The organism is Ruegeria sp. SAZD011 (genome assembly GCF_059612545.1).
Genome location: NZ_JBXWQU010000041.1, coordinates 220,499 through 276,687 on the forward strand (window position 1 = coordinate 220,499; position 56,189 = coordinate 276,687).

General features: G+C 65.4%; 50 protein-coding genes (2 of these 50 running past the window's edge). 27 read left to right on the forward strand and 23 right to left on the reverse strand.

Annotated features, from left to right (window positions below; translation table 11 throughout):
- From AC2FLM_RS21675 to hutI, 7 genes are all read right to left on the reverse strand, one after another.
- Positions 1 to 868 carry the 5' portion of a diaminopropionate ammonia-lyase gene (locus tag AC2FLM_RS21675; RefSeq protein WP_496859915.1) on the reverse strand. Its footprint begins 326 nt before the window's first position, so 868 of the gene's 1,194 nt are visible here — the first part of the coding sequence; the start codon lies at positions 866 to 868; the stop codon falls past the left edge of the window.
- Positions 869 to 870: 2 nt separating this feature from the next.
- On the reverse strand, positions 871 to 2,013 hold the full coding sequence (locus AC2FLM_RS21680; RefSeq protein WP_496859916.1) for an amidohydrolase: 1,143 nt from the start codon (positions 2,011 to 2,013) through the stop codon (positions 871 to 873).
- A 127-nt stretch (positions 2,014 to 2,140) separates the two neighbouring features.
- The gene (locus tag AC2FLM_RS21685; RefSeq protein ID WP_496859917.1) at positions 2,141 to 3,502 is read right to left on the reverse strand and encodes a formimidoylglutamate deiminase; all 1,362 of its coding nucleotides are present in this window, start codon (positions 3,500 to 3,502) and stop codon (positions 2,141 to 2,143) included.
- 11 nt (positions 3,503 to 3,513) lie between these two features.
- On the reverse strand, positions 3,514 to 5,196 hold the full coding sequence (gene hutU / locus AC2FLM_RS21690; RefSeq protein WP_496859918.1) for a urocanate hydratase: 1,683 nt from the start codon (positions 5,194 to 5,196) through the stop codon (positions 3,514 to 3,516).
- A 2-nt stretch (positions 5,197 to 5,198) separates the two neighbouring features.
- Entirely contained in the window at positions 5,199 to 6,014 is an 816-nt protein-coding gene (hutG, locus tag AC2FLM_RS21695; protein ID WP_234218159.1) for an N-formylglutamate deformylase, read from the reverse strand.
- Positions 6,011 to 7,549, reverse strand: a complete 1,539-nt coding sequence (hutH, locus tag AC2FLM_RS21700; RefSeq protein WP_496859919.1) for a histidine ammonia-lyase — start codon at positions 7,547 to 7,549, stop codon at positions 6,011 to 6,013. Before hutH ends, hutG begins: the two co-directional genes overlap by 4 nt.
- Positions 7,546 to 8,751 carry an imidazolonepropionase gene (gene hutI / locus AC2FLM_RS21705; protein WP_496859920.1) on the reverse strand — a complete coding sequence of 402 codons (1,206 nt, stop codon included), beginning with the start codon at positions 8,749 to 8,751 and terminating at the stop codon, positions 7,546 to 7,548. The genes hutH and hutI overlap by 4 nt, the downstream gene beginning before the upstream one ends.
- 168 nt (positions 8,752 to 8,919) lie before the next feature.
- Here hutI and hutC point away from each other — a divergent pair, with 168 nt between their 5' ends.
- Both hutC and AC2FLM_RS21715 read left to right on the forward strand, forming a co-directional pair.
- The gene (gene hutC, locus AC2FLM_RS21710) at positions 8,920 to 9,621 is read left to right on the forward strand and encodes a histidine utilization transcriptional repressor HutC (protein WP_234217357.1); all 702 of its coding nucleotides are present in this window, start codon (positions 8,920 to 8,922) and stop codon (positions 9,619 to 9,621) included.
- A gap of 82 nt (positions 9,622 to 9,703) precedes the next feature.
- Positions 9,704 to 10,168, forward strand: coding sequence for an Lrp/AsnC family transcriptional regulator (locus AC2FLM_RS21715; RefSeq protein ID WP_496826098.1), 465 nt, complete (start codon positions 9,704 to 9,706; stop codon positions 10,166 to 10,168).
- 140 nt (positions 10,169 to 10,308) lie between these two features.
- On the opposite strand, the gene tkt is transcribed toward AC2FLM_RS21715, so the two are convergent.
- Complete coding sequence (gene tkt, locus AC2FLM_RS21720; protein WP_496859921.1) at positions 10,309 to 12,333, reverse strand: transketolase; 2,025 nt, start codon at positions 12,331 to 12,333, stop codon at positions 10,309 to 10,311.
- Positions 12,334 to 12,599: 266 nt separating this feature from the next.
- On the opposite strand from tkt, the gene AC2FLM_RS21725 reads away from it, so the two are divergent.
- The gene (locus AC2FLM_RS21725) at positions 12,600 to 13,478 is read left to right on the forward strand and encodes a hypothetical protein (protein ID WP_496859922.1); all 879 of its coding nucleotides are present in this window, start codon (positions 12,600 to 12,602) and stop codon (positions 13,476 to 13,478) included.
- Positions 13,478 to 13,873, forward strand: coding sequence for a cell division protein ZapA (locus tag AC2FLM_RS21730; protein WP_234144008.1), 396 nt, complete (start codon positions 13,478 to 13,480; stop codon positions 13,871 to 13,873). Before AC2FLM_RS21725 ends, AC2FLM_RS21730 begins: the two co-directional genes overlap by 1 nt.
- A gap of 130 nt (positions 13,874 to 14,003) precedes the next feature.
- Here the strand turns inward: AC2FLM_RS21730 and grxD are convergent, their stop codons facing one another.
- From grxD to AC2FLM_RS21760, 6 genes are all read right to left on the reverse strand, one after another.
- Positions 14,004 to 14,366, reverse strand: a complete 363-nt coding sequence (gene grxD / locus AC2FLM_RS21735) for a Grx4 family monothiol glutaredoxin (RefSeq protein WP_234144010.1) — start codon at positions 14,364 to 14,366, stop codon at positions 14,004 to 14,006.
- A gap of 61 nt (positions 14,367 to 14,427) precedes the next feature.
- Positions 14,428 to 14,664, reverse strand: coding sequence for a BolA/IbaG family iron-sulfur metabolism protein (locus AC2FLM_RS21740; protein ID WP_234144012.1), 237 nt, complete (start codon positions 14,662 to 14,664; stop codon positions 14,428 to 14,430).
- Between the two features lie 119 nt (positions 14,665 to 14,783).
- A complete protein-coding gene (purL, locus tag AC2FLM_RS21745) occupies positions 14,784 to 16,943 on the reverse strand; it encodes a phosphoribosylformylglycinamidine synthase subunit PurL (RefSeq protein ID WP_496859923.1) in 2,160 nt (719 codons plus the stop codon).
- Between the two features lie 83 nt (positions 16,944 to 17,026).
- Complete coding sequence (locus AC2FLM_RS21750; protein ID WP_496859924.1) at positions 17,027 to 18,187, reverse strand: BamA/TamA family outer membrane protein; 1,161 nt, start codon at positions 18,185 to 18,187, stop codon at positions 17,027 to 17,029.
- Positions 18,188 to 18,191: 4 nt separating this feature from the next.
- Positions 18,192 to 20,447: a mechanosensitive ion channel domain-containing protein gene (locus AC2FLM_RS21755; RefSeq protein WP_496859925.1), complete on the reverse strand. Its 2,256-nt coding sequence runs from the start codon at positions 20,445 to 20,447 to the stop codon at positions 18,192 to 18,194.
- Positions 20,448 to 20,725: 278 nt separating this feature from the next.
- Positions 20,726 to 21,631 (reverse strand): LysR family transcriptional regulator, encoded by a 906-nt coding sequence (locus tag AC2FLM_RS21760; RefSeq protein ID WP_234136570.1) that lies wholly within the window; start codon positions 21,629 to 21,631, stop codon positions 20,726 to 20,728.
- A gap of 171 nt (positions 21,632 to 21,802) precedes the next feature.
- Between AC2FLM_RS21760 and AC2FLM_RS21765 the strand changes: the two genes are divergently transcribed.
- The 11 genes from AC2FLM_RS21765 (at position 21,803) to AC2FLM_RS21815 (ending at position 34,840) form a co-directional block, all read left to right on the forward strand.
- Positions 21,803 to 25,222 (forward strand): indolepyruvate ferredoxin oxidoreductase family protein, encoded by a 3,420-nt coding sequence (locus AC2FLM_RS21765; protein ID WP_496859926.1) that lies wholly within the window; start codon positions 21,803 to 21,805, stop codon positions 25,220 to 25,222.
- Positions 25,223 to 25,302: 80 nt separating this feature from the next.
- A complete protein-coding gene (locus AC2FLM_RS21770; protein ID WP_496859927.1) occupies positions 25,303 to 26,181 on the forward strand; it encodes a lysophospholipid acyltransferase family protein in 879 nt (292 codons plus the stop codon).
- A gap of 8 nt (positions 26,182 to 26,189) precedes the next feature.
- Positions 26,190 to 26,999: a glutamate racemase gene (gene murI, locus AC2FLM_RS21775; RefSeq protein ID WP_234218150.1), complete on the forward strand. Its 810-nt coding sequence runs from the start codon at positions 26,190 to 26,192 to the stop codon at positions 26,997 to 26,999.
- 90 nt (positions 27,000 to 27,089) lie between these two features.
- Positions 27,090 to 28,118, forward strand: a complete 1,029-nt coding sequence (argC, locus tag AC2FLM_RS21780) for an N-acetyl-gamma-glutamyl-phosphate reductase (RefSeq protein ID WP_496859928.1) — start codon at positions 27,090 to 27,092, stop codon at positions 28,116 to 28,118.
- Between the two features lie 7 nt (positions 28,119 to 28,125).
- Complete coding sequence (ccmE, locus tag AC2FLM_RS21785) at positions 28,126 to 28,569, forward strand: cytochrome c maturation protein CcmE (RefSeq protein ID WP_011047610.1); 444 nt, start codon at positions 28,126 to 28,128, stop codon at positions 28,567 to 28,569.
- Between the two features lie 145 nt (positions 28,570 to 28,714).
- Positions 28,715 to 29,326: a holin-associated N-acetylmuramidase gene (locus AC2FLM_RS21790; RefSeq protein WP_496859929.1), complete on the forward strand. Its 612-nt coding sequence runs from the start codon at positions 28,715 to 28,717 to the stop codon at positions 29,324 to 29,326.
- Positions 29,317 to 29,895 carry a holin family protein gene (locus AC2FLM_RS21795; RefSeq protein WP_496859930.1) on the forward strand — a complete coding sequence of 193 codons (579 nt, stop codon included), beginning with the start codon at positions 29,317 to 29,319 and terminating at the stop codon, positions 29,893 to 29,895. Before AC2FLM_RS21790 ends, AC2FLM_RS21795 begins: the two co-directional genes overlap by 10 nt.
- Positions 29,896 to 29,970: 75 nt before the next feature.
- Positions 29,971 to 31,935 (forward strand): heme lyase CcmF/NrfE family subunit, encoded by a 1,965-nt coding sequence (locus AC2FLM_RS21800; RefSeq protein WP_496859931.1) that lies wholly within the window; start codon positions 29,971 to 29,973, stop codon positions 31,933 to 31,935.
- Complete coding sequence (locus tag AC2FLM_RS21805; protein ID WP_234218145.1) at positions 31,932 to 32,384, forward strand: cytochrome c-type biogenesis protein; 453 nt, start codon at positions 31,932 to 31,934, stop codon at positions 32,382 to 32,384. The genes AC2FLM_RS21800 and AC2FLM_RS21805 overlap by 4 nt, the downstream gene beginning before the upstream one ends.
- A 76-nt stretch (positions 32,385 to 32,460) precedes the next feature.
- Positions 32,461 to 33,237, forward strand: coding sequence for an enoyl-CoA hydratase-related protein (locus AC2FLM_RS21810; protein ID WP_496859932.1), 777 nt, complete (start codon positions 32,461 to 32,463; stop codon positions 33,235 to 33,237).
- A 49-nt stretch (positions 33,238 to 33,286) separates the two neighbouring features.
- Entirely contained in the window at positions 33,287 to 34,840 is a 1,554-nt protein-coding gene (locus tag AC2FLM_RS21815) for a trypsin-like peptidase domain-containing protein (RefSeq protein WP_496859933.1), read from the forward strand.
- Positions 34,841 to 34,849: 9 nt separating this feature from the next.
- On the opposite strand, the gene bmt is transcribed toward AC2FLM_RS21815, so the two are convergent.
- The 3 genes from bmt to AC2FLM_RS21830 all read right to left on the reverse strand — a co-directional run bounded on the left by bmt (position 34,850) and on the right by AC2FLM_RS21830 (position 38,223).
- On the reverse strand, positions 34,850 to 35,869 hold the full coding sequence (gene bmt / locus AC2FLM_RS21820) for a betaine--homocysteine S-methyltransferase (RefSeq protein ID WP_496859934.1): 1,020 nt from the start codon (positions 35,867 to 35,869) through the stop codon (positions 34,850 to 34,852).
- A gap of 60 nt (positions 35,870 to 35,929) precedes the next feature.
- Entirely contained in the window at positions 35,930 to 37,786 is a 1,857-nt protein-coding gene (locus AC2FLM_RS21825) for a phosphatidylglycerol lysyltransferase domain-containing protein (protein ID WP_496859935.1), read from the reverse strand.
- 119 nt (positions 37,787 to 37,905) lie between these two features.
- The gene (locus AC2FLM_RS21830) at positions 37,906 to 38,223 is read right to left on the reverse strand and encodes a DUF1476 domain-containing protein (protein ID WP_234144042.1); all 318 of its coding nucleotides are present in this window, start codon (positions 38,221 to 38,223) and stop codon (positions 37,906 to 37,908) included.
- A gap of 159 nt (positions 38,224 to 38,382) precedes the next feature.
- Between AC2FLM_RS21830 and purC the strand changes: the two genes are divergently transcribed.
- From purC to AC2FLM_RS21865, 7 genes are all read left to right on the forward strand, one after another.
- Positions 38,383 to 39,138: a phosphoribosylaminoimidazolesuccinocarboxamide synthase gene (gene purC / locus AC2FLM_RS21835; RefSeq protein WP_234136584.1), complete on the forward strand. Its 756-nt coding sequence runs from the start codon at positions 38,383 to 38,385 to the stop codon at positions 39,136 to 39,138.
- A gap of 150 nt (positions 39,139 to 39,288) precedes the next feature.
- The gene (purS, locus tag AC2FLM_RS21840) at positions 39,289 to 39,519 is read left to right on the forward strand and encodes a phosphoribosylformylglycinamidine synthase subunit PurS (protein ID WP_234136585.1); all 231 of its coding nucleotides are present in this window, start codon (positions 39,289 to 39,291) and stop codon (positions 39,517 to 39,519) included.
- A gap of 3 nt (positions 39,520 to 39,522) precedes the next feature.
- Positions 39,523 to 40,566 carry a zinc-dependent alcohol dehydrogenase family protein gene (locus AC2FLM_RS21845; RefSeq protein ID WP_496859936.1) on the forward strand — a complete coding sequence of 348 codons (1,044 nt, stop codon included), beginning with the start codon at positions 39,523 to 39,525 and terminating at the stop codon, positions 40,564 to 40,566.
- A 12-nt stretch (positions 40,567 to 40,578) separates the two neighbouring features.
- A complete protein-coding gene (gene purQ / locus AC2FLM_RS21850; protein WP_234169001.1) occupies positions 40,579 to 41,247 on the forward strand; it encodes a phosphoribosylformylglycinamidine synthase subunit PurQ in 669 nt (222 codons plus the stop codon).
- A 36-nt stretch (positions 41,248 to 41,283) separates the two neighbouring features.
- On the forward strand, positions 41,284 to 43,053 hold the full coding sequence (locus tag AC2FLM_RS21855) for a sensor histidine kinase (RefSeq protein WP_234144050.1): 1,770 nt from the start codon (positions 41,284 to 41,286) through the stop codon (positions 43,051 to 43,053).
- Positions 43,054 to 43,067: 14 nt separating this feature from the next.
- The gene (locus AC2FLM_RS21860) at positions 43,068 to 44,402 is read left to right on the forward strand and encodes a sigma-54-dependent transcriptional regulator (RefSeq protein WP_496859976.1); all 1,335 of its coding nucleotides are present in this window, start codon (positions 43,068 to 43,070) and stop codon (positions 44,400 to 44,402) included.
- Positions 44,403 to 44,975: 573 nt separating this feature from the next.
- The gene (locus tag AC2FLM_RS21865) at positions 44,976 to 48,044 is read left to right on the forward strand and encodes an Rne/Rng family ribonuclease (RefSeq protein WP_496859937.1); all 3,069 of its coding nucleotides are present in this window, start codon (positions 44,976 to 44,978) and stop codon (positions 48,042 to 48,044) included.
- A 34-nt stretch (positions 48,045 to 48,078) separates the two neighbouring features.
- On the opposite strand, the gene AC2FLM_RS21870 is transcribed toward AC2FLM_RS21865, so the two are convergent.
- A complete protein-coding gene (locus AC2FLM_RS21870) occupies positions 48,079 to 48,312 on the reverse strand; it encodes a sulfurtransferase TusA family protein (protein ID WP_234136591.1) in 234 nt (77 codons plus the stop codon).
- Between the two features lie 125 nt (positions 48,313 to 48,437).
- Here AC2FLM_RS21870 and AC2FLM_RS21875 point away from each other — a divergent pair, with 125 nt between their 5' ends.
- The 4 genes from AC2FLM_RS21875 to AC2FLM_RS21890 all read left to right on the forward strand — a co-directional run bounded on the left by AC2FLM_RS21875 (position 48,438) and on the right by AC2FLM_RS21890 (position 52,875).
- Positions 48,438 to 49,190 (forward strand): cytochrome c biogenesis CcdA family protein, encoded by a 753-nt coding sequence (locus tag AC2FLM_RS21875; protein ID WP_234136592.1) that lies wholly within the window; start codon positions 48,438 to 48,440, stop codon positions 49,188 to 49,190.
- A 153-nt stretch (positions 49,191 to 49,343) separates the two neighbouring features.
- Positions 49,344 to 50,576, forward strand: coding sequence for an AtpZ/AtpI family protein (locus tag AC2FLM_RS21880; RefSeq protein ID WP_496859938.1), 1,233 nt, complete (start codon positions 49,344 to 49,346; stop codon positions 50,574 to 50,576).
- Positions 50,573 to 51,925: a cytochrome P450 gene (locus AC2FLM_RS21885; protein ID WP_496859939.1), complete on the forward strand. Its 1,353-nt coding sequence runs from the start codon at positions 50,573 to 50,575 to the stop codon at positions 51,923 to 51,925. The genes AC2FLM_RS21880 and AC2FLM_RS21885 overlap by 4 nt, the downstream gene beginning before the upstream one ends.
- Before the next feature lie 68 nt (positions 51,926 to 51,993).
- On the forward strand, positions 51,994 to 52,875 hold the full coding sequence (locus tag AC2FLM_RS21890; protein ID WP_496859940.1) for a fructose bisphosphate aldolase: 882 nt from the start codon (positions 51,994 to 51,996) through the stop codon (positions 52,873 to 52,875).
- Positions 52,876 to 52,920: 45 nt separating this feature from the next.
- Here the strand turns inward: AC2FLM_RS21890 and AC2FLM_RS21895 are convergent, their stop codons facing one another.
- Genes AC2FLM_RS21895 through fumC form a run of 4 tightly spaced genes read right to left on the reverse strand, consistent with a single transcriptional unit; the run spans position 52,921 to position 55,345 of the window.
- Positions 52,921 to 53,526, reverse strand: a complete 606-nt coding sequence (locus AC2FLM_RS21895) for a DNA-3-methyladenine glycosylase I (RefSeq protein ID WP_496859941.1) — start codon at positions 53,524 to 53,526, stop codon at positions 52,921 to 52,923.
- Between the two features lie 30 nt (positions 53,527 to 53,556).
- Positions 53,557 to 53,778 (reverse strand): ribbon-helix-helix domain-containing protein, encoded by a 222-nt coding sequence (locus tag AC2FLM_RS21900; RefSeq protein ID WP_496859942.1) that lies wholly within the window; start codon positions 53,776 to 53,778, stop codon positions 53,557 to 53,559.
- Entirely contained in the window at positions 53,775 to 53,951 is a 177-nt protein-coding gene (locus tag AC2FLM_RS21905) for a DUF4169 family protein (protein ID WP_496859943.1), read from the reverse strand. The genes AC2FLM_RS21900 and AC2FLM_RS21905 overlap by 4 nt, the downstream gene beginning before the upstream one ends.
- Positions 53,951 to 55,345 (reverse strand): class II fumarate hydratase, encoded by a 1,395-nt coding sequence (fumC, locus tag AC2FLM_RS21910; RefSeq protein ID WP_496859944.1) that lies wholly within the window; start codon positions 55,343 to 55,345, stop codon positions 53,951 to 53,953. Before fumC ends, AC2FLM_RS21905 begins: the two co-directional genes overlap by 1 nt.
- 163 nt (positions 55,346 to 55,508) lie before the next feature.
- On the opposite strand from fumC, the gene AC2FLM_RS21915 reads away from it, so the two are divergent.
- Positions 55,509 to 56,066 carry a hypothetical protein gene (locus tag AC2FLM_RS21915; protein ID WP_234144069.1) on the forward strand — a complete coding sequence of 186 codons (558 nt, stop codon included), beginning with the start codon at positions 55,509 to 55,511 and terminating at the stop codon, positions 56,064 to 56,066.
- A gap of 64 nt (positions 56,067 to 56,130) precedes the next feature.
- On the opposite strand, the gene AC2FLM_RS21920 is transcribed toward AC2FLM_RS21915, so the two are convergent.
- Positions 56,131 to 56,189, reverse strand: partial view of an SspB family protein gene (locus tag AC2FLM_RS21920; RefSeq protein ID WP_234218128.1) — the end only. 397 nt of this gene lie beyond the right edge of the window; 59 of the gene's 456 nt are visible here — the last part of the coding sequence; its start codon lies off the right edge, out of view — the gene reads right to left on this strand; its stop codon occupies positions 56,131 to 56,133.

Consider the following 56,189-nt stretch of genomic DNA (forward strand, 5'->3'; position numbering starts at 1 on the left):
TGGTCTCTTCGGCGATTTCGACGGCAGTGGCCGCCCCGGCGCGCGCACTTTCATAAAGACAGGCGGCGCGGTCGGGTTCGACAACAACGACACGCGGCGCCGCCTCGCCCCAATGCTGCACCAGCGCGGCGGTCACCCCGGCAGCCAGCCCGCCGACACCGCCCTGAAGAAAGACATGGGTGGGCGCCCGGTCCATCTCGCGGCAGATCTCGCGCACCATCACGCCATAGCCCGCCATCACATCGCGCGGCGGATCGGTATAGCCGGGCCACGAGGTGTCCGAGACCACGAACCAGCCATGCGCCTCGGCCTCGTCCTTGGCCGTGCGCACCGATGCGTCGTAATCGCCGTCGATGCGGATCACCTCGGCGCCCAGATCGCGCATCGCCTGCGCGCGGCCCTCGCTGACCTCGGCATGGATATAGATGCGACAGGGTGCGCCAAAGCGCTGACAGCCCCAGGCCAGCGAGCGGCCGTGGTTGCCATCGGTGGCGGAAACCAGCGTGATCCCGGCCACCGCGTCGCGATGCTTGCCCGCGCGGATATCGGCCAGTTCGACCTGCGCGCCGGTGCGGCGGGCAATCTCGCGTTGCAACACGCCGAGGGCCGCATAGGCGCCGCCAAGCGCCTTGAAACTGCCCAGGCCAAAGCGCGGGCCTTCGTGCTTGTAGCGGATCTCATCGACGCCGATCGCCTGTGCCAGCGCCGACAGCGCCACCAGCGGGGTCGGGGCATAACCGTCCCATTGGGTGATCTCACCCTCGGCGGCGTCGAAATCCTGTGGCGACAGCACCCGGTGGGCGGCATCTCCCCAGGTGGGAGAACAAGAGACATGGCCCAGATGGGCGGCGGGCAGAAGGTCTTTCATTTTCAGTCCTTTCTTTGCGGCAGCCGGTCCCGCACCAGTGCCGCCCAGAAGGCGGCCCCGATCGGCAGCAGCGCGTCGTTGAAATCGTAATCCGAGGCATGCAGGGGCTTGGCATGGGCGCCCTCGGTCCCGTTGCCCATCAGCAGGAAGCAGCCGGGTACGGCGGCGGTGAAATGGGCGAAATCCTCGGAGAAACTCATCGGCTCACGGTTGCCCTCGGCCTCCAGCCCCGCCGCGCGGGCGGCGCGGCAGACCGCCTGTGCCGGTTCTGGCGCGTTCATCGTCTCGACGAACTGGGTGTCGAAGTCGACCGCGACGCGAACCCCATGCGCCGCCGCCACGCCGCGCGCGATCTGCTCCATGAAACGCTGGATTTCGGCGCGATCCTGGGGCGCGCGGGCGCGAAAATCGCCCTTGAGCGTGGCATGACCCGGCAGCACGTTGCGCTGGCCATTGGTCAGGAACTCGGTCACCGAGATCACCGCGCCCGAGGCGGGCGCCAACTTGCGCGCCACAACGGTTTGCAGCGCGGTCACCATCTCGGCCCCCACGGTGATCGCATCGACCCCGGCCTGCGGCATCGAGGCATGGCCGCCCTGTCCGGTGATGTCGATCTGGAACAGCGTCTCGCTGTTGCAGATCAGGCCGGGCCGGGTCGAGACATGGCCAAGCGGGGCGCCGGGCAGGTTGTGGATAGCATAGACCTCGTCGATGGGAAACCGCTCCAGCACGCCTTCGTCGATCATCGCGCGCGCGCCCAGCCCGTGCTCTTCGGCGGGCTGGAACAGGAACACCACGGTGCCGTCGAAATCGGCGGCGCGCGCAAGCTCCTCGGCGGCGCCCAGCAACATGGTCATATGCCCGTCATGGCCGCAGGCATGCATCACGCCGGGAGTGGTCGAGACATGGTCATGGCTGGTGGTCTCGGTGATCGGCAGCGCGTCCATGTCGGCGCGCAGCCCGATGGCGCGATTGCCGCTGCCCGCACGCAGCACGCCGACCACGCCCGCGCCCTCGTGCACCTCGATCCCGAGAGCGCGCAGATGCGCCGCCACCACCGCCTTGGTCCGGGTCTCGGCCAGGCCAAGCTCGGGGTGGCGGTGCAGGTCGTGCCTGAATTGGGTCAGCCGCGCGGCGAAATCCATCCTGTCGACTCCGGTTGGGGTTCTGACGCAGGATAGGCGGAATCTGTGCGTGTGTTACATCGTGCTTCGGAGGGTGATGCTAAATTTTTTTCGCGTCTTGGCTGATGGTGATCTGGTTTTTGCGTTTTCAGATCCGCGAGAGCAGGTCGCGCAGGACCGCGCCATAGCGGCGGGCGATTGCGTCCTCTCCCACATGCCGACCCGCGCGCACCTGATGGCGGCCCGCCGACCAGAGATCGGTCACCACCCGGTCGCCAGCGGCAAAGATCAGCCCGTCCAGCAACTGGCCCGGTTCCAGCGCGCAGAGCGCTGGCGCATTGCTGTCGATGGCGACCAGATCGGCCAGGGCGCCGGGCGCGATCTCTCCGGCCCGGCGATCCAGCGCGCGGGCGCCGCCGCGCCCGGCCCCCAGATAGAGCGCCGCGCCCGTCGACCCTTCGGCACCGGCCAGCACGTTGCGTTCGCGGTCACGCAGCCGCTGGGAGTATTCCAGAAGCCGCAACTCTTCGGTCAGGGAAATCAATATGTTGGAATCCGATCCTACACCAAATGCACCGCCCGTTTCGAAATAGGTTACCCCGTTGAAGATGCCGTCCCCCAGATTGGCCTCGGTGATCGGGCACAGGCCCGCAACCGCGCCGGTGGCCGCCATGGCGCGGGTCTCGGCATCGGTCATATGGGTGGCGTGGATCAGGCACCAGCGCGGCCCGACCGCCGCGTTGTTCAGCAGCCAGTCGACCGGGCGGGCGCCATAGGCGGCCTTGATCTCTTCGACCTCGCGGGTCTGTTCGGCGATGTGGATATGCACCGGCCCGTCCGGGTAGCGCGCCGCGACCTCGGCCAGATCGGCGGCGGACACCGCGCGCAGTGAATGCGGCGCAATGCCGACACGGGCATCGGCGGGCAGGGTGCTTGCATGGGCGCGGGCGCCTTCGACAAGGGTGCAATAGGCGTCAAGCTCGTTGCCGAAACGCAATTGCCCGCCTGCGAGCGCGCGCCCATCGGCGCCGCCATGGGTATAGAGGACCGGGAGCAAGGTCAGGCCGATGCCGGTTTCCGCCGCTGCCTGCACGATCCGGGCCGACATCTCGGCCCTGTCGTCATAGGGCCCGCCGCCGGGGCGGTGATGCAGGTAATGGAACTCGCCCACCGCCGCATAGCCCGCCTTTTGCATCTCGACAAAGGTCTGGGCGGCAATCGCCGCCACATGCTCGGGCGTCAACCGGTCGAGAAAGCGGTACATCAGCTCGCGCCAGGTCCAGAAGCTTTCGCGCCCCCGGCTGCGATACTCGGTCATTCCCGCCATCGCCCGCTGAAAACTGTGGCTGTGCAGGTTGCCCGGCGCGGGCAACAGCGTGTCGACCCGCACATCGCCCGGCAGCGGCGCGCTGTCCGGCTCGACCGAGGCGATATGCAGCCCGTCAAGCGTGACGCGGGCGTCAGACAGCCAGCCCTTGGGGCCAAGCAGGCGATTGGCGAAAACAGTCATCCGCGCGCGCCCTAATTACCCAGGATGCCCGGCAGGCGCAGCCCGTGTTGGCGGGCGCAGTCGAGCGCGGTCTCATAGCCCGCATCGGCATGGCGCCAGACGCCGCTGGCGGGGTCGTTCCACAGCACCCGTTCCAGCCGGCGGGCGGCCTCGGGCGTGCCATCGGCGCAGATCACCACGCCCGCATGTTGGGAAAAGCCCATGCCGACGCCGCCGCCGTGATGCAGGCTGACCCAGGTGGCGCCCGAGGCGGTGTTGACCAGCGCGTTCAACAGCGGCCAGTCGCTGACCGCGTCCGAGCCGTCGCGCATCGCTTCGGTCTCGCGGTTGGGCGAGGCGACCGAGCCGCTGTCGAGGTGGTCGCGCCCGATCACTACCGGTGCCTTCAACTCGCCACTGGCCACCATCTCGTTAAAGGCAAGGCCCGCCTTGTGCCGGTCGCCAAGGCCGATCCAGCAGATGCGCGCGGGCAGGCCCTGAAAGGCGATGCGCTCCTGTGCCATGTCCAGCCAGTTGTGCAGATGGGTGTTGTCGGGAAACAGTTCCTTCATCTTGGCGTCGGTCTTCAGGATATCCTCGGGGTCGCCCGACAGGGCGCACCAGCGGAACGGGCCGATCCCCTTGCAGAACAAGGGCCGGATATAGGCGGGGACAAAACCGGGAAAGGCAAAGGCGTTTTCCAGCCCCTCATCCTGCGCCACCTGGCGGATGTTGTTGCCGTAATCCAGCGTCGGCACGCCTGCGTTCCAGAAATCGACCATCGCGGCCACATGCTGTTTCATCGAGGCGCGGGCGGCTTTCTCCACCGCTTTGGGGTCGCTCTCGCGCTTGTCCTTCCATTCCGCCATGGTCCAGCCCAGCGGCAGGTAGCCGTTGATCGGGTCATGGGCGCTGGTCTGGTCGGTGACGATGTCGGGGCGCAGTCCGCCCGCCTGCATGCGGGCGTAGATCTCGGGGAAAATCTCGGCCGCATTGCCCAAGAGCCCCACGGATTTCGCCTCGCCCGCCTGGGTCCAGCGGTCGATCATGGCCAGCGCCTCGTCCAGGGTCTCGGCTTTTTCATCCAGGTACCTGGTGCGCAGGCGGAAATCGATGCTGTCGGGGTTGCATTCGACCGCCAGGCAGCAGGCCCCCGCAAAGACGGCGGCCAGCGGCTGCGCCCCGCCCATGCCGCCCAGACCCCCGGTCAGGATCCAGCGGCCGGTCAGGTCGCCGCCGTAATGCTGGCGCCCGGCCTCGGCAAAGGTCTCATACGTGCCCTGAACGATGCCCTGGGTGCCGATATAGATCCAGGACCCGGCGGTCATCTGGCCGTACATCATCAGGCCCTTCTTATCGAGCGCGTTGAAGTGATCCCAGTTGGCCCAATGCGGCACCAGGTTGGAATTGGCGATCAGCACGCGGGGCGCGTCGGCATGGGTGCGCACCACCGCGACCGGCTTGCCGGATTGCACCACCAGCGTCTCGTCGGATTCGAGGTCTTTTAGCGTGGCGACGATGGTGTCGAAATCGCTCCATGTGCGGGCCGCGCGGCCGATGCCGCCATAGACCACCAGCTCATGCGGGTTCTCGGCCACATCCGGGTGCAGGTTGTTCATCAGCATCCGCATGGCGGCCTCGGTCTGCCAGCTCTTTGCGGTCCGCTCAGGTCCGGTGGGCGGATAGACGTCGCGGGTGTTCTTGCGGTCAAGCATGATCAGGCTCCTCTGGGGCTGCTCAGGCGCCCGGACAGCGCCAGTGTTTCGAGTTGGGTCAGAATTTCGGCCAGCACCGGGCGCAGGCGGTCGGCGCGCTCGGTCCGATAGGTCCAGGGAGCGGCCTCGTCCATATAGGCGCGCTGCGCGGTTTCCATCTGGATGGCGTGTTGGCCGGTCTCGGGCTGCCCGTAATGGCGGGTGGTCCAGCCGCCCTTGAAGCGGCCGTTCAGAACGGTCTGATCCGGGTCGGCGGCGCGGCAGGTTTCAAGCGTCGCCGCCTCGATCCCGGGGGCGCAGGTGGTGCCATTGTTGGTGCCGATATTGAATATCGGCAGGGTGCCCGCAAACAGGAACGGAATGTCGGACCGGATCGAGTGGCAATCATAGAGCACCGCCACCCCGTGCCGGTCGCGGGCGCGCTCCAGCGCCTCTGCCAATGCGGCGTGATAGGGGGCGTGATAGGTGGCGCGGCGTTCTGCGATCTCGTCGGCGTCGGGCGCTTGTCCCGGCAGCCAGATGTCATGCCCGTCGAAATCGGTGGTGGGACAGAGCGTGGTGGTGTTCTGTCCGGGATAGAGCGAGACGCCAGCGGGGTCCCGATTGGCGTCGATCACATAGCGGTGCACGGTCGATCTAACGATGGTCGCGCCGGGCAGCAGACCGGCATAGAGCCGGTCGATATGCCAGTCGGTATCGCTCAGCCCCTGACCGCGCGGGTTCAGCCGGGCGTGGATCGCATCGGGCACAAAGGTGCCGCCATGCGGCATGCCCAGCACCACCGGGCCGTCGCCCCGGATCACCTCGACCGGCGTCATGGCCGCAGCCCGCCCATGTCGATCCCCACCGCATCGAGGAGCGCACCGGCGCCGACCAGCCGCGCCGCGGTCTCGATCTCGGGCGCCATGTAACGGTCTTCCTCCAGCCGGGGCACCTCGGCGCGCAGCCGCGCGACCGCAGCTTGCAGCGCGGTGCTGGTCTGCAAGGGCGCGCGGAACTCGATGCCTTGCGCGGCGCAAAGAAGCTCGACGCCGAGGATGTAATGCAGGTTCTCGACCATCCGGCCCAGCCGCACCGCCCCATGCGCGGCCATGGAGACGTGATCCTCCTGATTGGCGCTGGTGGGGGTGCTGTCGGTGACGCAGGGATTGGCCAGATGCTTGTTCTCGCTCATCAGCGCGGCGGTGGTGACCTCGGCGATCATCAGGCCGGAATTCAGCCCCGGTTTCGGGGTCAGGAAAGGCGGCAGATCGAAACTGAGCGTCGGATCCACCATCAGCGCCACCCGGCGTTGCGCGATGGCGCCGATCTCGGACAGGGCCAGTGCGATCAGATCGGCGGCAAAGCCCACCGGCTCGGCGTGGAAATTGCCGCCCGAGACGATCATGTCCGCCTCGGCCAGCACCAGCGGGTTGTCGGTGGCGGCATTGGCCTCGATCTCCAGCGTCTGGGCGGCCTGGCGCAGCACGTCCATGGCGGCACCGGTCACCTGCGGCTGGCAGCGGATGCAATAGGGGTCCTGCACCCGGGTGTCGCCCTCGCGATGGCTTTCGCGGATCTCCGAGCCGTCGAGCAGCGCCCGCATCCGGGCGGCGGCGTCGATCTGGCCGCGATGGCCGCGCAGGGCGTGGATTTCGGGTTGCAGGGGCGCGGTCGACCCCATGATCGCATCGGTGGACAGCGCCGCCGTCACCAGCGAGGAGGTCGCCGCGCGCCAGGCACCGAACAGGCCCGCCAGCGCGAATGCGGTGGAAAACTGGGTGCCGTTGATAAAGGCCAGCCCCTCCTTGGGCCCCAGCGGAATGGGGGTCAGGCCGGCACGTGCCAATGCCTCGGCGCCGGGCAGGCGTTCGCCCTGGTATTCGGCCTCGCCTGCGCCGATGATCACCGCCGTCATATGGGCCAGCGGCGCCAGATCGCCCGAGGCCCCGACAGAACCCTGCACCGGGATCACCGGGGTGACATCGCGCGCCAGCATCTCCTGAAGCAGCGTGATCAGCTCCCAGCGCACGCCCGAGGCGCCGCGCCCCAGCGACAGCAGTTTCAACACCATCATCAGCCGGGCCATGCGGCGCGGGATCGGGGCGCCGACGCCGCAGCAATGGGACAGGATCAGGTTGCGTTGCAGGGTGGCGGTGTCCTGCGGCACGACCTTGAGGCTGGCCAGTTTGCCAAAGCCCGTATTCACGCCATAGACCGGCGCATCGCCCGCTGCCGCCGCCTGAATGCGCGCCGCCGCCGCCTCGACCGCCGGGCGGCAGGCGGGGTCGAGCCGCGCCGGGCTTTCGTCGAAATAGATCTGCGCCAGTTGCTCGAGCGTGGCAGAGCCGGGGGTGAGGGTCAGGGCGGTCACAAGGTGCCTCCGATGATGCGTTTGTAAAGCGGGTTGAACCCGATGCGATAGGCGAGTTCCGCCGGGTGAGCCACGTTCCAGACCGCCAGATCGGCGCGCTGGCCCGGGGCCAGCGTGCCCCGGTCGATCATACCCAGCGCGCGCGCGGCATTGCGGGTGGCGCCTGCCAGCGCCTCTTCGGGTGTCAGGCGGAACAGGGTGCAGGCCATGTTCATCGCCAAAAGCAGCGAGGTCATCGGAGAGGATCCGGGGTTGGCATCGGTCGAGACCGCCATCGGCACGCCATGTTCGCGCAACAGCGCGATGGGCGGCTTTTGCGTTTCGTTCAGGGTATAGAACGCACCGGGCAGGATCACCGCCGTCATCCCGGCCCGTGCCATGGCCACCACGCCCTCCTCGTCGAGATACTCGATATGGTCGGCCGAGAGCGCGCCGTAAGAGGCGGCGAGTTTGGCCCCGCCCAGATTGGAGAGCTGTTCGGCATGCAGCTTCACCGGCAGACCAAGATCGCGGGCCACGTCAAAGACGCGGGCGATCTGGGCAGGGTCAAAGGCGATGCCCTCGCAGAACCCGTCCACCGCGTCCACCAGCCCCTCGGCATGGGCGGCGCGCAGGGCGGGGATTGCCACGGTGTCGATATAGGCATCCGCCCGTCCGGCATAGTCCGCCGGCACCGCATGGGCGCCGAGAAAGCTGGTGCGGATGGTCACGTCACGGTGCTGGCCCAGCGCGCGGGCGGCGCGCAGCATGCGCAGTTCGGTCTCGGTGTCCAGCCCATAGCCGGATTTCACCTCGATCACCGCCACGCCCTCGGCGATCATCGCATCGACACGGGGCAGGGCGCTGGCGACCAGTTCGGCCTCGGTGGCGGTGCGGGTGGCCGTCACGGTCGAGACGATGCCGCCGCCCGCACGCGCGACCTCTTCATAGGTGGCCCCTTGCAGCCGCATTTCGAATTCCGATGCCCGGTTGCCGCCAAACACGATATGGGTGTGACAGTCGATCAACGCGGGCGTCACCAGCCGTCCGCCCAGATCGTGGCCGGGCAGGGTGGCGAACCGCGCGGACAGGTCGGCACGTGGCCCGGCCCACAGGATATGCCCGTCCTCGGCCACCAGCGCGGCGTGGTGGATCAGCCCATAGGGAGCGGCGTCGGCCGCCATGGTCGCGAGGGTACAGTTCTGAAACAGGGCGATTGACATTGGGGCAGCCTGGTTGATTTTACCCCCTCACATGTATGAGTAATAGTTTTTTATGTCCAGTCATAATATGGGGCGCGAGCGCGCTTCTCACCCTTTTTGCGCTGTTCAGCACGCGCGCCAATTTGTATACGTAAATTCCTAATTGCGCAGATTTATAAGGGCAGGGAGATGGGCGAGGAGACGCGGGTCAGCTATCAGGAAATCAAGGCCCGCGTCCTGGCGGCGATCCGCGACAACACCTGGCCGCCGGGCGCGATGCTGCCGGGCGAGGTGGCGCTGGCCGAGGAATATGGCTGCGCGCGTGCGACCGTCAACCGGGCCATGCGCGAACTTGCCGAAGAGGGGATCGTCGAGCGCAAGCGCAAGGCGGGCACGCGGGTCAAGCTGGCTCCGGTCCGGCAGGCGCGTTTCGCGATCCCGGTGGTGCGCGAAGAGATCGAGAGCACAGGTGCCACCTATCGCTATGCGCTGGTCAGCCGCTCCGAAGAGGCCGCGCCGAACTGGCTCTGTGCGCAGTTGGGGCTGTCCGCACAGGACCGGGTCTTGCATCTGGTCTGCATGCACTACGCCGACGAGCGGCCCTTTCAGCTGGAACAGCGTTGGATCAACCTGAGTACGGTGCCGCAGGCGGAGCACAAGGATTTCACCCAGATCGGCCCCAATGAATGGCTGGTCAGCGAGGTGCCGTTCACCGATATCCGGCTCAGTTTCTCGGCCTGTCGGGGCAACCGCGAAACGGCCGAGTTTCTGGGCGGCAACGAGACCGACGCCCATTTCACGGTGGAGCGGGTGACCTGGCTGGGCGAGCGACCGGTGACCTATGCCCGGCTGCTGTTCCATTCGGGCTATCGCATGACCACGATGTTATGACACGATACGACGATGGGATCTCGTCGGATTTCGTGCTAGCCGGAAGGCCATTGCCGCAATTCGATCAGAAAGCCGGACTGCCATGTCTCATCCCCTGGACGCCGCCGACCTGACCATTCTGCGCAGCCTGCAAGAGGATTGCCGGCTGGGGCTGGAAGAGCTGGCGCATCGCTGCGCGCTGTCGGTGCCTTCGGTGCAGCGTCGGTTGAAGCGGCTGCGTGAGGCAGGCTTGATCGAAAAGGAAATCGCCGTTCTCGATCCGGCGGGGTTCGACTGGAAGATGACCTTTGTGGTGATGGTCGAACTGGAGCGGGAATCGCTTCAGCAACTCGATCTGTTTCGCAAAAGGGCCAAGGCCGAGCCGCAGGTTCAGCAATGTTACTATGTCACCGGCGAGGCGGATTTCATCCTGATCTGCACCGCACGTGACATGCAGGATTTCGAAGCGCTGACCCATCGGTTGTTCTTCGAGGATTCGAATGTCCGGCGTTTCCGCACCTCGGTGGCGATGGACCGGACAAAGGTGACGCTCAGCCTGCCGATCTGAGCGGCGCCGTTTTCTTGCAAAGAAAACGGGACGGAAAACAGGTGTTTTCCGGGCCGGAATTTCCGCGAAATTCCGGCGGCGTCGCTCTACGGAAAAGGGGCGCGGTCACCCGCGCTCCCTGTGTCTTTTCCGGATCAGCCTCAGCCCAGCAGGTCCTTGACCTTCGCGACAGTTGCAGCGGCGGTGATGCCGAACTTCTCATAGAGCTCTTCGGCGGGGGCCGAGGCGCCAAATCCGGTCATGCCGACAAAGCCCGCCTTGGCCTCGCGTCCGCGCTCGCCCAGCAGCCAGCGGTCCCAGCCGCCTGCACGAACCGCGGCCTCGATGCCGACGCGGACCGGGCCTGCGGGCAGGACGCGCTTGCGATAGGCTTCGTCCTGCTCGGCAAAAAGTTCCATGCAGGGCATCGACACCACGCGGGTGCCAATCCCTTCGGCCTCGAGCGTTGCGCGGGCCTGCATGGCGATCTCGACCTCGGACCCGGTGGCGATCAGGATCACCTGACGCTTGCCCGCGCTTGCATCGGCCAGCACATAGGCGCCCTGCGCGCTGAGGTTCTTGGTCTTGTGCTCGGTGCGCAGGGTGGGCAGGTTCTGGCGCGTCAGCGACAGGACCGAGGGGCTCTGCTGGAAGGTCAGTGCAAGTTCCCAGGCCTCGGCGGTTTCCACCGTGTCGGCGGGGCGGAACACATAGGTGTTGGGGGTTGCGCGGCTGATCGCCAGATGCTCCACCGGCTGGTGGGTTGGACCATCCTCGCCCAGGCCGATCGAGTCATGCGTCATCACAAAGACCGACGGGATCTTCATCAGCGCGGCCAGGCGCATCGCCGGGCGGGCATAGTCGGTAAAGCACATGAAGGTACCGCCATAGGGGCGGATGCCACCATGCAGCGCCATGCCGTTCATCGCCGCCGCCATGCCATGTTCGCGAATACCCCAGTGGATATAGCGGCCCTTGCGGTTTTCCGGCAGGAAGATGCCCAGATCGGCGGTCTTGGTGTTGTTCGAGCCGGTCAGGTCGGCCGAGCCACCGACGGTCTCGGTCATGATCGGGTTGACGACCTTCAGCACCTCTTCCGAGCTTTTGCGGGTGGCCCATTTGGGCTGCTCTTCCGAGACCTGCTTTTTCAGCGCGCGGATGGCACCGGCCAGCTTCTTGGGCGCCTCGAAGGCATAGGCGCGGGTGAACTCGGCCTGCTTGCGCTCGCTCAGCTCGGCAAAGCGGGCTTCCCAGGCGGCGCGCTCGGCGGCGCCCCGGCTGCCGATGGCTTCCCAGGCGGATTTCACGTCCGAAGGCACCTCGAAGGGTCCATGCGCCCAGCCATAGGCCTCTTTCGCGGCCAGAAGCTGGCCTTGGTCGGTCAGCGCGCCATGACCCTTGGAGGTGTCCTGTGCCGCGTGGCCGAGCGCGATATGGGTCTTGCAGGCGATCATCGTGGGCTTATTCGAACCCTTGGCCTGGGTCAGAGCGGCGTCGATGGCGGCCGGATCGTGACCGTCGATCTCGATCACATGCCAGCCCGAGGCGGCAAAGCGGCGAACCTGGTCGGTGCGGTCGGCGATATCGACGGTGCCGTCGATGGTGATGTTGTTGTTGTCCCACAGGACGACCAGCTTGCTCAACTCCAGACGCCCGGCAAGACCGATCGCTTCCTGGCTGACGCCTTCCATCAGGCAGCCGTCACCGGCGATCACATAGGTGTAATGGTCGACGACCTTCTTGCCGTATTGCGCGCGCTGGATTTCCTCGGCGATGGCAAAGCCCACGGCGTTCGAGATGCCCTGACCCAGAGGGCCGGTGGTGGTCTCGATTCCCTTGGCCAGGAAATTCTCGGGGTGGCCGGCGGTCTTGGCACCCATCTGGCGGAAGTTCTTGATCTCCTCCAGCGTGATCTCGGGATTGCCGGTGAGATAGAGCAGCGAATAGAGCAGCATCGAGCCATGGCCGGCCGACAGGATGAACCGGTCGCGGTCGGGCCAGGTGGGATTGGCGGCGTCGAATTTCAGGTGCTTTTCGAACAGCACGGTGGCGACATCAGCCATGCCCATCGGCATGCCGGAATGGCCGGAATTCGCCGCCGCGATGGCATCCAGCGTCAGGGCGCGGATGGCGGTGGCCTTGGTCCAGTGGTCGGGGTTCGCAGTGCGCAGCGCAGTCAGGTCCACGAGGCTTTGTCCTTTGGGTTTCGGGCGGATTGCGCGCTCAATACCACTCACCCCTCAAAGTTCAAGCCAAACAGGGTTTTCGTGAGGGAAGCTACATCAGAAGCCGCCGACAAGTCGTTGAAAGCAATGATGGGGGGTATTTTCCCCGTCATTTGGTTAGACTACTGCTATTCATCCCGGCATCCGATTCGGTCGTTCCCCACGGGGCCGGTCGGGACCGGGCAGAGAGAAGCCGTAAACAACACGCGCATCACAAAGGTGAGGGCATGAGCCAGATCGAGGAACTGCACAGTCGCATTTCGGCCGCGATGGAGCGGATCGGAGCCGGGGTCGAGGCCTTGGCGATGCCGCAGGAGGCAGCGCCCTCGTCCGAACCTGCCGAGGCAGACAGCGATCTGGTCGCCGCGCTGGAAGACGAGCGGCTTGCCAATGCGCAGTTGCAGGAACGGTTGAAGTCGATCAAGGCCAAACATGCCGCCGAAATCGAGGCGCTGAAATCCGAGGCCGGTGAAGCGCCCGCCGCCGAAGATGATGGTGATCTGAACCAACTGAAGGCGGATCTGGCCGAGGCCACCGCCAAGCTGATGGCGGCCGAGGCGGCCCGGGCAGAGCTGGCCGAGGCCAAGGCGGCGCTGGAGGCCGAAGATCAGAGCACGCTGTTGCGGGCAGAGATCGACGCGCTCAAGGCCGAACTGGACGCTGTAGAGGATGTCGATGCGCTGAAGGCCGAGATCGAGGCCTTGCGTGCCCAGGCGGGCGACCGAACGGTCGAGGATGAGTTGCGTGCCGAGATCGCGGGGCTGAAGGCCGAGCTGGGCCAGAGCGAGCGGGTCTCGGAGTTGAGCGCCGAGCTTGAAATGCTGCGCGCCGAACGGGTCAGCCATGGTGCGGCAATGTCGCGACTGGATGGCGATCTGCAACGGCTGCGCAAGGCCAACGATCAGCTGCGCAAGGCGCTGGCGGACCTGCGCGCCGCCAACGAGGCCGGGGTGGGCGAGCCGCATCTGATCAATGCGGCGATGCTGGCCGAGCTGGAGGCGCTGCGCGCCCAGAGGGCGACCGACGCGGCCGAGGTACAGGCGGTGCTGAGCAAGCTGGGGCCATTGCTGTCATCGGCGAATCTGGCGGAAGGAGAGGACGAGTAATGCCCGAAGTGACCATTCATATCGGCGGCCGCGCCTTCGAGGTTTCCTGCCAGGAGGGCGAGGAGAGCTTTCTGCATTCGGCGGCCAAGATGCTGGATGACGAGGCGCAGGTCCTGTCGGATCAGATCGGACGAATGCCCGAGGCGCGGATGCTGCTGATGGCCGGGCTGATGTTGGCGGACAAGACTGCCGCCGTCGAGGACAAGATCGGGGTGGTCGAAGCCCGGCTGGCCGAGTGTGAGGCAGAGCTGGAGGCGCTGAAAGCAGCCCCCGCGCCAGAACCCGAGCGGGTCGAAGTGGCGGTGATTCCGCCTTCGGTCACCGATACGCTGGCCGAACTGGCCGCCCGCGCCGAGGCGCTGGCCGACCAGGTCGAAGAAAAGACGGCAGGCTGAGGCCGGGCCAAGATATCGCGGATATCTTGTTAAAAGCGCCCCAAAGGGCGCTTTTTGAACAGGATTTCAAGGGAAATCCTGTTGGCAAAGTCTTTCCAAGACTTTGCTTGCGGTTGCCGCCAGGGCGCGTTCAGGCGTTGGCGGCGCGGATCTTGTCGGCGGCGTCCTTGTCATAGGCGACACCGTTCTCTTCGAACAGCGTGTCCAACTCGCCTGACAGGGTCATTTCGGTGATGATGTCGCAGCCGCCCACGAACTCGCCCTTGACATAAAGCTGCGGGATGGTCGGCCAGTCGGAATAGTCCTTGATGCCCTGGCGGATTTCGTCATCGGCCAGCACGTTCACGTCCTGATAGGCCACGCCCATGTAGTTGAGCACGCCGGCCACGCGGCTGGAAAACCCGCATTGCGGCATTTCCTTGGTGCCCTTCATGTAGAGCACCACATCGTTGGCTTTGACGGTTTCGTCGATACGGGTCTTTGCGTCGGTCATTGATGCGTTTCCTTCTGCGCCACGCGGAGTGGCAGAACTGTCTGTTTCCGGCGCCCAACGCCTATTCGGGCGCCTTGGTGGTCAGGGCCAGCGCGTGCAGTTTGCCGCTGTCGATTTCGGGCTTCACCGCCGCGTTGACGGCACGCTGCTGCTGGATCCGGCTCTGGCCGCGAAAGCTTTCGTCCACCACTTCGGCGGCCCAGTGATTGCCGTCGCCGGCGAGGTCGGTGATGGTGATCCTTGCCTTGGGAAAACTGGCGCGGATCAGCGCCTCGATTTCATGGGCTTCCATGGCCATGCGATATACTCCAGATGTCTTGGACCAGATGTAGAGCGCCGGACCGGGGCGCGCAAGTCACCCCGAAGACACTGCGATGACTGCGCCCCCTTGGGCGCGCTTGGGTCTGTCCGCCCGGCTCAGGCCACGGCGGCGGCAAAACTCGACCGGAAAGTGGCGGCCAAATCCGCCAGCGGTGCCTCGGATCCGCCGATGCGCACGGTGTCGCCGGTGAAGCGGCCGACCGAAGTGACCGTCACGCCCGCCTGCGCCGCCGCCGACATCAGCGCCTCGGCCTGATCGAAATTGCAGGCGACCAGATAGCGGGCCTGATCTTCGCCGAACAGGAATTCGGTCGGGGCCTCGTCCAGGTGGACGCCAACGCCGGCCGTCTCGGCAAGTTCAAACGCTGCCAGTGCCAGTCCGCCATCACCCAGATCGGTGCAGGCCTTGATCAGCGCGCGGTTGGCGCGGATGAACTCTCCGTTGCGGCGCTCGGCCTCCAGATCCACGTGGGGCGCGTCGCCATCCTCGCGGTTGAACACCTCGGCCAGCAGCGCCGATTGGCCCAGATGGCCAGCGGTCTCGCCCACGACCAGCGCCACATGACCCTCGCGCACATCCTTCCCGATGATCTCGTCGGTCGAGGCCAAGAGGCCCACGGCGCCAATGGTGGGCGTGGGCAGGATCGCCGCGCCATCGGTCTCGTTATAGAGCGAGACATTGCCGGACACGATGGGCATGTCGAGCGCGGCACAGGCGGCGCCGATCCCTTTGATTGCGCCGACGAACTGGCCCATGATCTCGGGCTTTTCGGGATTGCCGAAATTCAGGTTGTCGGTGGTGGCCAGCGGCAGCGCGCCCACGGCGGTCAGGTTGCGATAGGCCTCGGCCACCGCCTGTTTGCCACCCTCGACGGGGTTGGCGCGCACATAGCGCGGGGTCACGTCGCTGGTAAAGGCCAGCGCCTTGTCGGTGCCGTGCACGCGCACGATCCCGGCGCCCAGACCCGGCGTGCGGGCGCTGTCGGCCATGACCATGGTATCGTATTGTTCATAGACCCATTGCTTGCCGCCATAGTTGGGCGAGGCCAGCAGCGCGCGTAGCCCGTCGACCGGGTCGATCTGCGGCACGTCGGCCAGCGGCTCGGCGGCCGGGGTCGGCACCCAGGGACGGTCGTATTCGGGGGCGGTTGACGAGAGTTTCGACAGCACCAGATCAGCCTTCACCTCGCCATGATGCATGATGAGGAAGCGGTCTTCGGCGATGGTTTCACCCACGATGGCGAAATCCAGATCCCATTTTTCGAATACGGCGCGGGCCTCGGCCTCAAGCTCGGGCTTCAATACCATCAGCATCCGTTCCTGGGATTCCGACAGCATCATCTCGTAGGCGGTCATGTTCTCTTCGCGCTGGGGCACGTTTTCCAGGTCCAGGCGCACACCCAGACCGCCCTTGTCGCCCATTTCCACGGCCGAGCAGGTCAGGCCCGCGGCGCCCATGTCCTGGATCGAGATCACGGCGCCGGTCTGCATCAGCTCCAGCGTCGCCTCCATCAGGCGCTTTTCGGTGAACGGGTCGCCCACCTGCACGGTGGGGCGCTTTTCCTCGATCGTGTCGTCGAACTCGGCGCTGGCCATGGTGGCGCCGCCGACGCCGTCGCGGCCGGTCTTGGCGCCGAGATAGACCACCGGCATGCCGACGCCCGAGGCGGCGGAGTAGAAGATCTTGTCGCTGTCGGCCAGACCGGCGGCAAAGGCGTTCACAAGGCAGTTGCCGTTATAGGCGGGGTGGAAACGCACCTCGCCGCCCACACAAGGAACCCCGAAACAGTTGCCATAGCCGCCGATGCCCTCGACCACGCCATTGACCAGCTGCCGGGTCTTGGGGTGGGAAGGCTCGCCAAAGGACAGCGCGTTCATCGAGGCGATGGGGCGTGCACCCATGGTAAACACGTCACGCAGGATGCCGCCAACGCCGGTGGCCGCGCCCTGGTAGGGCTCGATATAGGAGGGGTGGTTGTGGCTCTCCATCTTGAAGACCACCGCCTGACCGTCGCCGATATCGACCACGCCCGCGTTCTCGCCCGGACCGCAGATCACCTGCGGACCGCTGGTGGGCAGGGTGCGGAGCCATTTCTTGGAGGATTTGTAGGAACAATGCTCGTTCCACATGGCCGAGAAGATGCCCAACTCGGTAAAGGTCGGTTCGCGCCCGATGATCTCGAGGATCATGTCGTATTCCTCGGGCTTCAGCCCGTGCGCGGCGATCAGGTCCGGAGTGATTGCGGGCTCTTGCATCTGTGGTGTCCCCAAGCTGGCCGATGTTGCGCGCCTTTTAGGGCAAGGTCGCGGCGGGGGAAAGGGGCAAGAGGGCGCAGCGTTCAGAACCTTTGACCGACATAGATATAAAGCAGATCCTCGCCCGCGCGGTTGCGGCTGAGATCGACCGAGAAATCCAGCGGGAATTTCCGCGACAGGCGATAGCGCGCCCCGATCCCCCAGGCCGAGCGCACGGTGCCGAGGGAAAAATCCGAAAACCGGCGCCCGGTGGTGCCGACCCCGCCAAAGGCCACGACGCCGAGACGAGTGCCCAGCCGCTGTCGCAACTCTACCTGAAGCGAGGCCGAGCGCTGGTCGAGAAACTCGGTGACCGAATAGCCCCGGAACCCGTCCGTGCCACCCAGCGAGCAGAGATCGAAGAAAGGCGTGTCGGAACTGGCCCCGCAGACCGAGGCGGCGGCGGCAAGCACCGCCCCTTTCCAGGGCTTGTGATAAACCGCAAGGTTCAGATAGGCGCGGGAATAGTCGCCCGTCACCCCTTCGAGCGTGAGACCGCGCGTGGCTTCGAAATCGATCAGCGCGCCCTGGGTCGGATAGATGGTGTCGTCGCGCGTATCGAGGCTGGCGACGAGGCCGGGACTGACGATGCGCATCGAGGTGAACCGGTTGAACGGCGGCGGCAGCGGGGGAATGCCGGTGCGGGCAAGGTCGATCTTGGTGTCGAGATAGCGCAGCGACAGGCCCGCCGAAAGCTGTGGAGTGAACCCGTAGGACAGGCTCACCCGGGCCAGTTCCCCTTTCTGGTGGATCGGAAGCAGGCCGATCCCTGTATGCAGATCATAGTTCAGGTTGGCACGGGCATAGAGGCTTTCGATCTGCCAGCGATTGTTGTCAAAGGCGAAATTGCCCGCAAGCCCCACGCCCTCGCTGCCATTGTCCGATCTCAGTGCCCCGATGCCGATCATCGAGGGTTTGGAGGCCGGGTCCAGCGTAAAGAGATATCCCGCCCCCAGCACCAGCCCCGATCCGATGGTCGGGTTGGAAAAAGGGATCGGCGCCACCACAAACGAGCCCCGACGGAATCCGGGCAGCTCTTCCTTCTCGACCGAGGTGAAGCGGCCGACTTCGGTTTCCAGCGTGGACTTGCCCGCCTGGGCGGCCGCTTGCGGTGCCGACCAGAGACACAGCATAAGCCCGGCGACAAGCGCGCAAAGCGGGTGCCAAAGCCCCACTTTGCCGCGCCTGTCGTCGGGCCGTTTCATGGGCCTATTCGCCCTGGGTCTGTTCGTTGACGGCCTGGCTGGCAGCGGCGGCAACCGCCGATTTCTGCTCGGGCGTCATATGTTCGGCGTCGTCCAGGCCGGGGATGGCCACGCGCACCTCGCGGCGGGCAAAGTCGATGCCGTTGGCCTTGAACTCGGCCTTGACTTTGTTGAAGATCTCCTTGCGCAGGGTGAACTGCTTGCCGGGTTTGGCCATGAACTTGCCCCGGATGATCATGCCGACATCGTCGAAATCGAACACGCCCTGCGATTTGAAGGGTTGCAGGAAGCCTTCGGCATGGGTCGGGTCGGCCATCATCTCGGCGCCGATCTTCTTGAAGATCTTCTTGACCTTGTTGGGATCGGTGTCGAAAGGCACGGTGAACTTCAGCTTCATGATCACCCAGTCGCGGCTGAAATTGGTCAGCTTGGCGATCTCGCCATAGGGGATCGTGTGCACCGGGCCGCGATGGTGGCGCAACTGCATCGAGCGGATCGAGATCTTTTCGACCGTGCCGGTGGTGCCGCCCACATCGACATATTCACCCACGCGGAATGCGTCGTCGATCAGGAAGAACACCCCGCCCACGATGTCGGCGACCAGTTTCTGGGCACCGAAACCGATGGCCAGGCCGAGGATCCCGGCACCGGCCAGCAGCGGCGTGATGTCCAGCCCCAGCGCCCCCAGGGCCAAGAGGCCGAAGATCACCGCGATGGCAACCTGCGCCGTGACGCGCATCAGGGGCAGAACTGTCACCAGGCGCGAGCCTCCGGCGCCACCGCCTTCGCCCGCTTCCTCGTCCGGGCTTTGATCGACCGCCGTCTGCTCCTTTGCCAGGCGACGGTTGATCCAGAGCGAAATGACCTCGTCCAGAATGTAACCCACGGCGATGATGATCAGGAACTGGATGACCGCCCCGCCAACATCGGACCCGGCACCCGCCACGTTGCGCAGGTCGATCTGCCAGGCATTGGCGATCATCAGAACGACAAAGACCCCGGCCAGAACCCGGCCGATGCGGATATAGCTGCGCTTGGTGGCGCGATAGGCCTGTTCGGCAATGGCGCCGGTGCCGATGATCGGCGGTTGCAGGTGCCGCACCAGCCCCCGGATCAGGGTGTCGATGGCCGGGGCCATCAGCAGCCAGAACATGGTGATGTAATGGGCGCCCGCGCCGACATTGGCCAGAACCGCCATGTCGCGGATCGCCACGAAATATTCGACGATCAGCCAGACAACGGCCGAGACCGCGATGGCGAAATAGGGGTAGTAGCTGGCGACCTTCTCGTCGAATGCGGTACGGTCGGGATCATCGCCACGCATCATCTCGGTCAGGCCACTGCGCGCGGTCCAGGCGATCAGCGCGATATAGATATGGATCGAGGTGTTCAGCCAGAATCCCAGCCGCATATCCCCCATCGCCACGCCGTTCAAATTATTGAAGGTGACGATGAACAGGGTAAAGCCGATCAGCAGGAACAGGCCGATCTGGTTGCGGTGCAGATACTGCGCCCAGCGGTCGTCGGCATTGACCAGCCGCAGATCGGGCCGGTTCGGCGCCAGGATAAAGCGCGAGATCGCCGCCCCCAGACGCGGCAACCAGATCAGGTAGAGCACGAAGGGCGCCGCATAGGCGATCTGTTCGGGCTCCAGCAGGCGGCGTCCGACAAAGACCAGGGTATAGTAGAACACGACCAGCCCCAGAACCTCGCGGCAGAACCGCCGGAACAGATAACTGACCGCGCCGCGCAAGTCGTCCGAAGCAGCAGCGGGATCAGCCTTGATCCACGAGCGGGTCACATAGACCGCCAGCTTTTCGGCGGCGAAGCCGATTGCAAGGGCCAACAAGGTGTAGCCGAACAGGGTGGCCATGCCCGCGCTGCCCAGCGAGTTTGCGAAATTCGACAGCGCCTCGCCCTGTTTCGTCACCAGCAGCGGCACCTTGCGCAGGGCATCCAGCCACGAGGCGACCAGCGCCTTGGCGGCGTCACCGACCCGGGCGATGGGCCCCTTGCGCGGTTCGGGTTGTTCCTGGCTGGCCTGCGCTACGGCATCCAGCCGCTCCAGGAGCAGGGCGCGGACCTGATCGTCGGACAGGCGCGCGACCAGATCGTCGACCTGGTCGGGGGTCAGGTCGTCGGGAACTGTGGGCGTGGTTGCCGCCGAGCTGCCCGAGGGCAACGGAACCTGGGCCGCCAATGGGACGGATATACAGAACAGGGCGGCCAGCAGGGCCAGCACCTTGAATAGCGGTTTCATGAATTGCCCTCGTGTATTCTTTATATGTTCCGTTTCTACCGCGCGTTGGCGTGAACTCAAACAGTTTCACCGGAAAGAGAGCGGTTCCGGACGAAAGACGAAAAAAAAGGCCGAGCACTAAGCTCGGCCATAGTCCAACAGGGAGGTATGAAGGTGACGAGCGTCTAAGCATCATCGCCTTCGAGTGCTGATTTAGGAGGCATGGGGCGTTTCTTCAAGAACTTTGATGTCGCAGGTGCAGCATTCCCGCTATGCAATTGTTGCATGGCTGGCCAAAATCAGAGAATCCCCAGCTCCTTCAATTGTTTGCGATGGGCGATGATCTCTTCCTGCACGAAGTCGCGGAAGGCCGCGACCCGCTGGGAATGACGCAGCTCCTCTGGATAGGCCAGATAGACCGGGACCTGGGCCGATTTGATATCGGGCAGGACATGGATGAGGTCGGGGAAATCCTGTGTCACATAGTCGGGTAGGACGCCGATACCCAGATTGTGCAGCACGCCCTGAAGCACGCCGAAATAGTTGTTCACCGTCAGCAGCGACGAGGGGTTATAGGCCAGCAGGTGCTGAGCCAGCACCACGCTGGCACCCACCTGGGCGGCGTTGGTGTTCTGGCAGATCAGCCGGTGTTCGCTGATGTCGCTGATATCCTGCGGCGTGCCCGCCGAGTCGAGATAGGCGCGGGTGGCATAGAGCTTCATCTCGACGGTCATCAGCCGTTTGCGGATCAGATCGGCCTGGCTGGGCTCTTTCATGCGGATGGCCACGTCGGCCTCGCGCATGGGCAGGTCCAGCACCCGTTCCTCGAGCATCAGATCGACCTTGAGATCGGGATATTTCTGGTAGAGCGCGGTCAGGCGCGGCGCCAGCCACAACGTGCCAAAGCCAAAGGTGGTGGTGACGCGCAATTCGCCGAACACCTCTTCCTCGCTGTCGCGGATGCGGGCGGCGGCGGCATCCAGACGCTTGGCCATGGATTTCGTGGCGTCAAACAGCAGCTCACCCTGCTCGGTCAGAATCAGGCCGCGCGCATGGCGGTGAAAGAGCGTCGCGTTCAACGATTCCTCGAGCGCCCGGATCTGACGGCTGACCGCCGATTGCGACAGGTTCAGACGGTCGCCCGCGTGGGTCAGGCTGCCCGCATCGGCAACCGCGTGAAATATCCGAAGCTTGTCCCAGTCCATATCCGCAACTTTCTTTATGCGCCCGACGACCTATATGAAACACATGACAAATTCCACAAGGAACGATGTATAACTGCGCGTGAAGGCGAAAAAACCACCTATGCAGGTCAGCAATTGTGACCTATATTCGGGCATCACTGACAAGCCGATCCGGCGCAGGGGAGACGTCTGATGAGCCAACCCAAACTCACGCTAAACGACAAGTTCGATCTGGAGAAGAGCCCGGTGCTGCTGAACGGCACCCAGGCCCTGGTTCGCCTGATGTTGATGCAGAAGGCGCGCGATACTGCCGCCGGTTTGAACACCGCCGGTCTGGTCACCGGCTATCGTGGTTCGCCGCTGGGCGCGGTCGATTTGCAGATGAGCCGGGCGCAGAAGCAGCTGAACGCGGCCGATGTCACCTTTCAGTTCGGGCTGAACGAGGATCTGGCGGCCACCGCGCTGTGGGGCAGTCAACAGGCGGGGCTGCGCGGTGACGGCAAATATGACGGCGTATTTGGCCTGTGGTACGGCAAGGGGCCGGGGGTGGACCGTTCGGGCGACGTGATGCGCCACGCCAACATGGCCGGCACCGCCAAACATGGCGGCGTTCTGATGGCGATGGGCGACGACCACACCGGCGAAAGCTCGACCGTGCTGCACCAGTCGGAATGGGCGCTGGTCGATGCCTATATGCCGGTGGTCAGCCCCGCAGGTGTGCAGGAAATCCTTGATTACGGTATCTACGGCTATGCGCTCAGCCGGTTCTCGGGCCTGTGGGTGGGTCTCAAGACCATGAAGGACACGATCGAGGTGACCTCGGTCGTGGATGGCCGTCCCGACCGGATGCAACTGGTGACCCCGGAATTCGACATGCCCGAGGGCGGGTTGAACATCCGACTGGGTGACACGCCGCACCTGCAAGAGGGGCGGATCATCGACTACAAACGCTTTGCCGCCGAGGCGTTCAGCCGCGCCAACCGGATGGACAGACGGGTCTGGGGCAAGCCGGGCGCCAAGATCGGCATCGCCGCAGCGGGCAAGAACTGGCTCGACCTTGTGCATGCGATGTCGCTCTTGAACATCGACGAGACCGAGGCCGAACGTCTGGGCATCACCACCTACAAGATCGGCCAGACCTTTCCGCTGGACATGCAGAGCTTTCATGACTGGGCCGAAGATCTCGACCTGGTGGTGATCGTCGAGGAAAAGCGCAAGCTGATCGAGGTGCAGGTCAAGGAAGCCATCTTTGACGACCGCCAGGGCCGCCGCGTCTATGGCTGGTACAAGGGCGGTGCCGGGGCGATGCACCGCGAGGAACTGTTCCCGACCCGTGGTGCGCTGGAGCCGATCCTGATCGCCGAGAAACTGGGCGGCATCCTGATCGAAGAGGGGCGCGAGACCGATGGGATCCGCGCGGGCCTGAATGCGCTGGCCGATGCGCGGCGCAATGACAACGCGCAGGAGATCGCCTCGCGCCTGCCGTATTTCTGCTCGGGCTGCCCGCATAACAGCTCGACCAAGGTGCCCGATGGCAGCCGCGCCTATGCCGGGATCGGCTGTCACTACATGGTGCAGTGGATGGACAGGAACACCCAAGGGTTCACCCATATGGGCGGCGAAGGGGCGAACTGGATCGGCGAGGCGCCGTTTTCCAAGACCAAGCACGTGTTCCAGAACCTGGGCGATGGTACCTATAACCATTCGGGCGTGCAGGCGATCCGCGCCGCCTTGGCGGCTGGCACCAACATCACCTACAAGATCCTGTTCAACGACGCGGTCGCGATGACAGGCGGACAGGAGAACGAAGGCGATCTGACCGCGCCGCGCATCGTGGCCGAGTTGAAGGCGATGGGCGTCAAGGAGCTGGCTGTTGTCTATGACGACAAGGAGGATGTGGACCGCTCGCAATTCCCCTCGGGCGTGCCGTTCCACGAGCGCGCCGAACTGATGCAGGTGCAAAAGCGCTTCCGCGAGATCGAGGGCGTCAGCGCCATCGTCTATATCCAGACCTGCGCCGCCGAGAAACGCCGTCGCCGCAAGCGCGGCACCTTCCCCGACCCGGACAAGCGGGTGTTCATCAACACCGATATCTGCGAGGGCTGCGGCGATTGCGGGGTGCAGTCGAACTGTGTCTCGATCGTGCCCAAGGAAACCGAACTGGGCCGCAAGCGGGCGATCGACCAATCCTCGTGCAACAAGGATTTCTCTTGCGTCAAGGGGTTTTGCCCGTCCTTCGTGACGGTGCAGGGCGCCAAGATCCGCAAGGAGGCCACAGCCGAGATCGACCTGCCGCATCTGCCGATGCCGAACCTGCCCGCCATCTCCGGCACCCATAACGTGGTGATCACCGGTGTCGGCGGTACCGGCGTGGTGACCATCGGCGCGGTACTGGCGCAGGCCGCCCAGATCGACGGCAAGGGCGCGGGCATGATGGAGATGGCGGGGTTGGCGCAAAAGGGCGGCGCGGTGCATATCCATTGCCGCATCGCCAACCGGCCCGAGGATATCAGCGCCATCCGCGTCGCCACCGGCGAGGCGCATGCGCTGATCGGCGGCGACCTTGTGGTCAGCGCCGGGGCCAAGACGCTGGGCCTGACCCGCACCGGCACCACCGGCGCTGTGGTCAACAGCCACGAGATCATCACCGGCGATTTCACCCGCAACACCGATTTCACCATCCCCGCCGATCGGCTGAGCCTGGCGCTTGAGGCGCGGTTGAAAGAGCGGCTGGACCTGTTCGATGCGTCCGAACTGGCGCGCGCGGTGATGGGCGATTCGATCTATTCCAACATGATGGTGTTCGGCGCCGCCTGGCAGCGCGGGCTGCTGCCGGTTAGCCACGAGGCCATCATGCAGGCGATCGAGCTGAACGGCGCCGCGGTCGAACGCAACAAGCGCGCCTTTGACATCGGCCGCTGGGCGGTTCTGCACCCGGACGAGGCCGCGCGCCTGATCCGGCCCGGCGTGGTCGAACTGCCGAAATCGCCCGAGGACAAGATCGCCTATCGCGCCGAACATCTGACCGCCTATCAGGGCGCGCGCCTGGCCAAGCGCTATCGCAAGCTGGTCGACGCGATCGAGGACGGCGATCTGCGCGCCGCGGTGGCCGAGGGCTATCACAAGCTGTTGTCCTACAAGGATGAATACGAGGTGGCGCGCCTGCTGCTCGACAGCCGCGACAAGGCCGCCGCCGAGTTTGATGGCGACCTGAAGCTGACTCTGCATCTGGCACCACCGATCCTGGGCGGCAAGGATGCCGATGGTCGCCCGAAAAAGCGCGAGTTTTCCGAGCGCTGGCTGGGGCTCTTCAAGCTGCTCGCGCGGATGAAGGGGCTGCGCGGTACGCCGCTGGACCTGTTCGGCTATACCGCCGAGCGCAAGATGGAGCGGGCGCTGATCCGGCAATATGAGAAGGACCTGCGCGAGGTGTTGCCGAAACTCGACAGCCGCACCCGCGATGCCATCGTGGCGCTGGCACGGCTGCCGCTGGACATCCGCGGCTTTGGCCCGGTGAAGATGGCAAACGAGGCCAAGGCCGCCAAGCGGCGCGAGGAGTTGCTGTCGGTGATCCGTCATGGCGGGCCGGAACTGGCAAAAGCGGCGGAATAACGCGTCATTTGACTGTTACAGGCTCTATGCAAAATCCAGGACTGCCCCTATTTCAGGGGCAGTTTTTTTCGGAGCTATTCATGACCGCACAGCGCCATATCGCCCGCGATATCAGCTATGCCCATTCCGCCGCCACCAAAGGGGGGCGAGTGGTGATCCGCCTGATGGAGAACACCACCGGTCGTCTGGGCCTGATCCGCCGGGCGCAGGGATACGAACGCGAAGTGGCGCGGGGCCGCGATTTCTGGGCGGTGATGGCCGAGCGATATGGCCTGACACTGGATGTGGTGGGCGGAGAATTGGCGAATATTCCACAGGACGGCCCGCTGATCCTGATCGCCAATCACCCCTACGGCATCCTCGACGGGCTGATGATGGGGCATATCCTGTCTCACACACGGGGAGATTTCCGCATCATTGCAAACCGCGTGTTCCGCAAGGCCGAGGATATCAACCGGATCATCCTGCCGATCTCGTTCGACGACACCCGTGAGGCCATGCAGCTGAACATCGACACCCGCCGACAGGCGTTGAACTATCTGGGGCAGGGTGGCGCGATCGGCATCTTTCCCGGCGGCACCGTCTCGACCGGGCTGCATCCGTTCTCGCATCCGATGGATCCGGGCTGGCGCGGTTTTACCGCGCGAATGGTGGCGAAATCCAATGCGGTGGTGGTACCGGTGTTCTTTGACGGCCATACCAGCCGGTTGTTCCAGATCGCCAGCCACCTGCATTCGACCCTGCGCATGGGTCTGTTGATCAAGGAATTCCGCAAACGGGTGGATACGCCCGTGCGGGTGGTGGTGGGCCAGCCCATCGGGCGCGACATTCTGGACCCTCTTGCCCGGGACACGCGCAAGATGATGGATTTTCTGCGCAAGGCGACGTATGAGCTGTCTCCGACGCCGCTCAAGTCCTATGACTACGGCTATGAATTCGAGGAACGGCATCGCGCCTGAAGGGAAAGATGGCAGTAGGGATATTCGATTCGGGCCTGGGTGGCCTGACCGTACTGGAAGCCGCGCAGAAACGGTTGCCGGAGGTAGAGTTCCTCTACTATGCCGACAGCGCCCATGCGCCTTATGGGGTGCGCACGCCCGAGGATATCTTTCAGCTGACGCGCGCGGCGGTGCATGATCTGTGGAACCGGGGCTGTGACCTGGTGATCCTGGCCTGCAACACCGCCAGCGCCGCCGCGCTGCGCCGGATGCAGGAAGAGGGCGTGCCGCCGGGCAAACGGGTACTTGGCGTCTTTGTGCCGTTGATCGAGGCGCTGACCGAGCGGCAATGGGGCGACAACAGCCCCCCGCGCGAGGTCGAGGTCAAGAACGTCGCCCTGTTCGCCACGCCCGCCACCGTGGCCAGCCGTGCGTTCCAGCGCGAACTGGCCTTTCGCGCCATCGGTGTGGATGTCGAGGCGCAGGCTTGCGGCGGGGTGGTCGATGCCATCGAAGAGGGCGACCTGATCCTGGCCGAGGCATTGGTGCGCAGCCATGTGGACGCGCTGAAACGCAAGATGCCCTATCCGCAGGCGGCCATTCTGGGCTGTACCCATTATCCGCTGATGGAGCCGATCTTTCAGGACGCGCTGGGCCCCGATGTGCGGGTGTTCAGCCAGGGCAATCTGGTGGCCGAGAGCCTGGCCGATTACCTGGAGCGTCACCCGAACATGCGCGGCAGCGGCGCGGCGGGGTATCTCACCACCGGCAAGCCCGCTACCGTCAGCAATCGCGCGACCCAGTTCCTGCGACGACAGATCACCTTTGCCGCCGCCTGACTTAGGTCAAGGCACGCGCTGCCTCACCATCCTATGCCCCATGCGGGGCGGTCGCGATGCGACGAAACCACAGTTGAGAAGAGGTCTGACATGACCCACAAGATCGCAATTCTGGGTGCCAGCGGTTACACCGGGGCCGAACTGATCCGGCTGATCGCCGAACACCCGAACATGGAAATCGTCGCCCTGTCGGGCGAGCGCAAGGCCGGGCAGAGCATGGCCGAGGTGTTCCCGCATCTGCGCCATCTGGACCTGCCGGTGCTGTGCAAGATCGACGAGATCGACTTTGCCGGGGTCGACCTGTGCTTTTGTGCCTTGCCGCACAAGACCAGCCAGGAGGTGATCCGCGCCCTGCCTTCAACGCTCAGGATCGTCGATCTGAGCGCCGATTTCCGGCTGCGCGATCCCGAGGCCTATCGCAAATGGTATGGCAATGAACATGTGGCGCTGGAGCAGCAGGCCGAGGCGGTTTACGGCCTGACCGAGTTCTACCGCGACCAGATTCGCACCGCGCGGCTGGTGGCCGGAACCGGCTGCAACGCGGCCACCGGGCAATATGTGCTGCGGCCGCTGATCGCCGCCGGTGTCATCGACCTGGACGAGATCATCCTCGACCTGAAATGCGCGGTGTCCGGCGCCGGGCGCAGCCTGAAGGAAAACCTGCTGCATGCCGAGCTGAGCGAAGGCTATAACGCCTATGCGGTGGGCGGCACCCACCGGCATCTGGGTGAGTTCGATCAGGAATTCTCGGCGCTGGCCGGGCGTCCGGTGCAGGTGCAGTTCACCCCGCATCTGATCCCCGCCAACCGGGGCATCCTGGCCACCGCCTATGTGCGCGGCGATGCACAAACCGTGTTTGAGACGCTGGCCGCGGCCTATGCGGACGAACCGTTCCTGCATGTGCTGCCCTTTGGCGAGACACCCTCGACCCATCATGTGCGCGGCTCGAACCATTGCCATATCGGGGTGACGGGCGACCGTATCGCGGGCCGAGCCATCGTGATCGCGGCGCTGGATAACCTGACAAAAGGTAGCAGTGGCCAGGCCTTGCAGAACGCAAACCTGATGTTAGGTGAAACAGAGACCACCGGGCTGACCATGGCCCCACTATTCCCGTGAGGACGAGATGAAATCGCTGAAGAAACAACGACGTATCCAGGTGATCATACTGGCGACTGTCGCTCTGGTTCTGGCGACGGGGCTGATCGGCTATGCCATGCGCGACGGCATCAACTTCTTCCGGGCGCCGAGCGACATCATCGCTGAACCGCCGCAGCCCAGCGAGACCTTTCGCATCGGCGGGCTGGTCGAGGATGGCACCCTCGTGCGGGGTCAGGGCGAGACCGTGCGCTTTTCAGTGACAGATGGCGGCGCCAGCGTGCCGGTTGTGTTTACCGGCGTGCTGCCTGATCTCTTTGCCGAGAACCAGGGCATGATCGGAACCGGGCGTTACGTGAATGGCGTCTTTGAAGCTTCTGAAATCCTTGCCAAACATGACGAGACCTATATGCCGAAAGAGGTCATGGACGCGCTCAAGGAGCAGGGCGTCTATCAGGCGCCCGAGAGCTGACACCAAAAACTGAAAAGGCGCCTTGGGCGGGAGTATTTGAAGCGGACTGAAGATAGGGGCGTTGCGCAAGCGGCGCCCTTTGCACTTACCGGGGTTTAACTCTTTTTCGGCCTCATCAGGGCGGTTCTGATGGAGGTCGAGACCAATGCAGACGGTACGACAGATCGCCCTGGAGATCGTGGCCCGAGAGGGCGGGTTCGTGAACGATCCCGACGATCCGGGCGGGGCGACCAATTTCGGGGTGACGATCCACACGATGCGGCGGCTGGGGCTGGATGTGACCGGCGATGGCGCCGTGGATGTGGCCGATGTGCGGGCGCTGAGCCGGGAGCAGGCGGTCGAGATATTCCTGACCCATTATTTTGCCCGCCCGCGGATCGGCGAGATGCCCGAGGCGGTACAGGCCTCGCTCTTTGACATGTATGTCAACGCGGGCGGCAACGCGGTGAAAATCCTGCAACAGCTGCTGCGCGACATGGGCTATGAGGTGTCGGTGGATGGCGCGATCGGGCCGCAAACCCTGCGCGCGGCGCAGGATGCGGCGGTGCCGCGCCCCGAGGCGCTGCGCGATGCCTATGGGGTGGCGCGGCGGAACTATTATTTCCGCCTGGCCGACCAGCGCCCGGCCAGCCGCAAATACGCCCGCACCCGCGCCGGCGGCAAGGGCGGCTGGATCAAGCGGGCCGAGGAATTCATGGCGCCCGAATACCATCTGAGCGAGGCGGAGTTTCAGCGGAGGGTTTCGGCATGGGGCTGATCGGCGATCTGCTGGGGATGCTGTTTGGTGGCGGCCGCAACGCGGTGCGCGAAACGGTCGAGGTGTTCCGCGAGAATGCCGAGGCCGGAGCGGCACGCGCGACGCAGGTACAGATGGGGGCGCTGGACCAGTTCGCGGCGGAATTCGCGCAGCGCCGGCGCGGCGGGTTCGACCGGTTCATGGACGGGCTGAACCGGCTGCCGCGTCCGGCGCTGGCGCTGGGGACGCTGGGCCTGTTCATTGCGGCGATGGCCGATCCGATCTGGTTCGGGGAACGCATGCAGGGGCTGGCGCTGGTGCCCGAACCGCTGTGGTGGCTGTTGGGCGTCATCGTGTCGTTCTATTTCGGTGCTCGCCACCAGGCCAAGACGCAGGATTTCCAGCGCGATCTGGCCGCCACCATGGCGCGCGTGCCGCAGGCGGTCGAGAACATCCGCGCGCTGCGCGCCCTGCGCCATGACAGCCCCGGCGCGGCCGATGCCGGGCCTGATACGCGCCTGGCGCTGGCGGCGGCAACCCCCGAGGAAAACCCCGCGCTGGAGGAGTGGCGCCGCCTGAAACGGGCCTGACGGCGCGACACTATGCGCCGCCGATCCCGGCGAAAGGGATTGGCGGTGCCGGGGCCGGGGTCTATATCTCGGGTCATGATTACGGAACTCGGTCACTTCGCCCTCATCCTCGCCTTCATGGTCGCCATCGTGCAGATGGTCGTGCCCATGATCGGAGCCCATAAACGCTGGCCCGGCTGGATGGCGCTGGCCGAACCGGCGGCGGGGGCGCAGTTCCTGCTGACCGCCTTTGCCTTTGCCGCGCTGGTCTGGGCCTTTGTGACCTCGGATTTCTCGCTGCGGCTGGTGGTGCTGAACAGCCATTCGGCCAAACCGATGCTGTACAAGATCAGCGGCACATGGGGCAATCACGAGGGATCCATGCTGCTCTGGGTGCTGATCGTCACCCTGTTCGGCGCCATGGCGGCCTGGTTTGGCGGCGGGCTGCCGCCGACGCTCAAGGCCCGCGTGCTGGCGGTGCAATCGGCGATCGCCGTGGCGTTCTTTGCCTTCATCCTGTTCACCTCGAACCCGTTTCTGCGCCTTGCGGTGCCGCCCTTTGACGGGCAGGATCTGAACCCGCTGCTGCAGGATCCGGGTCTCGCCTTTCATCCGCCCTTCCTGTATCTCGGCTATGTCGGCCTAAGCATGGCGTTTTCCTTTGCCGTTGCCGCCCTGATCGAGGGGCGCGTCGATGCCGCCTGGGGCCGCTGGGTGCGCCCCTGGACGCTGGCGGCGTGGATTTTCCTGACCATCGGGATCGCGCTGGGATCGTGGTGGGCCTATTACGAGCTGGGCTGGGGCGGCTTCTGGTTCTGGGACCCGGTTGAAAACGCCAGCTTCATGCCCTGGCTGCTGGCCGCCGCTTTGCTGCATTCGGCCATCGTGGTGGAAAAGCGCGAGGCGCTGAAAAGCTGGACCATCCTGCTGGCGATCCTTGCCTTCGGCTTTTCGCTGATCGGCACCTTCATCGTGCGTTCGGGCTTGCTGACCAGCGTCCATGCCTTTGCCAACGACCCCGAGCGCGGCGTGTTCATCCTGATCATTCTGGGCCTCTTTACCGGCGGCGCGCTGACACTGTTCGCCGCGCGCGCGCAGGCGATGGAGGCCAAGGGCGTCTTTTCCATGGTCAGTCGCGAAAGCGCGCTGGTGCTCAACAATATCCTGCTGGCGGTGTCTGCCTTTGTGGTGTTCTTTGGCACGCTCTGGCCGATCCTGGCCGAGATGTTCTTTGACCGCAAACTCTCGGTCGGGGCGCCGTTCTTCAACGCGGCCTTCACCCCGTTCATGGTGGCACTGGGTGTGGTTTTGCCGCTGGGTGCGATGCTGCCCTGGAAACGCGGCAAGCTGGGCCGGGTGGCGCATAGCCTGCGCTATGCCTTTGTGCTGGCGCTGGCGCTGGCGATCCTGGTCTGGGTGATGCAGACCGGGCGCAGCGCGCTGGGACCGGTGGGCCTGTTCCTGGGGGCGTGGATCACCTTCGGCGCCATCGTCGATCTGTGGAGCCGCACCGGGCGCGGCGGCAGCGTGGCGCGGCTGTTCCGTCTGCCGCGCGCCGACTGGGGCAAGGCGGTGGCCCATTCTGGTCTGGGTGTTACCATGTTCGCCATTGCCGGGTTGATGGCCTGGGAGGTCGAGGATATCCGCGTTGCGCGCATCGGCGAACCATTCGAGGTGGGCGGGTTTACCCTGACGCTCGACGGGGTCGAGCGGGTACAGGGACCCAACTATATCTCGACCATGGGCAATGTCCGGCTGGAAAAGGCGGGCCGCGCCATCGACACGCTGCACCCCGAAAAGCGCGACTATCCGGTCGCCCGCATGCCCACCACCGAGGCGGCGATCGACTATCGCATTCTGCGCGATGTCTATGTGGTGATCGGCGACCGTCAGGATGACGGCGGCTGGACCATGCGGACCTATATCAAGCCCTTTGCCAACTGGATCTGGGGCGGCTGTATCCTGATGGCGCTTGGCGGCGCGCTGAGCCTCAGCGACCGGCGCTTCCGGGTGGCGGCAGGCGCGCGCAAGGCGCCGACCGGCGGGGTGCCTGCGGAATGAAACGCCTGATCCTGATCCTGTCGCTGATCGCGGCGCCGCTCTGGGCGGTGCAGCCTGACGAGGTGCTGGATGATCCCGTGCTCGAATCCCGCGCGCGGGACCTGAGCGAGGGGCTGCGCTGTCTTGTCTGCCGCAACGAGAGCATCGACGAATCCAATGCCGAGCTGGCCCGCGACCTGCGCCTGCTGTTGCGCGAACGGCTGGTGGCGGGAGACAGCGACGAACAGGCGGTGGCCTATATCGTCGACCGCTACGGCGAATATGTGCTGCTGAAACCCACGACCACGGGGGCCAACTGGCTGTTGTGGCTGGCCGGTCCCCTGATGCTGCTGGCGGCGGCGGGTATGGGCTGGGGTTTTGTGCGCGGGCGGGCGGCGGCGACCCCCGCCACAGAGGCCGCTCTGAGTGCCGACGAGCAGGAGCGTCTGCGCCGTATTCTGGAAGAGTGACGCGCGGTTTCGCTTTCCCAGCACGTCAACTTGCGCCAGTTTGCGGCGCAACAGCATCCAACCGGGGGCCTCTCGCATGCAATACGACACCATCTCTCTGGAGATCGCCGACGGTCTGGCGGTTCTGACCCTGAACCGCCCCGACAAGATGAACGCGCTGACCAGCCGGATGCGGGCCGAGATCACCCATGCCATGAAATCCGCTGCCCGCGAGGCGCGCGCCATCGTGCTGACCGGTGCGGGGCGGGCCTTTTGCACCGGTCAGGATCTGGGCGATGCGGGCAGTTCCGGCAAGATCGACCTGGAACGCACCCTGCGCGACGAATACAACCCCATGCTTGAGGCGATCTATGATTGCCCGGTGCCCACCATCGCGGCGGTCAATGGCCCGGCGGCGGGGGCAGGGGCCAATCTCGCGCTCTGTGCCGATGTGGTGATCGCAACCGAAAGTGCCTATTTCCTGCAGGCCTTTGCCCGCATCGGCCTGATGCCCGATGCCGGCGGCACCTGGTTCCTGCCGCGCCAGATGGGCCTGGCCAAGGCGATGGGCGCGGCCCTGTTCGCCGACAAGATCGACGCCCGCCAGGCCGAGGCCTGGGGTATGATCTGGGAGGCGGTACCCGACGCCGAATTCGACGCCCATTGGCGCAAGCGCGCCGCCTATCTGGCCAATGGTCCCACCGCAGCCTTCGCCAATATCAAGAAGGCGATCCGGGGTACTTACGGCACCGCGCTGCCCGATCAACTGGCGACCGAGGCGCATTTGCAGGGCGAATGTGGCCGCAGCCGCGATTTTCAGGAGGGCGTCGTCGCCTTCATGGAGAAGCGCGCCGCCAAGTTTGAAGGTCGGTGAACGAAGGCTGGATTGACAACCGACCATGTAGGCTGGGCATCATGGCGACATGAGCGTGCCCAGCCATACCCCCGACGCGGCCGTCCTGGAACACCTGACCGGGCGCAACCGGGGGCTCTATTCCTGGATCACTTCGGATCGGGTCGAGCTGCTGCTTGACCGCGACGGGTGGCTGCGGGTGCTGGCACCGGGAGACGTCGGTATCCCCGGAGAGTTGATCGCGCGGGTGCGACGGCAAGAGGGGGTCTATCATCTTATCACCGCGCCGGGCGCCCGGGTCTGGGTCAATCGTCAGCCGGTCGAGGCCGCTGACCTGTCCCATGGCGATGTGATCGAGTTCGGAGAGCAGGGGCCGCTGTCGCGCCTGCGCATCTATGACGAGCGCCGCCGCCCGCATCCCTCCCTGGCCGAGATGTTGGGGGACGCGCTCAGTTATCTGCGTACCAGCCGACGCCCGCTGTTGGCGCGTCTGCCGCGCGCGGCGGGGATGTTCCTGGCCCGGCTCCTGGGCAACGGGGCCTTGCTGTTTCGCGGGCTGGTCCTGCTTGGCCTCGTTGCCCTGGCGGTGCTGGCGATCTGGCAGATCCGCGCCGACCGCGCCCTGCGCGCGCAATATGAAAGCGGTCGCTTTCAGGTCGAGGCGCTGGCCTCGGCCCTGGCCGAGGCGCGGCGCGAGGCGATCCGGCCCGGTGATCTGGACGCGCTCCAGGACGAGATCGGCCTCCGCCTGCAACTGAATGCCGAGCGGCTCGACACGCTCGAGGAGCGCTCGGGCGCCGGGACCCGGGTGATTTCGACCGCCGCCGGGTCGGTGGCCTTTATCCAGGGCGGTTATGGGTTGCGTCACCGCGACAGCGGCCGGATGCTGCGCCATGTGCTGGACAGGTCAGGCAACCGGCTGATGCTGCCGAACGGGCAACCGATGCTCTCGCTCGACGGCGACGGGCCGGTCGCCGAGGTGCAATATACCGGTACCGGTTTTGTGCTGGCCGAGACCGGGCTGATCGCCACCAACCGTCATGTTGCCGTCCCGTGGGAGAAATCCGCCGCCATGGGCTTTGGCGGTGACACGATGGAGCCGGTTTTTACCCGCTTCATCGCCTATTTCCCCACGCGGTCCGATCCGATCGACCTGGAGGTGCGGGGCCTGAGCGACAGTGCCGATCTGGCGCTGGTGGCGCCCGTCGCGCCGGTCGATTTGCCGCCGGGCCTGCCGCTGGCCGAGGTGGCGCCGCCGCCGGGGCTCGAAGTGCTGGTGATGGGCTATCCGACCGGGCTGATGTCGATGCTGGCGCGTTCGGGCACCGGGTTCGTCGAGGACTTGCGCAGCGCCGGTGTCACCGGGTTCTGGGAGGTGGCGGCGCGGCTGGCGGGCGAGGGACTGATCTGGCCGCTGGCCAGCCGGGGCATCGTAGGGCAGATGACCCCGGCGCTGGTGACCTATGATGCCGAAACCACCCATGGCGGCAGCGGTGGGCCGGTGCTGAACCTGCGCGGTCAGGTGGTGGCGGTGAATACCGCCATCCTGCCGGATTTCGGCGGCTCGAACCTTGGTGTGCCGGTGGCGCGTCTGCGGGCGCTGCTGAGCGCGCCCACAGACTAGGCGTCAGGCTCAGGCGCGGCGGCGGCGGCCACCGCGCGCGCGCCGCTCGGGCCCGGTATCGTCGCCGGTGCCGTCCGAGGCCGAGGTGAAGGGGCCGATCTTGTCCACGATCTCCTCCAGCGTCGGGCGCGCACCGCGCGGGGTGCCGTCCAGCGCCGCACGCATCGCGGTCAGATGCGCGGGCATGGTGCCGCAGCAACCGCCGATGATCTTGGCGCCGGCGTCGCGGGCCATGGTGGCATAGACGCCCATCAGTTCGGGCGTGCCGTCGTAATGGATGTGACCATCGACATATTTCGGGATGCCGGCATTGCCCTTGGAGATGATCGGGCGTTCAGTGCCCTGGGCGACAAAGCCCAGCACCGTGCGCAGGATGTCCGAGGCGCCGGTGCCGCAATTGGCGCCAAAGGCCAGCGGCGGGTTGGGCAGCGTCTCGACCAGCTGCGCCATATCGGCCGAGGTGACGCCCATCATGGTGCGTCCGGCAGTGTCGAAGCTCATGGTGCCGCACCAGGGCATGCCGGCCAGCGCAAAGGCCTCGGCGGCGGCGCGAAACTCTTCGGGGGCGCTGATCGTTTCCAGCCACAGCACGTCGACGCCGCCCTCTTTCAGGCCCTCGGCCTGCTCGTGGAACATCTCGACCGCGGCGGCATGGCTGAGCGCGCCCACCGGTTCCATGATCTCGCCGGTGGGGCCGACCGAGCCCGCGACGATCACCTTGCGCCCGGCGCGGTCGGCGACCTCGCGGCCCAGCTCGGCGCCGACGCGGTTCAGCTCGCGCACGCGGCCCTGGGCGTCGTGCAGTTTCAGCCGCGCGGCGGTGCCGCCAAAAGTGTTGGTCAGGAACAGGTCGCTGCCCGCATCGACCGAACCTTGGTACAGCGCGCGGATCTTGTCGGGTTCATCGGTGTTCCACAGCTCGGGCGCATCGCCCGATTGCAGGCCCATGGCGAACAGGTTGGTGCCGGTGGCGCCATCGGCCAGCAGCACGTCATGGCTGGCCAGCATCTCGGCAAAAGCGTTGGTCATGGTCTTGCGACTCCCCGATTGCGCGGCGCCCGCGCGGGCCCGCCTTGACCGGCAGATGTGTCACGTTCCCGTGAGAGAGGCAAATTCAAACTCTTCATCATGATCATGAGCCGCCTGTGTGTGGCGCCCGGCCAGCGGTGGTGGCGCCTGGACATGGCGGGCCAGGTTGAGCGCCGCCACCGCCATCACGGTCCAGCCCGGGGCCGCCATGTAAAGCGGTTGCCAGCGGGGGGCGAAACTGTCCTTGAACCGGCGCAGACCGTCAAAGCGGCGACCCAATAGCCCGCATGGCACCGCCGCCAGCGACAGCCGGGGCACCCGTGCCGCGGCGGCGACGGTCAGCGCCTCGACCACCAGCGCATGCATGGTGCCCTCGGGTGCGTCGGGGCGGACCCGCATCAGGTCGAGGCACCATTCGTCCCGGCTGCGGTGAAAGCTGACGAACCCTTCGAGCCGGGGGCCGCGCCAGGCCAGGAATACCGCCTGCCGGGCCAGGTAACCGGGCGCGAAGCGGCCCATGGTCAGCCCCCATGCCCGTCCGTTCGCGCTTTGCCACAAGCTGTCGACCTCGGCCATCTGGGCCAGCGGGAGAGTACTGGGCCGATCGGTTCGCAGGCCCGTGCGCAGCGCATGGCGCAGCTTGCGCCGGATCTGGCGCCGCCCCGCGCCTTCGGTGGTAAAGGTCGCGGGCACCAGCGTCGCCTCGTCCGAGACATGCCGCACGCGCCAGCCCGCGCGCCGGGCCGAGACGGCGACCCGGGCCGAGCATTTGTAGACCAGCGCGCAGAGATTGCGCTGCGCCGCCCGGTGCGACAGCAGGGACAGGTCGGGATGGCGACCGCCACAGACCGGATCGAACAGCATGATCAGGCTCTGATCGGTCTCGACCACGGCCATGTCGGCAAACCCGCCGCTCAGCACATAGCCGCGCGATTGCGTCACCACGGCGGTTTCGGCGCGGGGGCGTGCGGGCGGGTGGTAATGCCCCAACCGTGACAGACGGCTCTGCCGCCCCAGCCGCAGGTCGGGCGGCGACAGCAGCAGCGGCACCGCCACCAGCGCCGGCAGGGCCACATAGATCAGCCGATAGGCCAGCACCGCCGCCATCAACTCGGCCTCGGGCAGAGCGGTTAGCAGTGACAGCAGCGTCAGTTCGAACGCGCCCAGTCCGCCCGGTGCCCCGGATAGAAGCCCCGCCGCCAATGCCAGCACATAGGCCGTGAGCAGCAAGGGCAGATCGGCCCAGGACAGGCCGGGCAGCAGCACCGCCAGCACCGGCGCCGCCGCCGCCAGGTCCAGCGCCGCCCAGCCCAGGATCGCCCCCAGCGCCCGCAGGCTGGGCAGGCGTAGCTCAAGCCGACCCAGCCGCAGCCGTGGCAGCAGGAACAGGACCACCCCGATCGGCAGCAGCAAGGCCAGCCCTGCCAGCCCCGTTTGCCGCAACCCCGGCAGCGGGGGCGCGATCAGGCACAGGATCGAGGCCCAGAAGGCCAGCGCCAGCAGAAAGGTGACCGCGACAAAGGCGGTCAGGCGCAACGCCAGCGCCGGGGTCAGATCACCGATCAGGCGCCACCGGGCAAATGCGCCGCTCAGCACGCCGCAGCCGCAGAACTGAGAAAACGCGATGGCGGCCATGCCGCAGAGCCGGGCCTGTTTCTGCGCCAGACCGGTGCGGAAATGCCGATGTGCCACCCCGTCATAGCGGCCCACCGCCCAGAAACTGACCGCAGCGGCCAGCAACGCCACCGCCAGCCGCCAGACGGGCAGGCCGGACAGGGCCTGGGTCACCGCGCCCGGCTCGATCGCCGCCAGACGCTCGACCAGCATCCACAACAGCCAAAGGGTGAGCGCAAGCGTGCCGCCAAGACGCAGCAGCAGACCGGTCAGGCGGGGGAACGAAGGGACGGGTCGATGCATGCGGGGTCCTTTGGCAATTGGCCAAAGACTAGCCGCGCATCCCTTTCCCAAAAGTAAACCCGCAAGCGAGCGCTTGCGGGTTCTCCATGCGATTGAAACCGCATCAGAAATTGAGCGGTTCAGCCCGCTTCGCCCATGATCTGCGCCTTGGCCTCGGGCAGCAGTTCTGCCATCTTGGCGCGCACCGTGTCGGCATCGGCCAGCCCGTCCAGATCGGCGGTGACCTTGCGCACTACGTCCTCGTGGCCAGCCTCTTCGAAATCGGCGATCACGACGGTCTTGGCATAGGCGGCGGCCTCGTCTCCGGTCTTGCCCATCAGGCCGGCAGCCCACAGGCCCAGCATCTTGTTGCAGCGGGCCTGTGCCTTGAACTGCATTTCCTCGTCATGGGCGAACTTGGCTTCAAACGCGTGTTCGCGATCGTCGAAGGTGGTCATGGGTTGCGTCCCCTCAGTGAATTATGCTCTGCTTCTGATATGCCGTTCGCGGGGGCGGACCGCAAGAGGCAGCGGTAACCTTGCGACACTGCGGCGCTTGCCGTATGAGAGCGCCATGACGGGGGACTCATTTCCCCGCCCCAGTCGGAAAGGTCGCAGATGGCGCGTCGCACCAAGATTTACGAAGGCAAGGCCAAGATCCTGTACGAAGGCCCGGAACCGGGCACCATCGTGCAGTATTTCAAGGATGACGCCACCGCCTTTAACGCCCAGAAAAAGGACGTGATCGAAGGCAAGGGGGTGCTGAACAACCGCCTGAGCGAGTATTTCATGACCGGTCTGGCCCAGATCGGCGTGCCGACCCATTTCATCCGCCGTCTCAACATGCGCGAACAACTGGTGCGCGCCTGCGAGATCGTGCCGCTGGAAGTGATCGTGCGCAACTTTGCCGCTGGCACCATGTCGAAACGGCTGGGCATCGAAGAGGGCACGCAACTACCGCGCCCGATCGTGGAATACTGCCTCAAGAATGACGAGCTGGGCGACCCGCTGGTGACCGAGGAGCATATCGCGGCCTTCGGCTGGGCCAGCCAGCAGGACATGGACGATATCCTGAGCCTGGCGCTGCGGGTGAACGATTACCTCTCGGGGCTGATGTATGGCGTCGGCATCAAGCTGATCGACTTCAAGATCGAGATCGGCCGGGTCTACGAGAACGACTATCCGCGCCTGATCATCGCCGACGAGATCAGCCCCGACAGCTGCCGTCTGTGGGATATCGCCACCGGGCAGAAGCTGGACAAGGACGTGTTCCGCCGCGACCTGGGCAGCCTGACCGATGCCTATTCCGAGGTGGCCCGCCGCCTGGGCGTGATCCCGAAAAGCCAGGTGACGAAACCGACGCTGATCAACTGAGATCGGGACGGCGCAGGAAATCGGGACATTGCGTCGGCGGATGGCGACCGCCGCGCGCAACAGATCGAAACAGCTATCCGGGCGCGCGACCGGCCCTGTGAGGGGTGGCGCTGCGCGGTCCGGCAGGAGCAGGATGAAGGACAAGGAAAGATGAAGGCACGCGTGCATGTGATGCTCAAGAACGGGGTACTCGATCCGCAGGGCGAGGCGGTGCGCCACGCGCTTGGCGCCATGGGCTTTGACAAGGTGACCGGTGTCCGCCAGGGCAAGGTGATCGACCTCGATCTGGTCGACGGCGCCACCGAGGCCGACGTGGCCGAGATGTGCGAAAAGCTGCTCGCCAACACGGTCATCGAACGCTACGAGATCGAGCTGGTCTGAGCCATGCGCGCCGCGCAGCTGACCGCCTGGCGCCAGCCACTGACGCTGGCGACCCTGCCGGACCCGACACCGGGGCCGGGAGAGGTGGTGCTGCGCGTGCTGGCCTGTGGGGTGTGCCGATCTGACTGGCATGCCTGGACCGGCTCCGACCCGGATGTGGTTCTGCCCATGGTGCCGGGCCACGAATTCTGTGGCGAGGTGGTGGCGCTGGGGGCCGGTGTCAGCCGCTGGCGGCCGGGCGACCGGGTGATCGCGCCCTTTATCCTGGCCTGCGGACGCTGCGGCGATTGCGCGGCCGGACATCAGACCATCTGCGCCAACCAGCAGGTGCCGGGCTTTACCCGCGATGGCGCCTTTGCCGAGCTGATCGCGGTGCCCTTTGCCGATACCAACCTGACCGCCTTGCCCGACAGCCTGCCGCCGCATGTGGCCGCGGGTCTTGGCTGCCGGGTCACCACCGCCTGGCAGGCGTTGGTGGGCCGGGCCGAGCTGCGACCGGGCGAATGGCTGGCGGTGTTTGGCGGCGGCGGCGTCGGATTGTCGGCGCTGCTTCTGGGCCGCGCGCTTGGCGCGCGCGTCGTCGTGGTCGATGTGGTCGAAGACAAACTGGCCCATGCCAAAAGCCTTGGCGCCGATGCGGTGGTCAACGCCGCCGAAACCGATGCGGCCGAGGCGGTGCGCGAGCTGACCGGCGGTGGCGCCCATGTCGCCATCGAGGCGCTGGGGATCGCTGCCACCATGACCGGCGCCATGCGGGCCCTGCGCAAGCTGGGCCGGCTGGTGATGATCGGCATGCCGGCCGGCGAGCATACGGCCATGACCCTGCCGATGGATGTGCTCTATTCCGGGCAACTGACCCTGCAAGGCACCCGCGGCATGCCCGCCTGGCGCTATCCCTCGCTTCTCTCTCTCATCGACGGCGGCCATGTGGACCTGTCGCCCTTGGTGACCCGCACCATCACCCTGTCCCAGGCAAGCGACGAGCTTGCCACCTTTGACCGTCCCGCCCCGCCGGGCGTGGCGGTGATCACCGATTTTGCTAGCTAGGAGGTCTCGCCCATGCGCGCAGCCGTTGTCGTCTTTCCCGGATCGAATTGCGACCGGGACCTGGCCGTGGCCTTTGAACAGGCCGGTTTCGATGTCTCGATGGTCTGGCACAAGGATGCCAGCCTGCCGCAGGGGATCGACATTGTCGGCATTCCCGGCGGCTTCAGCTATGGCGACTATCTGCGCTGCGGCGCCATTGCCGCACAATCGCCGATCTGCAAGGCGGTGGTCGAGCATACCGAGCGTGGCGGCTATGCCCTGGGCGTGTGCAACGGGTTCCAGGTGCTGACCGAAACCGGCATCCTGCCCGGCGCCCTGCTGCGCAATGCCGGTCTGAAATACATCTGCAAGACCGTTGAACTGAAGGTCGAGACCTCGAACAGCGTCTTTACCGAGGGCTACAATGCAGGCGACGTGATCGGTATCCCGATCGCCCATCACGACGGCAACTATTATGCCGATGACGAGACGCTGGCCGCGCTCAGGGCCGAGGACCGGATCGCCTTCACCTATACCGACAACCCCAATGGCGCGCGCGACGATATCGCCGGCATTCTCAGCGCCAACCGGCGGGTGCTGGGGATGATGCCGCATCCCGAACGGGCCGCCGATGCGGGCCATGGCGGCACGGATGGGGTGGCGCTCTTCCGCGCATTGGCGGGGGCGCTAACCCCGGCGTGACTTGAGCAACGCGCCCCGCGCGCGTAGCCTTACCTCATGAGTACCGCGCGCAAAGACCCCAAGGGACAGAACTGGATCCGCACCGGCCAGCTCAGCTGGCGGGTGCGGGCGGCGCTGGTGCTGCTGCTGCTGAGCGCGACCGCGACGGTCTGGGTCACCAACAGGCTGCTGACCGACCGCTTTACCGAAAGCACGCGGAACCGGGCCGAGCTGCGGCTGGCGCTCTATTCCGGCAACCTGCTCAGCGAACTCAGGCGCAACGCGATCGTGCCACAGCTGCTGGCGCGCGATCCGACGCTGATCGCGGCGCTGCAATCGAGCGATTTCTCGCAATCGACCCAGCGGCTGATCTCCTTTGTCGAGGAAATCGGCGCCGCCTCGCTGATGCTGCTCGACCGCGACGGGCGCACCGTCGCCGCGACCGACCGCAACCGGTTGGGCGAACAGCACCGCTCGGCCGCCTATTTCGTTGATCCGGTGCGATCCAATTCCACCGTGTTCTCGACCATCCAGCGCGAGGCGGGCGGCTACAGCTTTACCTATTCCCGCAGGTTGGAGGACAGTTCCGGCGTGCTGGGCGTGATCGTGGTCGAGGTCGATCTGCAAAAGTTCGAACGCGCCTGGTCGGGGATTTCGGACGCGGTGTTCGTCACCAATTCCGCGGGCACCATCATCCTGGCCACCGAGCCGCGCTGGCGCGGTCTGGCGCCGGCCCAGGCGTTGAGCCAGCAGACGCCAGAGAACGCCATCGAACGGGCGATCCGGGTGACCGCCGACTGGACCGCGCTGCCCGCTGACGCCTATCTGCGCGGCGAGGCGGTGATGCGGATGGACAGCCGCATTCCGTTCCGGGGCTGGCAGATGACCTCGTTCACCACCTATGCCTCGATCCGCGAGCGGGTGAACGGGGTTCTGGCGCTGGAGATCATGGGATTCGCGATTCTGCTGGCGCTCAGCTTCTATGCGTTGAGCCGCCGCACGGCGTTCCGCATGGCGCTGTTCCAGCGCGAGTCGGCGGAGCTTCGCGCGCTCAATGCCCGGCTGCAGCGGGAAATCGCCGAGCGTGAACGGGTGCAAAAGACTCTCGAAGTGGCCGAACAGACGCTGGCGCAAAGCTCGAAACTGGCCGCCCTGGGCGAGATGTCGGCCGCGGTCAGCCACGAGTTGAACCAGCCGCTGGCGGCGATGAAGACCTATCTGGCCGGCGCCCGCCTGCTGCTGCGCCGCAACCGCCCCGAAGAGGCGCTGTCGAGCTTTGGCCGCATCGACGACCTGATCGAACGGATGGGGGCGATCACCCGACAGCTGAAATCCTATGCCCGCAAGGGGCAAGAGGCGCTTTCGCCAATAAACATGGGTGATGCGCTGGCGGCCTCGCTGGCGATGATGGAACCGCAGCTACGTCAGCGGCAGGTGCAGATCACCCAGATCCTGCCGGATCGACCGGTCTTTGTGATGGGCGACCGGATGCGGATCGAACAGGTCATGGTCAACCTCTTGCGCAACGCGTTGGATGCCACCAAATCGGTGCGCGACCCCGAGGTCGAGATCATCCTGGCCGCGGGCGAGACCGCCACCCTGACGGTGCGCGACAATGGGCACGGGATCCGCGATTTCGAGAATATCTTTGAGCCGTTCTACACCACCAAACAACCCGGTGACGGGGTGGGTCTGGGCCTTGCAATCTCCTCGGGGATCGTCAACGACCTTGGCGGGCGCCTGACGGCGCGGAACGGGCAACATGGCGGTGCCGTTTTCGAGATGCAATTGCCGATCCTCGAAGACGGTCTGGAAGCCGCGGAATGAAGAGGGAATACCCTATGGCACAGGCGATGAAGATTGCGATTGTCGACGACGAACAGGACATGCGCCAGTCGATCAGCCAGTGGCTGGCCCTGTCGGGCTATGACACCGAGACCTTTGCCAGCGCCGAAGAGGCGCTGAAGGTTCTGGGGTCGGATTACCCCGGCATCGTCATCTCGGACATCAAGATGCCGGGCATGGATGGCATGCAGTTTCTGAAAAAGCTGATGGGGGCGGACAGTTCGCTGCCGGTGATCATGATCACCGGCCATGGCGACGTGCCGATGGCGGTCGAGGCGATGCGGGTCGGCGCCTTCGATTTTCTGGAAAAGCCGTTCAACCCCGACCGGATGTCCGATCTGGCCAAGCGTGCCAGCAATGCACGGAGGCTGACGCTGGACAACCGGGCGCTCCGGCGCGAGCTGAGCGATGGCAGCCAGATCATGAAAAAGCTGATCGGCACCAGCCCGGTCATGGAGCGGCTGCGCGAGGACATTCTGGACCTGGGCCAGGCCGACGGCCATGTGCTGATCGACGGCGAGACCGGCACCGGCAAGACCCTGGTGGCCCATGCGCTGCATGCGGTGGGCAGCCGGGCGGGCAAGAAATTCGTGCTGGTCTCGTGTTCGGCGCTGGAGGAAGAGGCGCTGGCCAAGCGGCTCTTTGGCCCGATGATCCCCGAGGATGCGCAATTGCCCGCCATCGAGGAGGCGCGCGGTGGCACGCTGGTGCTGGAGGATATCGAGTCGCTCAGCGATGCGCTTCAGGCCAAGCTGTTGTCGGTGATGAACCAGCAGGGGACGCCCGCGGAAACCCGGATCGTGGCCATTTCGAACCTGCAAGAGGCGGGCAAGACCAGCGAGGACGTGCTGCGCCCGGACCTGTTTTATCGTCTGGCCGCGCTGCGCCTGACCATGCCGCCGCTGCGCCAGCGGGGCGAGGATATCCTGACGCTGTTCACCCGGCTCAGCGAGCAATTCGCCGAGGAATATGGCTGTGACGCGCCGCAGGTCAGCGCGCAGGAGGCCGCGCAGCTGTTGCAGGCGCCCTGGCCCGGCAATGTGCGTCAGCTGATCAACATCGCCGAGCGCGCGGTGTTGCAGGCCCGGCGCGGTTCGGGCACCATCGCCTCTCTCCTGATGTCCGATCACGAGGACATGCAACCGGTGATGACCACCGAGGGCAAGCCGCTCAAGGAATATGTCGAGGCGTTCGAGCGGATGCTGATCGACAACACGATGCGGCGCCACAAGGGCTCGATCGCGGCGGTGATGGACGAGCTGTGCCTGCCGCGCCGGACCCTGAACGAGAAGATGGCGAAATACGGGCTTCAGCGCTCGGATTACCTCTGATCCAGCCCGGCGGCACCGGCTCTTGCAAGCGCGACCGGTGCCGCCGAGACATGGCTGGCCGAACCTGGGCCACCTCCAGCGACCGGAAGGCGTCGGCCGCGCCGCCGTCCGGGCGGAGTTTGGTGCGTTCGCGGGCCTGTCGAACCCTTGACCCTCGTGAACATGCACTTTGCCCATTGTCTTTTCCACAGCACTGCTTTTATTGTGACAGAACGGGGCGGCCCCAAGGGTTCCTTGCTCCCGCACCCAATAGAGTTTCGCTGCTCTGCCCCCGCTGGCACAGATCCCGGAGACAAAGCAGACCGATTGGCCCCTGACCGGGGCAATACAATGCCTTCGCCCGCTTGCCGGGTGACAGGAATAAATGGGCAGGCCCGGGAAACGCCCGACCTGTCGGAGAAGAACCGCGATGACGCGCGCGCAACTTTCGAGTGGACGAGCAGAGGGGCAAAACGCCGATCTCTGCCGCGCGGCGTCTCATATCGCCCTGACAAGACACCCGCCAAATCGTAGCCCCCTTAGGACGGTTCTGCCGCCCGGGAGGTTGCGCATTGCGCGGTGCACCAAGGAAACATGGCAAAGAAGATGCTCATTGATGCCACCCACGCGGAGGAAACCCGCGTCGTGGTGGTCGACGGCAACAAGGTCGAGGAATTCGATTTTGAGTCCGAAAACAAACGCCAGCTAGCTGGTAATATCTATCTGGCAAAGGTCACGCGGGTCGAGCCCTCGCTTCAGGCGGCTTTTGTCGACTATGGCGGAAACCGGCACGGGTTCCTCGCCTTTTCGGAAATCCATCCCGATTACTATCAGATCCCCGTCGCCGACCGGCAGGCGCTGATGGAGGAAGAACGCGCCTATGCCGAGGCGCAGAAGGCGCGCGACGAGGATGAAGAGGGCGGCAAGCCGCGCCCGAAGCCCAAGCGTAGCCGCAGCCGGTCGCGCAGCAAGGCCGAAAGCCTGCGATCCTCGGACCCGGTCGAAACCATGGACGTGACTGAACCCGAGATCAGCGGCATGGAGACGATCGACCTCGACGAGGGCGATGACCGCGACATGTTCGAAGTGCCCGAGGGCAGCTCGCCGATGGAACGCGTGGCCGACACCCCGGTCGAAGAGCCCGAGGACGTCGCCGAGGCAGCCACCGATCAGGCGGCGGAAGAAGCCGAAGAGGCGACCGCCGATGCGCCCGGGGAGACCCCCGAAGCAAAGGCGGAGGTCACCGAGGATCTGGACGACGCGACCGAAGACGACGATGGCGATGACGACGGCGACGACGATCACGATGTCGAGGACACGCCGCGCCCCCGTCGCGGCAAGGCCGATGCCGCCTCCAAGGATGACAGCATCGAATCCATCGCCGAAGAGGACGATGCCGAGGATCTGCGCCCGGTCCGCAAGCCGCGCGCGCGCAAATACAAGATCCAGGAAGTGATCAAGGTGCGCCAGGTGATGCTGGTGCAGGTCGTCAAGGAAGAGCGCGGCAACAAGGGCGCGGCGCTGACCACCTATCTCAGCCTCGCGGGCCGCTATTGCGTCCTGATGCCCAACACCGCGCGCGGTGGCGGCATCAGCCGCAAGATCACCAACGCAGTCGACCGCAAGAAGCTGAAAGAGATCGCCGCCGAGATGGACGTGCCCCAGGGCGCGGGCCTGATCGTGCGCACCGCGGGCGCCAAGCGCACCAAGGCCGAGATCAAGCGCGACTATGAATACCTTCAGCGCATGTGGGAGCAGATCCGCGAACTGACGCTGAAATCCATCGCGCCCGCCAAGATCTATGAAGAAGGCGACCTGATCAAACGCTCGATCCGCGACCTTTACAACCGCGATATCGACGAAGTTCTGGTCGAGGGCGAAGGCGGCTACCGCATCGCCAAGGACTTCATGAAGATGATCATGCCCAGCCACGCCAAGAACGTGCAGCGGTACGAGGATCAGTTGCCGCTGTTCGCGCGCTTCCAGGTGGAAAGCTATCTGAACTCGATGTTCAACCCGACGGTGCAGTTGAAATCCGGCGGCTATATCGTGATTGGCGTGACCGAGGCGCTGGTGGCGATCGACGTGAACTCTGGCCGCGCCACCAAGGAAGGCTCGATCGAGGAAACCGCGCTCAAGACCAATCTCGAGGCCGCCGAAGAGGTGGCCCGCCAGTTGCGCCTGCGCGACCTGGCCGGTCTGATCGTGATCGACTTCATCGACATGGACGAGCGCAAGAACAACGCCGCCGTCGAAAAGCGCCTGAAGGACAAGCTGAAATCCGACCGCGCCCGCATCCAGGTGGGCCGGATCTCGGGCTTTGGCCTGCTCGAGATGAGCCGCCAGCGCCTGCGCCCCGGCATGATCGAGGCCACGACCCAGCCGTGCCCCTCGTGCCACGGCACCGGCCTGATCCGCTCGGACGACAACATGGCGCTGAGCATCCTGCGCCAGATCGAGGAGGAAGGCACCCGCCGCCGCTCGCGCGAGGTGCTGGTGCGCTGCCCGGTGGGCATTGCCAACTATCTGATGAACCAGAAACGCGAGCATATCGCGCAGATCGAGGCGCGCTATGGTCTGAGTGTGCGGATCGAGGGCGACGCGCATCTGGTCAGCCCCGATTTCAGCCTCGAGAAGTTCAAGACCGCTACCCGCGCGGTGCCGCAGGCCCAGGCGCCCGTGGTCTCGGTCGACTCGCGGCTGATGGATCAGGTCGACGCCGACGAGGCCGCCGAGGACGAGGACGAGGCAGACGAACCCCGGACCGAGAAACCGGCCGAGAACGATGGCGACGGCAAGCCCAAGCGCAAGCGGCGGCGGAGGCGGCGGCGCAAGAGCGGTGGCAATGGCGGCGAGGATGGCGCCAACGACACCGACGCCAACGACAGCGACGGCAACGACACCGACGGCAATGATGATGCGGGTGACGATTCCGCCTCGGATGCGCGCGAAGACGCGCGCGAAGCCGAGCCGGCTGCCGAGGCAGAACCCGCAGCCGAGACCGAGAGCACCGAAAGCGACGCGGAGGCGGCTCCGGCCAAAACCCCGCGCAAGCGAACCCGCACGCGCAAGAAACCGGTCAAGGCTGAAGCGGCTGCTGAAGCAGCCAGCGACGAGGTGGTGAGCGAAGAGGCCTCCGCCGATTCTGCAGCCGAGACTGTGGTTGCGGCCGAGGCCGAGGCTGAGGCGGCACCGGTGAAGAAGACGTCGAAGCCGCGTAAACCGAGCAGCCGCAGCAAGAAGGCCAAAACCACAACCGAGCCTGTCGCAGCCGATGCATTGGCAGAGCCCGTTGCCGAGGCCGAACCTGTCGCGGCGGATGCCGCCGCTGGCATGACCGAAAGTCCTGCCGAGGCAGAGACAGCTCCGGTCGAAGCGGCGCAGGTCGAAGCACCCGCCGAGGCGGCCAAGGCTGAGGGAGAGGCCGAGCCGGTGATGCCCGTCGAGGTCGCTGCAGGTCAGGCCGAGGTGACTGCCGAGGAGATCGCTCAACCCGCCGAGGAAACGCCTGCGACGCAGGCGGAGCCGGACGCGGAGCCCGCGCCGGAACTGGCGCAGGCAGAGGAACAACCCAAGCCGGAACTGGCGGTGGCCGAGGCCGAGCCGGAACCCGACAGTCCGGCCAAGCCGAAGCGGCGCGGCTGGTGGTCGCTGGGACAGTAACCAAAAAGGCGGGCCCCTCAGGGACCCGCCTTTTTCATTCCGCGCGGCGGATCAGGTAAATCTGGTGATCGACGGCGTCCTCCTGACCGATCAGCACATGACCGGCTTCGGCGCAGAAATGCGGTACGTCCACCACCGCAGCTGGATCGTCCGCCAAGAGCCGCAGCACCGCACCGGGTGCCATGGATTTCAGCCGCTTGCGGGCCTTGAGTACGGGCAGGGGGCAGAGCAGCCCCAGCGCGTCGAGTGTCTGGGTTTCTTCGGTCATGTCCCGCAGATACGCCCGGGCCGCACGCCTGTCCAGCGCCGGGCACATCCCCGAAACGAAAGGACCACGAGGATGTGACCGCATGAACCCGTGACGTTGCCCGCCCGATCACCTATGTGCAGGTCATGTTTGGAATAGAGATCATCGACGCGGGGCTTTTACCCGCCATGTTCGTGGCGCTCCTTGGTGGGATCGTCAGCTTTCTCAGCCCCTGTGTGTTGCCCATCGTGCCGCCCTATCTGGCCTATATGAGCGGGGTGAGCCTGGGCGAGATCCAGGACCAGGCCGCCGCCCGGCGCAAGGCGACGCTGGCGGCACTGTTCTTTGTGCTTGGCCTGTCGACCGTCTTTCTGCTGTTGGGCTTCACCGCCTCGGCCTTTGGCGCCTTTGTACTGTCGAATCAGGAACTCTTCGCCAAGGTTTCGGGCGTGGTGGTCATCGTCTTTGGCCTGCACTTTCTGAGTGTCTTTCGCATTCCGCTGCTGGATCGCGAGGCGCGGATGCAGACCGGCGATGCAGGCGGTTCGGTTTTTGGCGCCTATGTGCTGGGTCTGGCCTTTGCCTTTGGCTGGACCCCCTGTATCGGGCCGCAGCTGGGTGCGATCCTGTCGCTGGCGGCGTCCGAGGCCTCGGTGGCGCGCGGCACGCTGTTGCTGGGTGTCTACGCGGCGGGGCTGGGGGTGCCGTTTCTGCTGGCGGCGATGTTCCTCAGCCGCTCGATGGCGGTGATGAACCGGATCAAGCCGCATATGGGGCTGATCGAAAAGGTGATGGGCGGGCTGTTGCTGTTTGTCGGCATCATGCTGGTCACGGGCCTCTTCACCCAGTTCAGCTGGTGGCTGCTGGAAACCTTTCCGGCGCTGGCGGTGCTGGGCTGAGCAGGGCCGGGGGGCTGTCTGCCCCCCGCCGCCGGGCCCTTGGCCCGCCGCCCCCCCGAGAGTATTTCGAACCAGAAAGAAGCAGGCGGTGCCATCGCTTGGGCTTAATCTTGCCCCAGTGATCGGCTAGGCTTGGCCCAAAGAGGTCGAGCCATGAGCAGTGTTCCATCCGCAGGTCAGGTGCGCCGACGCCGGGTGTTCTATATCCCCGGCTATGACCCGATTCATCCCCGCCGGTATCGCGAGCTCTATCGCAAGGAAAGCGCCGAGCAGGCGCGGATCTCGGGCTATTCCGTCACGCTGAAGCCCAAGACCACCAAGGGCCCTTATGGCTGGCATGTCAGTTCCGAACAGGAGGGTGTGGCGGTCGCTGCGGATGTGGAGGTGCTGGTCTGGTCCGATATCGTGCGCGGCAGCATGTCGAACACGATCCCGGCCACCTATGCGCAACTGGCGCGCACCGCCTGGACCTATATCGCCTCGGGCGTGTTGTGGCGGCTGATGCGGCTCAGGAAAGGGCCGGTGATCGCCGCGCTTTACCCGGTGGGGATGTTGCTGGCGCAGTTGCTGGCGGCACTGCTGCTGGTCTGGCTGGGTTGGCGGCTGGGCGGGCTGACCGGCCTGCCATGGGTCGCGTTGATCGGTTTTGTGCTGGGGCTGGCGGCGGGCGTCTACCTGTTGCGCTGGTTTCGATCCAAGGACGGCACCTTCTTTGCCTATTACCTGATGCATGATTATGCCTATTCGGCGCGCTGGCGCGGTGCCAACCCGCCCGAGCTGGAGGCGCGCATCGGTGAATTCGCCGACCGGATCGCCGAGGCCCTGTCGGGGGAGGCCGACGAGGTGCTGGTGGTCGGCCACTCCTCGGGTGCGCATGTGGGCGTGTCGGTACTGGCCGATCTGATCCGCGCGGGCAGGGTGCCCGCGGACGGTCCGACGCTGGGGTTTCTGACCCTCGGGCAGGTGGTGCCGATGGTCTCGTTCCTGCCCGAGGCGCAGCGGCTGCGCGCCGATCTGCACTTTCTCTGCACCCGGGATGAGCTGACCTGGGTCGATGTCTCGGCCCCGGGCGACGGCTGTGCCTTTGCGCTGTGCGATCCGGTGGCGGTCAGCGGGGTTGCCCCGGCGAGGGGCAAGCGCTGGCCGCTGGTGCTGTCGGCGGCCTTTACCCAGACGCTGAGCCCGGCCCGCTGGGCCGAGCTGCGCTGGCGCTTTTTCCGACTGCATTTCCAGTATCTCTGCGCCTTTGACCGGGTGGGGGATTACGACTATTTCCGCATCACCGCCGGGCCGCAGACGCTGGCGGCGCGCTTTCGCGACCGGGCGCCGTCGAAATCGCGGATCGACCGGGCGGTCAGCAAATATACCAACATGGGCGCCGCATGATACCGCCCAAACCCCCCGCGCGCCCGGACAAGGTCTCGCTCTGGCGGTATCTGAAACTGTTCCGTCAGGATCTGTTGTCGGCGCAGCCCGCGCGGTTGTACCGCGCCTGGATGGCCGAGTTCCGAACGCCCTTCTTTCGCTCGTATCTGGTGAACCAGCCTGACCTGGTGGACACGGTGCTGAAAGGGCGGCCCGACGATTTCCCCAAGTCGAACCGCATCAGCGAGGGGTTGCGGCCGCTGTTAGGCAATTCGGTCTTTCTGACCAATGGCGCGACCTGGAAACGCCAGCGGCGCATCATCGACCCGGCCTTCGAAGGCGGGCGCCTGCGCGATACCTTTCCTGCCATGTGGGCGGCCTCCGAGGCGGCGGTGAACCGGCTGGCGGCACAGGCCGGGCAGGAGACCGAGATCGAAGAGGTCACCAGCCACGCGGCGGCGGACGTGATCTTCCGCACCCTGTTCTCGATCCCGATCGAGCACGAGGTAGCGGCGCAGGTGTTCACCCGGTTCCGGGCCTATCAGCGGGCGCAGCCCTTGCTTAATCTGGCGGCCTTTGTGCCGGTGCCGCGCTGGGTGCCCCGGTTCCATTCGCGCGAAACCCGGCGCAATGCGGCCGTGATCCGGGGGCTGATCCGGCAGCTGACAGACACCCGGATGGACGAAATTCGCGCCGGCACCGCACCCGACGACCTGGCCACCAAGATCATGACCACCACCGATCCGCAGACGGGCGACCGGTTCGACACCGACGAGATGGTCGATCAGGTGGCGATCTTTTTCCTGGCCGGGCACGAAACCAGCGCCTCGGCACTTGCCTGGACGCTATACCTGATGGCGCTTTACCCCGACTGGCAGGACAAGCTGGCCGAGGAGGCGCGGGCGCTGGACGGTGCGGCGGATTTTAGCGTGATGTCGAAACTGCGCCTCAGCCGCGATGTGTTCCGCGAGGCGCTGCGCCTGTACCCGCCTGTGCCGATGATGGTGCGCGAGACGACCTGCCCCGAGCGGTTCCGTGACCGGGATGTGCCCAAGGGCGCGCAGATCGTGCTCAGCCCCTGGCACCTGCACCGGCACGAACGCCTGTGGGAGCGGCCGGATGACTTCGACCCGGCCCGCTGGCAGACCGAGAATGGCAAGACCTGCCAGCGCAGCGCCTATATGCCGTTTTCGGCCGGGTCGCGTGTTTGCACCGGGGCCGGGTTTGCCATGGTCGAGGGGCCGCTGATCCTGTCGATGCTGCTCAGCCGGTTCCGGTTCGAGCGGGTTGCGGGGCGCGACCCGGTTCCGGTGGCGCATTTGACCGTCCGGGCGGCAGATGGCATCTGGCTGCGCGTGGTTGAGCGCTAACATCCTACCATCCGCGTTTGCCATACTGTATGCGGTGCCAAGCGGAATCATTTAGACGGGAAAGACTTATGTCCAAGGCACAAATGCGCGAACAGATGGCAAATGGCGCGGGCTTTATTGCGGCCCTGGATCAGAGCGGCGGCTCGACCCCCAAGGCGCTGGCGCTTTATGGTGTGGACGCGGCGCAATACGGCTCCGAGGAAGAGATGTTCGCCGAGATCCAGCGCATGCGCGCCCGGATCATCCTGGCCGACGATTTCACCAGCAAGAAGGTGATTGGCGCTATCCTGTTCGAACGTACCCTGGGCGAGAGCATCGAGGGTCGTGGCGTGGCCGATTACCTGTGGAACGTCAAAGGTGTCGTGCCCTTCCTCAAGATCGACAAGGGTCTCGAAGACGAGGCCAACGGCGTGCAGTTGATGAAGCCGATCCCGGGCCTGGCCGCGACCCTGGCCAAGGCGACAGGCGTATTCGGCACCAAGGAACGCTCGGTCATTCACGAGGCCAATGCCGAAGGCATCGCCGCGGTGGTGGCACAGCAGTTCGACGTGGCGCGCGAAGTCATCGCCGCCGGCATGGTGCCGATTGTCGAGCCCGAGGTGAACATCCACTCGACCACCAAGTCTCAGGCCGAAGAGATGCTGAAGGAGGAAATCCTGAAACATCTCGACACCCTGGATGAGGGGCAGGACGTGATGCTGAAACTGACCATTCCCAGCACGGCCAACCTGTATGACGCGCTGGCCGATCATCCCCGCGTGGTGCGGGTGGTGGCGCTGTCGGGTGGCTATTCCACCGATCAGGCCTGCGACCTGCTGAGCCGGAACGGCAAGATGATCGCATCCTTCTCGCGCGCGCTGACCGAAGGCCTGTCGAAGCAGCAGTCGGATGCCGAGTTCAACGCGGCCCTGGGCGGCAATATCGACAAGATCTATCGCGCCTCGCTGTAAATCCGGCGCTGATTAGAGACCGGGCCGCGATATCGCGGCCCGTTTTCATTTGGGCGGCGTGAATTCGGCCCGCATCCGCGCCGCCTTGTCCCGCATGACGCAGCCGCGCGCGTGATCGTTGACCAGCCCCATTGCCTGCATGAAGGCAAACACCGTGGTAGGGCCCACGAATTTCCAGCCGCGTTTCTTCAAATCCTTCGACATCGCGGTCGAGGCGGGGATGATGCTGGCCGTCTGCGGCTCGGGCAGGTCGGAGGACGCAGGTTCATAGGACCAGACATAGGCGGCCAGACTGCCATGTTCGGCCAGCAGATCACCCATGCGACGGGCATTGTTGATCACCGCTTCGATCTTGCCGCGATGGCGGATGATGCCGGCATCGCCCAGTAGCCGGGTGATATCCGTATCGTCATAGGTGGCGATGCGGGTCCAGTCGAACCCGTCGAACGCGGCGCGGAAATTCTCGCGCTTGGCCAGGATGGTGCGCCAACTGAGGCCGGACTGAAAGCTCTCAAGGCAGAGCTTTTCGAACAGGCGGCGGTCGTCACCTACCGGATAGCCCCATTCGCGGTCGTGATAGTCGAAGAATTCCGGCGCCGCATTGCACCAGCGACAGCGCGGCTGTCCGTCGGGGCCGGGGATGGTGCTCATATTGTCTCCTTTGCTGTGGTGGAGTGCGGCTTACCCCTTGCGGCGATACCATGTCAGCACATAGACGCGGATGGCCGAGGCAAGGCCGGTCTCGGGGTCGCGCGTCGCATCAATGTCGCCCGCCAGAACATTGATCGGTATATCCTTTTCCTTTGCAATCTCGCGAAAGGCTCGCCAGAACGCATCCTCGAGCGAGACCGAGGTGCGGTGCCCCCGCAGCGTCAGCGAGCGTTTGACGGGGCGGCCGCTCATTCCTCGACCTCGTGGCCGTCGTGATCGCGCCGGGCCTTGTCGGCGCGGGCGCGGTCCAGCTGTCTGTCGGCCTTGCTGCGGCCGAATTTCACGGCATTCTCGTCCGCACGCGCCTTTTTCGCGGCGCGCGCCTTCTGTTTGCGGAACTGGTTGAGGTTGACCGGCTTGCCCATCAGTCGCGCGGCCCGATCATCTGGTCGGGGCGCACCACCCGGTCAAAGGTCTCGCCGTCGACAAAGCCCAGCCGCACCGCCTCTTCACGCAGGGTGGTGCCGTTCTTGTGCGCGGTCTTGGCGACCGTGGTGGCGTTGTCATAGCCGATGGTGGGGGCCAGCGCGGTGACCAGCATCAGGCTTTCGCGCATCAACTGGTCGATTCGGGCGGTGTTGGCGCGGATGCCCAGCAGCATCCGTTGCGTGAAACTGTCCGCCGCATCCCCCAGAAGTTGCATGGATTGCAACAGGTTATAGGCCATCATTGGGTTATAGACATTCAGTTCGAAATGCCCCTGCGAGCCTGCGAACTTGATCGCCGCGTCATTGCCCATCACATGGGCGGCGACCTGGGTCAGCGCCTCGGCCTGGGTCGGGTTGACCTTGCCCGGCATGATCGAGCTGCCCGGTTCGTTTTCGGGCAGGATCAATTCCCCCAGCCCCGAGCGGGGACCAGAGCCCAGAAAGCGGATGTCGTTTGCGATCTTGTAGGAACTGCCCGCCACCGTCGCCAGCGCGCCGGACAGAAAGACCATCGCGTCATGGGCGGCGAGCGCCTCGAACTTGTTGGGCGCGGTGACCAGCGGCAGGCCGGTGATCTCGGCCATGTTGGCGGCCACCGCCTCGGCCCAGCCCGCGCTTGTATTCAGGCCGGTGCCCACGGCGGTGCCGCCCTGGGCCAGTTCATGGATGCCGGGCAAGGCGCTCTCGATCCGGGCCAGCCCCATGCGGATCTGGTGGGCATAGCCCGAAAACTCCTGTCCCAGGGTCAGCGGCGTCGCATCCTGCGTATGGGTGCGGCCGGTCTTGATGATACCCTTGAATTCCTCGGCCTTCTGCTCGAGCCCGGCCAGCAGGGCGCGCAGCCCCGGCAGCAGCACGTCGCGCGCGGTCATTGCCACCGCCACATGCATCGCGGTGGGAAAGGTGTCGTTCGAGGATTGCCCCATGTTCACATGGTCGTTCGGATGCACCGGGTCCTTGCTGCCCAGTGTGCCGCCCAGCAATTCGATGGCGCGGTTGGCGATCACCTCGTTGGCGTTCATGTTCGATTGCGTGCCCGAGCCGGTCTGCCACACCACCAGCGGGAAATGGTCGTCCAACTGACCTGCGATGACTTCGCCCGCAGCGGCGATGATCGCATCGGCCAGTTCCGGCGCCAGCGCCCCTGTTTCCCTGTTGCGCCGGGCGCAGGCCTGTTTCACCACGCCCAGCGCGCGGATGATGGCGATCGGCTGACGCTCCCACCCGATGGGGAAATTCTGGATCGAGCGCTGGGTCTGCGCGCCCCAATACCTGTCGGCGGGTACCTCCAGCGGGCCAAAACTGTCGGTCTCGGTGCGGGTCGCGGTCATCTGCATCTCCATCTGGTGGCCTTGTTCCGTCAAAGATAGGGTTTGACGCGGGCAAGGTATAGCGCGGCGGCGATCAAATCCGAGAGGGAGGTGAACTCGTTCATTGTTCCGCCGCGCGCGGCCTGTAATATGTTCGTGAAACCCCAGTACAAAGGAGCGTCCGATGCCTGCCATCTCTCTGTCCGCCCTGACACGTCCGGTTCTGGCGCTGGCATTGCTGGTGTCGCTGCTTCTGGTTCCCGACGCCTTTGCCGGAGAGGCGGCCCGCTTTGTCGGCACCTATCAGGGCAGTGCCGAGCTTCAGCGCGCCGATGGCACGACCGAAATGCGCGATATGGACGTGATGATCGAGGAAACCAAGGACGGGTTCACCGTCAGCTGGTCAACCACCATCCAGAAACCGGACGGTCGTATCAAGGAAAGCGACTATTCGGTCGATTTCCTGCCCAGCACCCGCGATGGAGTCTATGCCGCCGCGATGCGGCGCAATGTGTTCGGCCACACCGTGCAACTCGACCCGATGAAGGGAGAGCCCTATGTCTGGGGCCGCATCGCGGGCGATACGCTGACGGTGTTCTCGCTGTTTGTCGCCGATGACGGCGGATACGAGATGCAGCAATTCGACCGAACCCTTGCCGAGGGCGGGCTGATCCTGAATTTCTCGCGCGTCAAGAACGGTCGCCCAGCCAAGTCGGTCGAGACATTCTTGCAGAAACAATAGCCCGGTTTCGCAACGCCTGCCGCATTCTTGCAAGGATGGCGGGCGTTTGGGATGCGATCGCGGATCAGGGTTTGCGGAAACTGTCCAGCGACACCACCTCGGCATCGGGTTTGGGCGCGTCGG

Excerpts from the sequence above, each read along its gene's own strand:
- AC2FLM_RS21760 (WP_234136570.1), bottom strand. The coding sequence starts at position 21,631 with ATGGACTGGGACAAGCTTCGGATATTTCACGCGGTTGCCGATGCGGGC.
- AC2FLM_RS21730 (WP_234144008.1), top strand. The coding sequence starts at position 13,478 with ATGCCCGAAGTGACCATTCATATCGGCGGCCGCGCCTTCGAGGTTTCC.
- AC2FLM_RS21810 (WP_496859932.1), top strand. The coding sequence starts at position 32,461 with ATGCAATACGACACCATCTCTCTGGAGATCGCCGACGGTCTGGCGGTT.
- purQ (WP_234169001.1), top strand. The coding sequence starts at position 40,579 with ATGCGCGCAGCCGTTGTCGTCTTTCCCGGATCGAATTGCGACCGGGAC.
- AC2FLM_RS21905 (WP_496859943.1), bottom strand. The coding sequence starts at position 53,951 with ATGGGCAAGCCGGTCAACCTCAACCAGTTCCGCAAACAGAAGGCGCGC.
- hutC (WP_234217357.1), top strand. The coding sequence starts at position 8,920 with ATGGGCGAGGAGACGCGGGTCAGCTATCAGGAAATCAAGGCCCGCGTC.
- AC2FLM_RS21880 (WP_496859938.1), top strand. The coding sequence starts at position 49,344 with ATGAGCAGTGTTCCATCCGCAGGTCAGGTGCGCCGACGCCGGGTGTTC.
- argC (WP_496859928.1), top strand. The coding sequence starts at position 27,090 with ATGACCCACAAGATCGCAATTCTGGGTGCCAGCGGTTACACCGGGGCC.
- AC2FLM_RS21715 (WP_496826098.1), top strand. The coding sequence starts at position 9,704 with ATGTCTCATCCCCTGGACGCCGCCGACCTGACCATTCTGCGCAGCCTG.
- hutI (WP_496859920.1), bottom strand. The coding sequence starts at position 8,751 with ATGTCAATCGCCCTGTTTCAGAACTGTACCCTCGCGACCATGGCGGCC.
- AC2FLM_RS21895 (WP_496859941.1), bottom strand. The coding sequence starts at position 53,526 with ATGAGCACCATCCCCGGCCCCGACGGACAGCCGCGCTGTCGCTGGTGC.
- AC2FLM_RS21790 (WP_496859929.1), top strand. The coding sequence starts at position 28,715 with ATGCAGACGGTACGACAGATCGCCCTGGAGATCGTGGCCCGAGAGGGC.
- AC2FLM_RS21865 (WP_496859937.1), top strand. The coding sequence starts at position 44,976 with ATGGCAAAGAAGATGCTCATTGATGCCACCCACGCGGAGGAAACCCGC.
- AC2FLM_RS21755 (WP_496859925.1), bottom strand. The coding sequence starts at position 20,447 with ATGAAACCGCTATTCAAGGTGCTGGCCCTGCTGGCCGCCCTGTTCTGT.
- AC2FLM_RS21875 (WP_234136592.1), top strand. The coding sequence starts at position 48,438 with ATGTTTGGAATAGAGATCATCGACGCGGGGCTTTTACCCGCCATGTTC.
- AC2FLM_RS21800 (WP_496859931.1), top strand. The coding sequence starts at position 29,971 with ATGATTACGGAACTCGGTCACTTCGCCCTCATCCTCGCCTTCATGGTC.
- hutG (WP_234218159.1), bottom strand. The coding sequence starts at position 6,014 with ATGACGCCGGTCGAGGTGATCCGGGGCGACGGCCCGGTGGTGCTGGGC.
- bmt (WP_496859934.1), bottom strand. The coding sequence starts at position 35,869 with ATGACCAACGCTTTTGCCGAGATGCTGGCCAGCCATGACGTGCTGCTG.
- AC2FLM_RS21885 (WP_496859939.1), top strand. The coding sequence starts at position 50,573 with ATGATACCGCCCAAACCCCCCGCGCGCCCGGACAAGGTCTCGCTCTGG.
- hutU (WP_496859918.1), bottom strand. The coding sequence starts at position 5,196 with ATGCTTGACCGCAAGAACACCCGCGACGTCTATCCGCCCACCGGACCT.
- AC2FLM_RS21815 (WP_496859933.1), top strand. The coding sequence starts at position 33,287 with ATGAGCGTGCCCAGCCATACCCCCGACGCGGCCGTCCTGGAACACCTG.
- AC2FLM_RS21915 (WP_234144069.1), top strand. The coding sequence starts at position 55,509 with ATGCCTGCCATCTCTCTGTCCGCCCTGACACGTCCGGTTCTGGCGCTG.
- purC (WP_234136584.1), top strand. The coding sequence starts at position 38,383 with ATGGCGCGTCGCACCAAGATTTACGAAGGCAAGGCCAAGATCCTGTAC.
- AC2FLM_RS21685 (WP_496859917.1), bottom strand. The coding sequence starts at position 3,502 with ATGACTGTTTTCGCCAATCGCCTGCTTGGCCCCAAGGGCTGGCTGTCT.
- AC2FLM_RS21770 (WP_496859927.1), top strand. The coding sequence starts at position 25,303 with ATGACCGCACAGCGCCATATCGCCCGCGATATCAGCTATGCCCATTCC.
- AC2FLM_RS21680 (WP_496859916.1), bottom strand. The coding sequence starts at position 2,013 with ATGGATTTCGCCGCGCGGCTGACCCAATTCAGGCACGACCTGCACCGC.
- ccmE (WP_011047610.1), top strand. The coding sequence starts at position 28,126 with ATGAAATCGCTGAAGAAACAACGACGTATCCAGGTGATCATACTGGCG.
- AC2FLM_RS21845 (WP_496859936.1), top strand. The coding sequence starts at position 39,523 with ATGCGCGCCGCGCAGCTGACCGCCTGGCGCCAGCCACTGACGCTGGCG.
- grxD (WP_234144010.1), bottom strand. The coding sequence starts at position 14,366 with ATGACCGACGCAAAGACCCGTATCGACGAAACCGTCAAAGCCAACGAT.
- AC2FLM_RS21855 (WP_234144050.1), top strand. The coding sequence starts at position 41,284 with ATGAGTACCGCGCGCAAAGACCCCAAGGGACAGAACTGGATCCGCACC.
- AC2FLM_RS21805 (WP_234218145.1), top strand. The coding sequence starts at position 31,932 with ATGAAACGCCTGATCCTGATCCTGTCGCTGATCGCGGCGCCGCTCTGG.
- AC2FLM_RS21765 (WP_496859926.1), top strand. The coding sequence starts at position 21,803 with ATGAGCCAACCCAAACTCACGCTAAACGACAAGTTCGATCTGGAGAAG.
- AC2FLM_RS21860 (WP_496859976.1), top strand. The coding sequence starts at position 43,068 with ATGGCACAGGCGATGAAGATTGCGATTGTCGACGACGAACAGGACATG.
- fumC (WP_496859944.1), bottom strand. The coding sequence starts at position 55,345 with ATGACCGCGACCCGCACCGAGACCGACAGTTTTGGCCCGCTGGAGGTA.
- murI (WP_234218150.1), top strand. The coding sequence starts at position 26,190 with ATGGCAGTAGGGATATTCGATTCGGGCCTGGGTGGCCTGACCGTACTG.
- AC2FLM_RS21740 (WP_234144012.1), bottom strand. The coding sequence starts at position 14,664 with ATGGCCATGGAAGCCCATGAAATCGAGGCGCTGATCCGCGCCAGTTTT.
- AC2FLM_RS21725 (WP_496859922.1), top strand. The coding sequence starts at position 12,600 with ATGAGCCAGATCGAGGAACTGCACAGTCGCATTTCGGCCGCGATGGAG.
- AC2FLM_RS21870 (WP_234136591.1), bottom strand. The coding sequence starts at position 48,312 with ATGACCGAAGAAACCCAGACACTCGACGCGCTGGGGCTGCTCTGCCCC.
- AC2FLM_RS21795 (WP_496859930.1), top strand. The coding sequence starts at position 29,317 with ATGGGGCTGATCGGCGATCTGCTGGGGATGCTGTTTGGTGGCGGCCGC.
- purS (WP_234136585.1), top strand. The coding sequence starts at position 39,289 with ATGAAGGCACGCGTGCATGTGATGCTCAAGAACGGGGTACTCGATCCG.
- AC2FLM_RS21825 (WP_496859935.1), bottom strand. The coding sequence starts at position 37,786 with ATGCATCGACCCGTCCCTTCGTTCCCCCGCCTGACCGGTCTGCTGCTG.
- purL (WP_496859923.1), bottom strand. The coding sequence starts at position 16,943 with ATGCAAGAGCCCGCAATCACTCCGGACCTGATCGCCGCGCACGGGCTG.
- AC2FLM_RS21830 (WP_234144042.1), bottom strand. The coding sequence starts at position 38,223 with ATGACCACCTTCGACGATCGCGAACACGCGTTTGAAGCCAAGTTCGCC.
- AC2FLM_RS21750 (WP_496859924.1), bottom strand. The coding sequence starts at position 18,187 with ATGAAACGGCCCGACGACAGGCGCGGCAAAGTGGGGCTTTGGCACCCG.
- AC2FLM_RS21890 (WP_496859940.1), top strand. The coding sequence starts at position 51,994 with ATGTCCAAGGCACAAATGCGCGAACAGATGGCAAATGGCGCGGGCTTT.
- AC2FLM_RS21900 (WP_496859942.1), bottom strand. The coding sequence starts at position 53,778 with ATGAGCGGCCGCCCCGTCAAACGCTCGCTGACGCTGCGGGGGCACCGC.